This is a genomic window from Sphingopyxis sp. BE235 (genome assembly GCF_031457175.1).
Classification (GTDB): Bacteria; Pseudomonadota; Alphaproteobacteria; order Sphingomonadales; family Sphingomonadaceae; genus Sphingopyxis.
This window is the reverse complement of sequence record NZ_JAVDWC010000005.1, coordinates 1-55,404: the sequence shown is the minus strand read 5'-3', so window position 1 is coordinate 55,404 and position 55,404 is coordinate 1. Positions and strand designations below refer to the sequence as shown.

55 protein-coding genes and 1 pseudogene (1 of these 56 only partly in view) are annotated in these 55,404 nt (G+C 65.9%); 38 read left to right on the top strand and 18 right to left on the bottom strand.

Annotated features, from left to right (window positions below; translation table 11 throughout):
* The 17 genes from J2X38_RS18715 to J2X38_RS18635 all read left to right on the top strand — a co-directional run.
* Positions 1-245, top strand: the 3' end of a protein-coding gene (locus tag J2X38_RS18715) for a phage integrase central domain-containing protein (RefSeq protein ID WP_310256209.1). The gene continues 982 nt to the left of window position 1, outside the view; the window shows 245 of its 1,227 coding nt (coding positions 983-1,227); its start codon lies off the left edge, out of view; its stop codon occupies positions 243-245.
* Positions 246-443: 198 nt separating this feature from the next.
* The gene (locus J2X38_RS18710) at positions 444-1,667 is read left to right on the top strand and encodes a ParB/RepB/Spo0J family partition protein (protein WP_310256207.1); all 1,224 of its coding nucleotides are present in this window, start codon (positions 444-446) and stop codon (positions 1,665-1,667) included.
* Positions 1,668-1,772: 105 nt separating this feature from the next.
* Complete coding sequence (locus J2X38_RS18705; RefSeq protein WP_310256205.1) at positions 1,773-2,570, top strand: hypothetical protein; 798 nt, start codon at positions 1,773-1,775, stop codon at positions 2,568-2,570.
* A 149-nt stretch (positions 2,571-2,719) separates the two neighbouring features.
* A complete protein-coding gene (locus J2X38_RS18700) occupies positions 2,720-3,211 on the top strand; it encodes a hypothetical protein (protein ID WP_293643967.1) in 492 nt (163 codons plus the stop codon).
* On the top strand, positions 3,204-3,713 hold the full coding sequence (locus tag J2X38_RS18695; protein WP_310256202.1) for a hypothetical protein: 510 nt from the start codon (positions 3,204-3,206) through the stop codon (positions 3,711-3,713). Before J2X38_RS18700 ends, J2X38_RS18695 begins: the two co-directional genes overlap by 8 nt.
* 64 nt (positions 3,714-3,777) lie before the next feature.
* Complete coding sequence (locus J2X38_RS18690; protein ID WP_310256200.1) at positions 3,778-4,422, top strand: antitoxin of toxin-antitoxin stability system; 645 nt, start codon at positions 3,778-3,780, stop codon at positions 4,420-4,422.
* Positions 4,423-4,514: 92 nt separating this feature from the next.
* Positions 4,515-8,867: a strawberry notch-like NTP hydrolase domain-containing protein gene (locus tag J2X38_RS18685; RefSeq protein ID WP_310256198.1), complete on the top strand. Its 4,353-nt coding sequence runs from the start codon at positions 4,515-4,517 to the stop codon at positions 8,865-8,867.
* 11 nt (positions 8,868-8,878) lie between these two features.
* Positions 8,879-9,910, top strand: a complete 1,032-nt coding sequence (locus tag J2X38_RS18680) for a toprim domain-containing protein (RefSeq protein ID WP_310256196.1) — start codon at positions 8,879-8,881, stop codon at positions 9,908-9,910.
* A gap of 309 nt (positions 9,911-10,219) precedes the next feature.
* Positions 10,220-11,152: a DUF2493 domain-containing protein gene (locus J2X38_RS18675; RefSeq protein WP_310256194.1), complete on the top strand. Its 933-nt coding sequence runs from the start codon at positions 10,220-10,222 to the stop codon at positions 11,150-11,152.
* A gap of 234 nt (positions 11,153-11,386) precedes the next feature.
* Positions 11,387-12,121: a LuxR family transcriptional regulator gene (locus J2X38_RS18670; RefSeq protein ID WP_062179245.1), complete on the top strand. Its 735-nt coding sequence runs from the start codon at positions 11,387-11,389 to the stop codon at positions 12,119-12,121.
* Between the two features lie 57 nt (positions 12,122-12,178).
* Positions 12,179-12,826, top strand: coding sequence for an acyl-homoserine-lactone synthase (locus tag J2X38_RS18665; RefSeq protein ID WP_310256191.1), 648 nt, complete (start codon positions 12,179-12,181; stop codon positions 12,824-12,826).
* Between the two features lie 10 nt (positions 12,827-12,836).
* Positions 12,837-13,754 (top strand): phytanoyl-CoA dioxygenase family protein, encoded by a 918-nt coding sequence (locus J2X38_RS18660; RefSeq protein WP_310256189.1) that lies wholly within the window; start codon positions 12,837-12,839, stop codon positions 13,752-13,754.
* Entirely contained in the window at positions 13,751-14,374 is a 624-nt protein-coding gene (locus J2X38_RS18655) for a GntR family transcriptional regulator (protein ID WP_310256187.1), read from the top strand. Before J2X38_RS18660 ends, J2X38_RS18655 begins: the two co-directional genes overlap by 4 nt.
* Positions 14,375-14,471: 97 nt before the next feature.
* Positions 14,472-14,594 carry a hypothetical protein gene (locus tag J2X38_RS18650; RefSeq protein WP_267463757.1) on the top strand — a complete coding sequence of 41 codons (123 nt, stop codon included), beginning with the start codon at positions 14,472-14,474 and terminating at the stop codon, positions 14,592-14,594.
* Between the two features lie 69 nt (positions 14,595-14,663).
* Complete coding sequence (locus J2X38_RS18645) at positions 14,664-14,786, top strand: hypothetical protein (RefSeq protein ID WP_294048070.1); 123 nt, start codon at positions 14,664-14,666, stop codon at positions 14,784-14,786.
* A gap of 50 nt (positions 14,787-14,836) precedes the next feature.
* Positions 14,837-15,493 (top strand): lasso peptide biosynthesis B2 protein, encoded by a 657-nt coding sequence (locus J2X38_RS18640; RefSeq protein WP_310256181.1) that lies wholly within the window; start codon positions 14,837-14,839, stop codon positions 15,491-15,493.
* A complete protein-coding gene (locus J2X38_RS18635) occupies positions 15,490-17,187 on the top strand; it encodes an asparagine synthase-related protein (RefSeq protein ID WP_310256179.1) in 1,698 nt (565 codons plus the stop codon). The genes J2X38_RS18640 and J2X38_RS18635 overlap by 4 nt, the downstream gene beginning before the upstream one ends.
* On the opposite strand, the gene J2X38_RS18630 is transcribed toward J2X38_RS18635, so the two are convergent.
* The 4 genes from J2X38_RS18630 to J2X38_RS18615 form a co-directional block, all read right to left on the bottom strand.
* Complete coding sequence (locus J2X38_RS18630) at positions 17,094-19,085, bottom strand: Atxe2 family lasso peptide isopeptidase (RefSeq protein ID WP_310256177.1); 1,992 nt, start codon at positions 19,083-19,085, stop codon at positions 17,094-17,096. The genes J2X38_RS18635 and J2X38_RS18630 overlap by 94 nt on opposite strands.
* Positions 19,079-22,021 (bottom strand): TonB-dependent receptor, encoded by a 2,943-nt coding sequence (locus J2X38_RS18625; RefSeq protein WP_310256175.1) that lies wholly within the window; start codon positions 22,019-22,021, stop codon positions 19,079-19,081. Before J2X38_RS18625 ends, J2X38_RS18630 begins: the two co-directional genes overlap by 7 nt.
* 81 nt (positions 22,022-22,102) lie before the next feature.
* Positions 22,103-23,023, bottom strand: coding sequence for a FecR domain-containing protein (locus tag J2X38_RS18620; protein ID WP_293643973.1), 921 nt, complete (start codon positions 23,021-23,023; stop codon positions 22,103-22,105).
* Entirely contained in the window at positions 23,020-23,601 is a 582-nt protein-coding gene (locus tag J2X38_RS18615; RefSeq protein WP_293643975.1) for an RNA polymerase sigma factor, read from the bottom strand. Before J2X38_RS18615 ends, J2X38_RS18620 begins: the two co-directional genes overlap by 4 nt.
* A 376-nt stretch (positions 23,602-23,977) precedes the next feature.
* On the opposite strand from J2X38_RS18615, the gene gntA reads away from it, so the two are divergent.
* Positions 23,978-24,664 carry a guanitoxin biosynthesis heme-dependent pre-guanitoxin N-hydroxylase GntA gene (gntA, locus tag J2X38_RS18610; protein WP_293643977.1) on the top strand — a complete coding sequence of 229 codons (687 nt, stop codon included), beginning with the start codon at positions 23,978-23,980 and terminating at the stop codon, positions 24,662-24,664.
* A 15-nt stretch (positions 24,665-24,679) separates the two neighbouring features.
* On the opposite strand, the gene J2X38_RS18605 is transcribed toward gntA, so the two are convergent.
* Positions 24,680-24,844, bottom strand: a complete 165-nt coding sequence (locus J2X38_RS18605) for a hypothetical protein (protein ID WP_293643979.1) — start codon at positions 24,842-24,844, stop codon at positions 24,680-24,682.
* Between the two features lie 523 nt (positions 24,845-25,367).
* On the opposite strand from J2X38_RS18605, the gene J2X38_RS18600 reads away from it, so the two are divergent.
* Both J2X38_RS18600 and J2X38_RS18595 read left to right on the top strand, forming a co-directional pair.
* Positions 25,368-27,716, top strand: coding sequence for a glycosyltransferase family 4 protein (locus J2X38_RS18600; RefSeq protein ID WP_310256171.1), 2,349 nt, complete (start codon positions 25,368-25,370; stop codon positions 27,714-27,716).
* Positions 27,670-28,977, top strand: coding sequence for a glycoside hydrolase family 130 protein (locus J2X38_RS18595; protein ID WP_310256169.1), 1,308 nt, complete (start codon positions 27,670-27,672; stop codon positions 28,975-28,977). The genes J2X38_RS18600 and J2X38_RS18595 overlap by 47 nt, the downstream gene beginning before the upstream one ends.
* A gap of 12 nt (positions 28,978-28,989) precedes the next feature.
* On the opposite strand, the gene J2X38_RS18590 is transcribed toward J2X38_RS18595, so the two are convergent.
* The 8 genes and pseudogenes from J2X38_RS18590 to J2X38_RS18555 form a co-directional block, all read right to left on the bottom strand.
* Entirely contained in the window at positions 28,990-29,250 is a 261-nt protein-coding gene (locus J2X38_RS18590; RefSeq protein ID WP_054728047.1) for a DUF6894 family protein, read from the bottom strand.
* Positions 29,251-29,371: 121 nt separating this feature from the next.
* Positions 29,372-29,950 carry a hemerythrin domain-containing protein gene (locus J2X38_RS18585; RefSeq protein ID WP_310256164.1) on the bottom strand — a complete coding sequence of 193 codons (579 nt, stop codon included), beginning with the start codon at positions 29,948-29,950 and terminating at the stop codon, positions 29,372-29,374.
* Positions 29,951-29,969: 19 nt separating this feature from the next.
* Complete coding sequence (locus J2X38_RS18580) at positions 29,970-30,725, bottom strand: SDR family oxidoreductase (RefSeq protein ID WP_310256162.1); 756 nt, start codon at positions 30,723-30,725, stop codon at positions 29,970-29,972.
* Positions 30,722-31,042: a hypothetical protein gene (locus J2X38_RS18575; protein WP_062179299.1), complete on the bottom strand. Its 321-nt coding sequence runs from the start codon at positions 31,040-31,042 to the stop codon at positions 30,722-30,724. Before J2X38_RS18575 ends, J2X38_RS18580 begins: the two co-directional genes overlap by 4 nt.
* A gap of 10 nt (positions 31,043-31,052) precedes the next feature.
* Entirely contained in the window at positions 31,053-31,340 is a 288-nt protein-coding gene (locus tag J2X38_RS18570; protein ID WP_152682317.1) for a hypothetical protein, read from the bottom strand.
* Between the two features lie 130 nt (positions 31,341-31,470).
* The gene (locus J2X38_RS18565; RefSeq protein WP_310256158.1) at positions 31,471-33,693 is read right to left on the bottom strand and encodes a hypothetical protein; all 2,223 of its coding nucleotides are present in this window, start codon (positions 33,691-33,693) and stop codon (positions 31,471-31,473) included.
* A complete protein-coding gene (locus J2X38_RS18560; protein WP_062179308.1) occupies positions 33,686-34,804 on the bottom strand; it encodes a glycosidase in 1,119 nt (372 codons plus the stop codon). Before J2X38_RS18560 ends, J2X38_RS18565 begins: the two co-directional genes overlap by 8 nt.
* 119 nt (positions 34,805-34,923) lie before the next feature.
* A pseudogene (locus J2X38_RS18555) lies at positions 34,924-36,999 on the bottom strand (catalase); the annotation flags it as partial.
* Between the two features lie 397 nt (positions 37,000-37,396).
* Between J2X38_RS18555 and J2X38_RS18550 the strand changes: the two are divergent.
* The 8 genes from J2X38_RS18550 to J2X38_RS18515 all read left to right on the top strand — a co-directional run bounded on the left by J2X38_RS18550 (position 37,397) and on the right by J2X38_RS18515 (position 43,162).
* On the top strand, positions 37,397-38,146 hold the full coding sequence (locus J2X38_RS18550) for a Crp/Fnr family transcriptional regulator (protein WP_062179311.1): 750 nt from the start codon (positions 37,397-37,399) through the stop codon (positions 38,144-38,146).
* The gene (locus tag J2X38_RS18545) at positions 38,143-38,340 is read left to right on the top strand and encodes a hypothetical protein (protein WP_062179314.1); all 198 of its coding nucleotides are present in this window, start codon (positions 38,143-38,145) and stop codon (positions 38,338-38,340) included. The genes J2X38_RS18550 and J2X38_RS18545 overlap by 4 nt, the downstream gene beginning before the upstream one ends.
* Positions 38,341-38,540: 200 nt before the next feature.
* On the top strand, positions 38,541-39,215 hold the full coding sequence (locus tag J2X38_RS18540; protein WP_310256151.1) for a PRC-barrel domain-containing protein: 675 nt from the start codon (positions 38,541-38,543) through the stop codon (positions 39,213-39,215).
* Positions 39,196-39,852, top strand: a complete 657-nt coding sequence (locus J2X38_RS18535) for a DUF6766 family protein (protein WP_056350125.1) — start codon at positions 39,196-39,198, stop codon at positions 39,850-39,852. Before J2X38_RS18540 ends, J2X38_RS18535 begins: the two co-directional genes overlap by 20 nt.
* 228 nt (positions 39,853-40,080) lie before the next feature.
* Positions 40,081-40,755, top strand: coding sequence for an SRPBCC family protein (locus J2X38_RS18530; RefSeq protein WP_310256147.1), 675 nt, complete (start codon positions 40,081-40,083; stop codon positions 40,753-40,755).
* A 38-nt stretch (positions 40,756-40,793) separates the two neighbouring features.
* Positions 40,794-42,011 (top strand): zinc-dependent alcohol dehydrogenase, encoded by a 1,218-nt coding sequence (locus J2X38_RS18525; protein ID WP_310256145.1) that lies wholly within the window; start codon positions 40,794-40,796, stop codon positions 42,009-42,011.
* Positions 42,004-42,786, top strand: coding sequence for an SDR family NAD(P)-dependent oxidoreductase (locus tag J2X38_RS18520; protein ID WP_310256143.1), 783 nt, complete (start codon positions 42,004-42,006; stop codon positions 42,784-42,786). Before J2X38_RS18525 ends, J2X38_RS18520 begins: the two co-directional genes overlap by 8 nt.
* Positions 42,787-42,826: 40 nt before the next feature.
* Positions 42,827-43,162 carry a hypothetical protein gene (locus tag J2X38_RS18515; RefSeq protein WP_310256142.1) on the top strand — a complete coding sequence of 112 codons (336 nt, stop codon included), beginning with the start codon at positions 42,827-42,829 and terminating at the stop codon, positions 43,160-43,162.
* Positions 43,163-43,221: 59 nt separating this feature from the next.
* On the opposite strand, the gene J2X38_RS18510 is transcribed toward J2X38_RS18515, so the two are convergent.
* The 4 genes from J2X38_RS18510 to J2X38_RS18495 form a co-directional block, all read right to left on the bottom strand.
* Positions 43,222-43,800, bottom strand: coding sequence for an urea carboxylase-associated family protein (locus J2X38_RS18510; protein WP_310256140.1), 579 nt, complete (start codon positions 43,798-43,800; stop codon positions 43,222-43,224).
* A gap of 137 nt (positions 43,801-43,937) precedes the next feature.
* Positions 43,938-44,513 (bottom strand): DUF4142 domain-containing protein, encoded by a 576-nt coding sequence (locus tag J2X38_RS18505; RefSeq protein WP_310256138.1) that lies wholly within the window; start codon positions 44,511-44,513, stop codon positions 43,938-43,940.
* 112 nt (positions 44,514-44,625) lie between these two features.
* On the bottom strand, positions 44,626-44,769 hold the full coding sequence (locus J2X38_RS18500) for a hypothetical protein (RefSeq protein WP_156344034.1): 144 nt from the start codon (positions 44,767-44,769) through the stop codon (positions 44,626-44,628).
* Positions 44,770-45,077: 308 nt separating this feature from the next.
* Complete coding sequence (locus J2X38_RS18495; protein WP_310256135.1) at positions 45,078-45,824, bottom strand: HAD-IIB family hydrolase; 747 nt, start codon at positions 45,822-45,824, stop codon at positions 45,078-45,080.
* A gap of 257 nt (positions 45,825-46,081) precedes the next feature.
* On the opposite strand from J2X38_RS18495, the gene J2X38_RS18490 reads away from it, so the two are divergent.
* The 5 genes from J2X38_RS18490 (at position 46,082) to J2X38_RS18470 (ending at position 49,989) form a co-directional block, all read left to right on the top strand.
* Complete coding sequence (locus J2X38_RS18490) at positions 46,082-46,843, top strand: histidine phosphatase family protein (protein ID WP_062179329.1); 762 nt, start codon at positions 46,082-46,084, stop codon at positions 46,841-46,843.
* Positions 46,836-47,717 (top strand): NAD(P)H-hydrate dehydratase, encoded by an 882-nt coding sequence (locus J2X38_RS18485; RefSeq protein ID WP_235535723.1) that lies wholly within the window; start codon positions 46,836-46,838, stop codon positions 47,715-47,717. The genes J2X38_RS18490 and J2X38_RS18485 overlap by 8 nt, the downstream gene beginning before the upstream one ends.
* The gene (locus tag J2X38_RS18480; protein ID WP_310256132.1) at positions 47,710-48,405 is read left to right on the top strand and encodes an MgtC/SapB family protein; all 696 of its coding nucleotides are present in this window, start codon (positions 47,710-47,712) and stop codon (positions 48,403-48,405) included. The genes J2X38_RS18485 and J2X38_RS18480 overlap by 8 nt, the downstream gene beginning before the upstream one ends.
* Before the next feature lie 26 nt (positions 48,406-48,431).
* Positions 48,432-49,394 carry an NAD(P)/FAD-dependent oxidoreductase gene (locus J2X38_RS18475; RefSeq protein ID WP_310256130.1) on the top strand — a complete coding sequence of 321 codons (963 nt, stop codon included), beginning with the start codon at positions 48,432-48,434 and terminating at the stop codon, positions 49,392-49,394.
* Positions 49,395-49,731: 337 nt separating this feature from the next.
* Positions 49,732-49,989, top strand: coding sequence for a hypothetical protein (locus J2X38_RS18470; protein WP_187140791.1), 258 nt, complete (start codon positions 49,732-49,734; stop codon positions 49,987-49,989).
* Positions 49,990-50,056: 67 nt separating this feature from the next.
* On the opposite strand, the gene J2X38_RS18465 is transcribed toward J2X38_RS18470, so the two are convergent.
* Positions 50,057-50,449, bottom strand: a complete 393-nt coding sequence (locus J2X38_RS18465) for a response regulator (RefSeq protein WP_054728006.1) — start codon at positions 50,447-50,449, stop codon at positions 50,057-50,059.
* A 171-nt stretch (positions 50,450-50,620) separates the two neighbouring features.
* Between J2X38_RS18465 and J2X38_RS18460 the strand changes: the two genes are divergently transcribed.
* The 5 genes from J2X38_RS18460 to J2X38_RS18440 all read left to right on the top strand — a co-directional run bounded on the left by J2X38_RS18460 (position 50,621) and on the right by J2X38_RS18440 (position 55,189).
* Positions 50,621-52,189, top strand: coding sequence for a PAS domain S-box protein (locus J2X38_RS18460; protein WP_310256124.1), 1,569 nt, complete (start codon positions 50,621-50,623; stop codon positions 52,187-52,189).
* A 167-nt stretch (positions 52,190-52,356) separates the two neighbouring features.
* The gene (locus J2X38_RS18455) at positions 52,357-52,614 is read left to right on the top strand and encodes a DUF5818 domain-containing protein (protein ID WP_056350151.1); all 258 of its coding nucleotides are present in this window, start codon (positions 52,357-52,359) and stop codon (positions 52,612-52,614) included.
* A gap of 131 nt (positions 52,615-52,745) precedes the next feature.
* A complete protein-coding gene (locus J2X38_RS18450) occupies positions 52,746-53,549 on the top strand; it encodes a hypothetical protein (protein ID WP_310256121.1) in 804 nt (267 codons plus the stop codon).
* Positions 53,550-53,850: 301 nt separating this feature from the next.
* Positions 53,851-54,174 carry a DUF736 family protein gene (locus J2X38_RS18445; protein ID WP_310256119.1) on the top strand — a complete coding sequence of 108 codons (324 nt, stop codon included), beginning with the start codon at positions 53,851-53,853 and terminating at the stop codon, positions 54,172-54,174.
* An 85-nt stretch (positions 54,175-54,259) separates the two neighbouring features.
* Complete coding sequence (locus tag J2X38_RS18440) at positions 54,260-55,189, top strand: HEPN domain-containing protein (protein ID WP_310256117.1); 930 nt, start codon at positions 54,260-54,262, stop codon at positions 55,187-55,189.
* The last annotated feature ends 215 nt before the right edge of the window (positions 55,190-55,404 follow it).

Below are 55,404 nucleotides of genomic sequence, written 5' to 3'. Positions count from 1 at the left end.
GCTTCCGGTCGACATTCACCGATTGGGCGGCGAACGAGGGTTTCCCCGATGCCGTTGTGGAAGCGGCGCTTGCGCACAAGACGCCGGATGCAGTGCAGGCCGCTTACCGTCGGACGACCTACCTCGGGACCGCGGAAAAGCCTGGCGAGCGTGTCAGGCTCATGGGTGCGTGGGGCAGTTATTGCCTCGCCCGCAAAGTTGTTGAGGACGACGGGGAACAGACAGGAGGCGGAGACGCGGAGTAGACGAGCCGTTTTCCCTATCAAGCATCGAAACGTGGTTATCATCGCGGGCCAAACAGCAGTTCGCATCCTTGTTGTGAACGGTAGCTCACTTCCCTGCCTCCCCCCAACCGCGCGGGTGAGAGCAAGAGGGAAGGGGCGCTTCGCGACGGTTCGAAGGCCGAGAGAGAGTCTCTTGGTCGGCCGTCGCGGAGAAAAGTCATGGCTTCCAAGCAAAAAATCACGCTCGATCAACCGCAGGCCATCCCGCTTGACCGGTTGCGGCTTTCGGACGCAAATGTTCGGCGGATCAAGCCCGGCCAGTCAGTTGCCGAACTGGCCGACAGCATCGCACGGCGCGGGTTGCTGCATAACCTGAATGTCCGCCCGATCCTCGATAGCGAAGGCAACCCTACCGGTGACTTTGAGGTGCCGGCAGGCGGGCGACGCTACCGCGCGCTCCAACTGCTGGTGAAGCAGAAGCGGCTTGCCAACAATGCGCCGATCCCGTGCAGGGTACGGGCTGCGAACGACGATATCCTGGCCGAAGAGGACAGTCTCGCCGAGAATTCAGAGCGCGTAAGTCTGCACCCGCTCGACCAGTTTCGCGGCATGCAGGCGCTCGCCGCCAAGGGGAATGCCGTCGAGGACATTGCCGCACATTTTTTCGTGACGCCGGCGGTGGTCAGGCAGCGCCTCAAGCTGGCGAGCGTCTCGCCAAAGCTGCTCGACATCTTTGGTGACGACGGCATGTCGCTCGAGACCCTGATGGCCTTCACGGTGACGGACGATGAAGAGCGCCAGATTCAGGTCTGGGAGATGGTCGAGCACGACTTCCAGCCGTCCGCTTCGTTCATCCGCCAGAGGCTGACCGAGAACAGCGTCCGCGTATCCGACAAGCGTGTCCGCTTCGTCGGGCTCGACGCCTATGTCGAGGCGGGTGGCAGTGTCGTTCGCGACCTGTTCGAAGTCGATCACGGCGGCTGGCTCACCGACGTCGGCCTGCTCGACCGGCTCGTCGCCGAGAAGTTCGAAGTCGAAGCGGCGCGGATCGGCGAGGAAGGCTGGAAATGGATCGACGCCGCGATCGAGCATGTCTTCAATCCGGGGCGCGGCATGCGCGTCCTTGCCGGCGACGAAGTGCCGATGAGCGCAGAGGAGGAGAAGCTCGGCGCGGACCTCGAAGCGGAGGGCGAAGCGCTGAGCAACGAATGGAGCGATGCGGACGAGGTTCCCGACGAGGTCCACACCCGGCTCGGGGAGATCGACGCCGAGATCAGCCGCATCAACGACCGCCCGATCGTCTTCGATGCCGCCGAGATCGCCATCGCCGGCGCGTTCGTCTCGATCGGGATCGACGGGAGGCTGAGCGTCGAGCGCGGCTATGTGAAGCCGGAGGATGAACCCGAAGCCGAGCCGGAGGAGGGCGATCAGGGCACGGACTAGGGCGCGAATGACGCAGGCGGCGGCGACGGCAGTTCCAAGTCCGCGCCTTCGGCTCCCGGCCAATCTGCGGCCGAGCCCGAGGACGATGAAGGTGCCTTGAAGCCGATGTCAGAGCGCCTCGTGTCCGACCTCACGGCGTGGAGAACGCTCGCGCTACAGGACGCCTTCGCGAAGTGCCCGGAGACGGCCTATATCGCTGTGCTCCATGCGTTCGTCCTGTCCTGCTTTTACGGTTACAGCCGCGAAAGCTGTCTGCAGACGTCGATCAACTCGGTCCATTTTTCCAACGCTCCGGCAGGTCTGCGTCACTGCGCCCCGGGGCAGGCGATCGCGGAACGCATCGACGAATGGCGTGGTCGCCTGCCGAAAAGCGACAAGGAGGTCTGGGACTGGCTGCTTGAACTCGGCGACGAGGACCGCGCGAGCCTTCTTGCGCATTGCGCCTCGCTCGGCGTCAATGCACAGGCGGAGATCGTCCGGGGCTATGACGGCCGCGTCTCGGCGCACGGGATCGCCCGGCGGCTGGCGCACAGCCATGTGCTCGCGCGGGCCGTGGGGCTGGATGTCGTGGGGGCCGGCTGGCGCCCGACCGCCGACGGCTATCTGAGCAGCGTTCCGAAGCTGCGGATTCTTGCCGACGTTGCCGAGGCACGCGGCGAGAATTTTGCCGGAATGATCGACCATTTGAAGAAGGGCGACATGGCACGCGAGGCCGAGCGCCTGCTCGAAGACGCTGGCTGGCTCCCCGAGCCGATGCGGACGCCCGAACTCGAGAGCGCTGCCATCCCGGCGCCGGAGGCAACGGCGCCGGCCAACGACGAGGCGGATGGCGAGCTTCCCGCCTTTCTCGCGGAGGAAGGAGGTGAGGATGCGGGCGATCCCGAAGCGATCGGCGCCGAATGAATCTCCGCCGCGCATAGCGGCACCCTGAAGTCCCACCTCGAAAGCCCGGCCATCGCGCCGGGCTTTCGCTTTTGCACGGAGAATGAAAATGCGAAATGAAATTCAAGCAGACGCGCCGGCGATGCCGGTCCTCGTCGCGGGAGGTCATCATGGCTGACCGCGTCTCTATATCGTTCAAGCTCGGCGGCCATCTCACGCCCGAGACCTGGCTCGCACTCGCGGCGGTCATCGCGGGCGAGAGCCTTTCCATCGAATGGGACGGCCCCGCCTTCGAGTCTTCGCACCGTACCGTCGGCGAACCGCTCGAACTGTTTGCGAACGAAGTCGCCTGGGGAAAGGTCGAGCCGCTCGAAACGTTCTGCCAGGATCATGGACTGCCTTACCGATTCTGGGCGGGCGGATTCTTCGCCGAATGGAGCGCAGAGCGGATCGTCTTCCGCGGCGAAGGCACGCCTGACAGCTTCATCGTCGACGAATCCGATCGCGTCCTGATCGATCGGCACGAAGTGGTCCGGCGCGGCAGCGTTGAGGGCATTCTCGCCTATTTCGACGAGGCCGAGTTCACCGTGCCTACGCTCGTTGTCGAAGGCGATCCCGACATTCCCGTCGGGGCGGCCGGACAGGAGACGGCGCATGGCTGACTATCATTCGCCAACGATCGTGCGCCCGGATATCCCGCGCGCCGCGATGACCTTGCTCGAGCATCGTCTCCTGATCGGGATGTTCAGCCACGAAGGAGGCGAGGACGAGGTGTACTTCTTCGCGGAGGACTATGTGAACGACCTTCTCCATCTCGACCTTGCCGAGGTGCATCAGCTGCTCGAGGTCGATCCCTTCCCAGACAGCTATGCCGTCACGGCGATCCGGGATCACCTGCGCAAGCTCGATCCGGCGGAGGGCGAGCTTGCCCTCGACATGGCGGTGATCGGCTATGAGGGCATTTTCCAGGACATCATCAAACGCTGCGATGCTCTCGATGATGTCGAGGTCGTTGCTGCCTGGACCTGCACCAAGATGCGGCCCGATGGCTTCGGCGGGATAGCGACGCTGATCACCGCCGATGCGATCGAGACTATGTCGACCGCTTCATTCCTCGACGAGGTTCGGAACCGACTGCGGCTCGAGGAGCTGGCCACCGCCTGACCCGTCCATCGTCCCAACCTGGCCCGGCCGCCGCGCCGGGCCTTTTCTTTTGCAGGAGATTGTCATGGCCGAGATTATCGAGACGACGGTCTACAGCCTCGAGGAACTGTCGGAGGAGGCAAAGGAGAAGGCGCGGGCGTGGTATCTTCAGGGCGCGTTTGACCACGACTGGTATTGGGCCGTCTGTGAGGATTTCGAACGGATATGCGAGATTCTGGGCGTCGACCTCGCGACCGTGCCCGTTCGCCTCCACGGGGGCGGTACGCGGCGAAAGCCCTGCATCTGGTTCTCGGGCTTCGCGAGCCAGGGGGACGGTGCCTGCTTCGAGGGCGACTATAGCTACGCGAAGCGTTCCGCCTCATTGATCCGCGAGTATGCGCCAAAGGATACTGAACTCCATCGGATTGCCGATGCACTGGCGGCGATCCAGTGGCCCAACTTTTTCCAGCTCAGAGCACGCATCAGTCACCGCGGCCGCTACTATCATGAGTATAGTATGGAAATCGGCGTCCAGCGGGACAGCCTCGGGTATCAGGATATGACCGCGACCGCGGAGGACGACCTAAGCGAGGCGCTGCGCGACCTCGCCCGCTGGCTCTACGGCAAGCTCGAGGACGAGAGCGACTATCTGAGCTCCGACGCGGTGGTCGACGAGGCGATTATCGCCAACGGCTACAGCTTCACCGAACAAGGGGAGCGGTTCGGATAGAGGAGAGACGGGCCGGGAAGGGATGAGCCACCGGGTCCGAGAGAGAGCGGCCGGCGGCTTGTTCCTGCCCGCTCTCCCGAGGAATTCCCGACATGCAAAGCCTCCCTTCGCGCGCGGCGTCAGCCGCGGCGCTTCATTCCGCGCCCGTTCCATCCAGCCCCTTTGCAGCGCAGCTGCTTGCGGCGGGTGAGGCCATCCTTCCGCTGCTCGAAGCGGGCCATCCCTTCGACACGGCCGCGCTGCGCGCGGCTATGGCCGGTGCCTTCGGCGCAAGCGACGCCGAGGGCGCGTGGGACTGGAAAGCCGCCTATGACGCGTGCGAGGTCGCACAGATCCTCCTGCTCCGCCGCTACGGCGCCACGCCCGCGGTTCGCAAGCTCTCCGCGATCGCACAGCTCGCGATGTGGCAGCGTCTCGCGGGCCGCATTCCGACGCACACGCGCCGCTCCTCCGAGAGTCAGGCGATGCAGCAATTCTCGACGCCCCTGCCATTGGCCTTCGTTGCCGCCCACGCCGCCTCGATCCAGCCGGACGACACCGTCCTCGAGCCGTCGGCCGGGACCGGCATGCTCGCCATTCACGCCGAGCTCGCTGGCGCGCGCCTCGCGCTCAACGAGCTGGGCGAGTGCCGCGCCGACCTTCTCGATCTGCTGTTCGCGCCCTCGGCCGTGACACGTCACGACGCCGCGTCGATCGACGACAGGCTGGCTCCCGCCGTTCGTCCGACCGTCATCCTCATGAACCCGCCCTTTTCGGCGGTTGCCAAGGTCGAGCGGACGATGCGCGATGCCGCTCTCCGGCATATCGGCTCGGCACTGTCGCGGCTGCAGGACGGCGGCCGCCTGGTCGCGATCGTTAGCGCGAACTGCTCGCCCGACGCGCCCGCATGGCGCGATGCGTTCGTGCGGCTGCAGGCGCTGGGCACGATCCTGTTCTCGGCGGCGATCGCCGGCAAAGTCTATGCGAAGCATGGCACGACGACGAGCACGCGCCTCCTCGTGATCGATAAGATGCCTGCCGCAGATGCTTCGGCGATCGCGCCGTCGCGCGGTGAGGCGGGCGACCTTGGGGCCTTGCTCCAATGGGTCCGTGCGGATGTGCCGCCCCGGACGCCTCCGGCACCTCCGGAGGCGCCGGCCCGTGAGGGTGTCGCGGCTACTACCGGAGCTCTGGTGCAGGCCGGGAACGGCGCGGCCCGGACGCTTTCGTCGTCTGCGGCCCCGGTCGCGGCGCCCGAACTCGGTTATGAATCTCGCGACTGGCAGGCGCCCGAAGGCCAACTCGCCGAGGCGATCTACGAGCCCTACGCGCTTCAGTCGCTCGCAATTCCGTCGTCGAAACCGCATCCGACCGCGCTCGTGCAATCGGCCGCGATGGCGTCGGTCGCGCCGCCGAAGCCATCCTATCGACCGCATCTTCCCGAGCATCTGATCGCCGACGGCGTGCTGTCAGACGCGCAGCTGGAATCGATCATTTATGCGGGCGAAGCCCATGCCGGGCATCTCTCGGGCGCGTGGACGGTCGACGAGACGTGGGACATGGTCACTGCCGCGAGCGAGGACAATGACGCCGCCGTCCGCTTCCGCCGCGGCTGGTTCCTCGGTGACGGCACCGGCGCGGGCAAAGGTCGGCAGGTTGCTGGGATCATCCTCGACAATATGCTCAAGGGTCGGAAGCGCGCCGTGTGGCTGTCGATTTCCGACCGCCTGCTCGAAGACGCACAGCGCGACTGGTCGGCGCTGGGGCAAGAGCGACTCCTCGTGACGCCGCTGTCGCGCTATCGGCAGGGAAATCCTATCAAGCTCCCCGAGGGCATTCTCTTCACCACCTATGCAACGCTGCGGAGCCAGGGGCGTGAAGGCAAGGCCAGCCGCGTCGACCAGATCGTCGAATGGCTGGGACCCGACTTCGACGGGGTGATTATCTTCGATGAAGCCCATGCGATGGCGAATGCCGCCGGCGGGAAGGGCGATCGGGGCGACCAGAAGCCATCGCAGCAGGGGCGTGCGGGACTGCGGCTGCAGCACGCACTCCCCGATGCGCGCATCGTTTATGTCTCGGCAACCGGCGCGACCACCGTGCAAAACCTCGCCTATGCGCAGCGGCTCGGTCTTTGGGGCGGCAGCGATTTCCCGTTCGCGACGCGGAGCGAGTTCGTCGCGGCGATCGAGGACGGCGGGGTCGCCGCGATGGAAGTGCTTGCGCGCGACTTGAAGGCGCTCGGTCTCTACGCGGCCCGCTCGCTCTCATTCGACGGCGTCGAATATGAGCTGCTCGAACATGCGCTGACCGATGAGCAGCGCCGGATCTACGACAGCTATGCCGGCGCTTTCCAGGTCATCCACAACAATTTGGATGCCGCGATGGAGGCGTCCGGGGTGACGAGCAGTCTCCACGGCACACTCAACACGCAGGCGAAATCGGCGGCGCGCTCGGCGTTCGAGAGCACGAAGCAGCGCTTCTTCAACCATCTGATCACCGCGATGCAGACGCCGGCGACGATTGCGAGCATCACTGCCGACCTCGATGCCGGCAATGCGGCTGTGGTGCAGATCGTCTCGACCGGCGAGGCCTTGCAGGAGCGGCGGCTCGCCGAGATTCCGACCGAGGAGTGGGGCGACGTGTCGGTCGACATCACGCCGCGCGAATATGTCCTCGACTATCTGGCGCACAGCTTTCCCGTCCAGCTCTACGAGCCGTGCGAGGACAGCGAGGGCAATCTGTCGTCGCGGCCGGTGTTCGACGGCGATGGCAACCCGGTGGTCAACCGCGAGGCCGCTCGCCACCGCGACGCCATGATCGAGAAGCTCGCATCACTGCCCCCAGTTCCGGGTGCGCTCGACCAGATCGTGCAGCATTTCGGGACCGAACAGGTTGCTGAGGTCACGGGGCGATCGCGGCGGATCGTGCCCGTCGGCGGGGAAGGGGAGCCGGTGCGCTTCGCGGTGCAGAATCGTCCGGGCAGCGCGAACCTCGGCGAGACCCATGCTTTCATGGATGACGAGAAGCGCATCCTCATCTTCTCTGAAGCCGGCGGGACCGGGCGATCCTATCATGCCGATCTTGGCGTGAAGAACCAGCGGCGGCGCATCCATTATCTGCTCGAGGCGGGCTGGAAGGCCGACACCGCGATCCAGGGCTTCGGGCGCACCAATCGCACCAACCAGAAGCAGCCCCCGCTCTTCCGTCCCGTCTCGACCGATGTGAAGGCGCAAAAGCGGTTCATCTCGACGATCGCGCGGCGGCTCGACACGCTGGGCGCAATCACGCGCGGGCAGCGGCAGACCGGCGGGCAGAATATGTTCCGTCCGCTCGACAATCTGGAATCGCCCTATGCCCGCGATGCGCTCCGTCAGCTCTACGGCCTGCTCGCCGACGGCAAGGTCGATGGCTGCTCGCTGCTCACATTCGAAGCGGCGACGGGACTCTCGCTCCTCGACGATGGCGGTCTCAAAGATGAGCTTCCGCCGATCACCACCTTCCTCAACCGCATGCTCGCGCTGACGATCGACCTGCAGAACATCCTGTTCGAGGTGTTCGAGGGTCTGTTGTCGCAGCGGATCGAGGGGGCAATCGCGTCTGGGACATATGAGATGGGTCTCGAAACGCTGCGTGCCGAAAGCTTCACGGTCGCCGCACGCGAGACGATTTACACCCATCCCGGAACCGGCGCGGTGACCCAGCTCCTCACGATCGAGCGCAAGGACCGGGTGTCTCCGATCAGCCTTGCCGATGCCCTCGAGGTCGCGGCCACGGGCATGGGCGTTCTCGTCTTGAACAGCCGATCTTGCCGGGCAGCAGTGAAGTCGCGAGCGCGCAGCATCATCGATGACGATGGCGCGGTGCATCGACGCATCCGTCTGCAGCGGCCGCTCGAGCGACTGCATATGCTCGCCGACGATTATGAGGGCACGAATTGGGAGGAGTGTTCCGAGGACAGTTTCGCTGCGGCGTGGACGAAGGAACTCGGCGAGCTTCCCGAGTTTGAGCATTCGACGCTGCACATGGTCGCGGGCCTGTTGCTGCCGATCTGGAAGCGGCTGCCGAAGGAGTCCGCGCGAGTCTACCGGCTGCAGACCGATGCGGGCGAGCGGCTGATCGGTCGCAAGGTCTCTCCGGCATGGGCCGCAGCCGTGACAGGCGAGGCGCCGGCAAAGCTGCCGGTCGCCGACGCCTGGCGCATGGTGCAGTCGGGCGACGTCGTGCTGTCGCTCGCGGAGGGGCAAATAGTCCGGCGGGTCCGGGCGATGAACGACTGGCGCGTCGAGCTTACGGGCTTCAACGATCTCGGCGTCGAGCGGCTGAAGGCTATGGGCTTGATCTCCGAGATCGTCTCATGGAAACTGAGGCTCTACGTGCCGGCAGGGGCTGCTGGCGCCGATGTGTTCGCTGCGCTCGTCGATCGGTTTCCGATTGTGCGGGTCGCCGATCGCAAGGCCGCCTGAAGGAGCCCCGCATGTCCAGTCCAGCATCCGAAGTTGCGCGCCGTCTCGGGGAGAATGCCGAGGCGGTGTGCCGTCGCTATCTCTCCAACGGGCGCCGCGAAGGCCATTACTGGATGGTCGGCGACATCAGCAATTCTCGGGGGCGAAGCCTCTATGTGCGGCTTGCTTCCAGTGCCAATGGCGGCGCGCCCGGGAAATGGACCGACGCTGCGAGCGGCGACCATGGCGATCTCCTCGACGTCATCGCCGCGAGCTGCGGCCATACGGCATTTCGTGAGACCCTCGAGGAAGCACGGCGGTTTCTAAGCCTGCCGCCGCCGCCCGAGGCACCGCGAAATCCTGCACCCGCAAAGGCTCCCACCGGGTCCCCGGAGTCGGCGCGTCGGCTGCTGGCTGCGACCAAGCCCTTGAAGGCGAGTCTCGGTGAGGCCTATCTGGTCGGCCGATCGATCACCGACATTCTTCCGGACTGCCCGCTACGCTTTCATCCGCACTGCTTCTACAGGGCATCCAGCGACGATGCGCCCGGAGGTCGACCGGCGTGGCCGGCGATGATCGCGGCGGTGACCGACCTCGCCGGGACCGTCACGGGTGTGCATCGGACCTGGCTCGATCCCGAAACGAACGACAAGGCGCCGATCGCCTATCCGCGCCGCGCCATGGGGCATCTGCTCGGTAATGGCGTCCGGTTTGGAGCATCGGGAAGGGTCATGGCGGCGGGCGAAGGGATCGAGACCATCCTGTCCTTGCGGCAGGTCATGCCGACCCTGCCGATGATCTCCGGGCTCTCGGGCGCGCATCTTGCCGCTATCGCGTTTCCCGACATGCTGAAGAGGCTCTACGTCGCGCGCGACGATGATCCCGCCGGGGACGCTGCGCTGGCGACGCTCAGCGAGCGCGCGTCACAATGTGGCATCGACGTCCTCCCGCTCGAACCCCGGCATGGCGATTTCAACGGCGACCTCAGGGCAGTCGGCCGCGCTGCGATGGCGGCCTCGCTTCGCAGCCAGCTCTTGCCTGCCGATCGCTTGAAGTTTCTTTGAACGCATCGGGTTCGCCGGAAGGGGGCAGGGCAGCGAATGGGCGCGTGGGCTTTCCGCTGCGACGTGCGCGCCCGGCCTTCGCGAGAGGGCGACTGCGGCAGACGGGGCGGGGCCGCAATGGCGGACGCGCGGCTATTTTCCGCCGGGGCCTCGCGGCCCCTTTTGCATCGCGAAACAAAATAGCCGCGCGTCCCCCATCCTCCGCTGCGCTCCGGTCGCGGCGCGCCGCGATGCGGACCCACCCCGCATGCCGCGGGCCGTCGCCACGAAGGCCGCGCGAGGCGCGGCACAATCAGACGGAGATCCATCATGCACGGCGACGCCACCCCTCACGACCATCCAGCCGAACCCGGAACGACGGCCTATCTGCTTCAGGAGATGCAGCTCTTCGGTCATCGGCCCTTCGAGGATGAACCCGACCCGAGACCGCTCCCCGATGCGCATCTTGCCGGTGGTGCAATCGCCGACATGTTCGATGCGCTAGCGGGGTGTCTCGTGGAGACCCGGATCGAGTCCGATCTCGACGACCTCCTCTGGAATCTCGTCAACATCTTCCACCGTGCCGGCGAGCGGGTCGAGCGGCAGCTCGACGACAATGAGCAGACCCAGCGACGGCTCCAACGCGAGCAGGATGGCAGCGAGATCCGCTCGGTCGAACTCGAGCGGGCAACGCGCGAGGGCATCTCCCTGATCGAGCGGCGCGACGCGATGGAATTTTTCCGCGAGGCCGCCGCCGACCAATTCCGGCTTCTGCTCCGCAAGGCTTGGGCGCCTCGTACCGGATCGCGAGCGCACCATCGCAACCTGACGGCATCGATGATCGACAGCCGCGACTTTCTCGACGCGCGGCTTCGCGAGAAGGCTGCGGCCTTGCTGCCCGAAGGAACCCGCATCGCCTTTACCGGCGGGAGCGACTGCGATGATCACAACGCCATCTGGAGCGCACTCGACAAGGTCCGGGTCCGGCATGCCGACATGATCCTTCTTCACGGGGCGACGCCCACCGGGGCCGAACGCGTGGCTGCCTGCTGGGCCGACTGCCGCGGAATTGCGCAGGTTGCCTTCCGCCCCGATTGGAATCGTCATGGCAAGGCAGCGCCGTTCAAGCGCAACGACCGGATGCTCGAGGCGCTTCCCGTTGGTCTCATCGTGTTTCCGGGAACCGGAATTCAGGACAATCTCGCCGACAAGGCGATGAAAATGGGCATTCCGCTCTGGGACTTCCGCAAGGGCGGTGGCTGAGCCGCGGATTTACGCGGCTTTGCGGAAATTGCCTCAATCTGGTTCTATCTCCGGAATATATTTGAATAATATGAGGTTAGCCCGCACTTTCAGAATCTCCCAGGATCGCCTGGACCAGCGGTGATCGGCCGTCGCGGGCCGGCCAGCCTTGTAAGAGGGCAAGGCCGCTCGCACTGACGAGGGGCACGCGGACCCGGCAGGTCGGAAACGCCGGTCGGCGCGCCAAGGGTCATAATGCCGACGATGGACGCCGCGCATGCATTTGCGCTCGACGTCAGCCGGGTGAAGGACAAGGCGGGTCTCGCCGACCTGTTGCAGGAAGCGTGTTCGCGAATGGGCTGCTCGTGGTTCGCACTTAGTCACCATATCGACTTCCTGGCGGCTCCGGATCGGGGCGTGCGCGTCCACAATTATCCGGAAGAATGGGCTCTCTGGTTCGACGAGCAACGTCTGGGTGTCACAGATCCCGTTCACCGCGAGAGCCAGCGCAGTATGTCGGGTTTCCTCTGGCACGATATGAAGACCGAGCGGCCCGAAGACGAAGTCATTCTTGCCGAGGCGCGGCGGCACGGCATCGGTGACGGTCTCACCGTGCCGGCGCATCTTCCCGGCCATGCGCATGGCTCTGTTTCGTTTGCGTGGAAGCCGGGTAGCTCTGCGAGTGCCGACGCGCTGCAATTTGCGCGGATGATTGGCGGTCCCGCTTTCGATGCGGCGCGCCTTATCGCCTATCCGGATCTCGCGCACATCGGGCCACGCCTGACCCGTCGGCAGCGCGAGGTGCTGATATGGGCAGCCAAGGGCGAGTCCGTGCCCAGAATAGGGCTGAGACTTGGTCTCAGCCCGGACACGGTGCGCGAACATCTGCGCAATGCCCGCCAGCGCTACGAGGCGAATGGCGGTATCACGCTCACCGTGCGCGCGCTGTACGACGGCGACATAAGTTTCGAGGACATCGCCAAGCGCTGAGAAAAATTGGGGACACCCCCCGATCATGCTATGGTGCAGCGGCGAAAAGCCCTTCAATTGGAACGCCTCTTTTCAAACGGAGGCAAATCCATGCTGCTTATTGTCGATTCCACCAACCGGGCGCTCGAGCACAAGGCGATGCGCACGATGTTCGAGGCGCGCAAGCGCGTCTTCATCGATCTTCTGAATTGGGATATTCCTGCGCTGGCCGATCGCTTCGAGCTGGACCAGTTCGATAACGTCGATGCCACCTATCTGATCGTGACCGATCCGGACGGCGAGCATCTCGCCTCGGCGCGGTTGCTACTCACCACCCGGCCTGCCCTCCTCGACAGCCTCTTCCCGGGGCTGGTCGCAGGGGACGTGCCGCAGGGCCCCAACGTCCTCGAAATCACCCGCTTTTGCCTATCGCCGGGCATCGGCGCGCGGCAGCGGCGGATCGCGCGCGACGCGCTGCTGGTCGGGCTTGCAGAGTTCGCGCTCGCCAACGAGGTCAGCACCTATACCGGCGTTGCCGAACTGCCCTGGTTCCGTCAGATCCAGACCTTCGGCTGGGACTGTCACTCACTCGGCGAGCCGCTCCTCCACCGTGGGCAGGCGCTCGTTGGCCTCCGCATCGATATCGATGCCTCCACCGTCGCAAAACTCGCGGCCGCAGGCATCGTCAGCAATGCAGTCGCGGCCTCGGCCGCCTGCGCAGCCTAAGGAGGGTAAGATGCTGATCAACCACGCCGCCCTCGACGAGCGATCTCATCGATCCCCTGCCGCAAATGCCCTCATGGACCGCGGCTATGCGGTTCTGCAGGGCGCCGCTCCGACATCGCTTATCGAAGCGATCGCCGCGGATCTCGGACCACGCTACGAGGCGACGCCCTTCTGCGAGGGCGGTTTCTACGGCGAGCGGACCAAGCGGTTCGGCCGCCTCCTGATCCGCTCGCGGCATATGGCCGATCTCGTGATGAACCCGGCGATCCTCGAATTGGCTGAGACTGCGCTCGGAAACTGGTGCGAGCGGATCCAGCTCAATCTCGCGCAGGCGATCGAGCTGCATCCCGGCGCGCTCGCGCAATTCCCGCACCGAGACCAGGATATGTGGCAAGGTGCGCTGGGCGAGGTCGAATATCTGGTCAATGTCATGTGGCCGCTGACACCCTTCACCGAGGAGAATGGCGCGACGATCATCTGGCCCGGCAGCCATGGCGTCGAGGCCTTGGTCGAGGAGCCCAAAGAGGCGCCGATTATTGCGGAGGCCGAGCCCGGCGACGCGATCGTCTTCCTCGGCTCGACGCTGCACGGCGCCGGCGGAAACCGGAGCCGCGACGTCCGCCGCGGGATTATCGTCAGCTACTGCCTCGGTTGGCTCAAGCCCTATGAAAATCTGTGGCTGGCCTATCCGCCTGAGATTGCGCGGGCATTCTCGCCCGGCGTGTCGGCGCTTGCGGGATATGCCCAGCACCGGCCCAATCTCGGCAATTTCGAGGGTCAGTGCCCGTCGGTCCTCTTCGATGGCTATCCGCAAGATCCGATTGCCGCGATCGACGCGCTCCGGCCTGATCAGCAGGCGCTTCTCGCCGACTATGTCGCCGCGCAGCGGCCGGAAGGAGAAGGCGAGCCCGGGGCGCTGGTGGCATGAGCCCGGGCGCCACGATGGAGCGGGTCTATCTCGACCTGAAGGCGCGCATCCTGTCGGGCGCCTATCCGCCGGGCACCCGACTTGAGGCCGCGCATCTGTCGAAGTCTCTCGCCTCAAGCGCCACGCCGGTCCGGGATGCCCTCTATCGTCTCTCGGGCGAGCGGATCATCGAAAGCTGGCATCAGGAGGGATTCCGCCAACCCCTCCTCAGCGAGGCCGACCTTGTCGACCTCTACGGCTGGGCTGGCGCCCTCTTGTCGATGGCGCTCAAGGGACGGTCTCCTCGGCCTGACTTGCCGGGTGGCCTCATCGATCTTGCGACCCACGACTCATATCCAGAGGCGATCGAAACTCTCTTCAGGACCATCGCGATCGGCAGCTCCAACGGCGAGCTTCGCGCGGCGATCGTCAATATCGTCGAGCGGAGCATGACAATTCGCGCATTGGAAGTGCGGGTTGATGCCGACGCTGGCGAAGCGCTCAAGGCAATGGAAGAGGACTACCGCTTCGGGCGCTGGAGCGCTTTGCGCAGCAAAATCACGCGTTTCCATCGCAGGCGGGCAGGGTTCGCGGGGCGGGTCGCGGCCGAGATCCGCAAACGCTCGGAGCCCTTGCGATAATATTCGGAGAATATGGGTCGTATAAAATTCCTATACGGCGCGGCCGTCCTAGCTTCGATCGAGCCGCAATTCCGCGGCATCTTGGAAGGAAACGATCATGGATCGCGAAACCAATGAACTGATCGAACTCGGCACCGTCACGACGGACACCGCCGGTGACGATCCGCTGGGCATCGAAGGTGCCGGCAAGTTCAAGGTCACCGGGCTCACCCAGGACTGACCACGGCGCCGGGGGCCGGGCAGCCGGCTCCCGGCATCGCCCTTCGATGATCGAGGAAAGGAAATGAACATGGAACGCGAACCCCAGGAGCTCGTCGAGCTGGGCTCTGTCACGACCGATACCGCCGGCGACGAAGGCCTGCCGATCGAATCCGGCGGCCGCATGCTGCGCCCCGGTCTCGTTCAGGACTGATGGCACCCCGGGGGCCCGGACGTGCCGGGTCTCCGGAAGCCCCAGCTATCATGGCAACGGGTTGGCAACTGGCGACCGGGACGGGATTTTGCGAGGTGGGCGGTGAGCTTGTCTTCCTCGATCTCGCCCGCGACAAATATTTCTCGCTGCGCGGGGCAGACCGCGCGGCGTTCGATCGCCTCCGGGCTGGAGAACCCAACGATAGTGAAGCTATGATGCGGCTCGAGCGAACGGGTCTCATCATGCCTTCGCGGACATCGACCAGCATCGGACCGACCGAGATCGATGTGCCCGAGGATGATCTCATGGCGATGGAGGGACGAACGGGCCTGCGGATGATTGCCACGGCGGCGTGCGCGCTTCGCTGGGCGCGGCGGGCAATGAGGCCCAAGCATATTTCCGCGACTGTGGTCCGTCTTTCCGAACGAAAGCGCGCCGTTGGCGTCCCGGGCGCCGAGGCTGCGGCCGTGTCCGTTGCAGCGGCCTATGCCGCAAGCCGCTGGCTCAATCCCATTCCGCCGCGCTGCCTGATCGATGCGCTCGCGCTCGATCGCATCCTTCTTGCGCGCGGTATCGTCACGAGCCTTGTTTTCGGCGTGCGAATGTCGCCTTTCAACGCCCATTGCTGGCTCCAGACTCCGGAGACAATACTGACTGGCTCGGCCGCCGAAGCCCGCAACTTCACGCCGATCCTGGTCGTCGGATGAAACGGGGTCTGCTCGCCTTTCTGGGAGCTCCCCACGGGGCGGCGGATGTCGCCGCCGTCGCCGAGCAGCACGGACTTGGCGCGGTCGCAATCGAGCATGACCATATCCTGTTCGCAGGCGCGGATTTGCCTTCGCGGCGCCTATCGGACGGCTCGGTCATCCTCGGAGATATTTTCACCCGAACCGGAGTGAGTGTTCACGCCACCTCGGACGGTTGGGGCAATTTCATCGCGGTAGCGCGGCAGGGCGACATGCTGATCGTCGAACGCGCAGCGTTGACCGGCATGCCTCTGTACTGGTGCCGGCACGCAGGCGGAATTCTCTGCTTCTCGCATCTCGAACTCGTCCGCGACCTGTTGTCGGACGTCTCGATCGACTGGGAGTTCGTCGGCCAGGCGCTTGCTTACAGTAATCTCAGGACCGAGCGGACGGGCATCGTGGGTCTGCTCGAACTACTGCCCGGCTGCAGCCTCGCATTCGATGGGTATGGGGCAGAGGTCCGGGCGATCTGGTTGCCGTGGGAGCATGTGGCAAAGCCGGCGGCGAGCGGCGCTGCCGAACTCGCCTCGGCACTCGAACTGCGCATAGACAATAGTGTGAAGGCCTGGAGTTCGGGCCGCAGCGATATTCTGCTCGAACTGTCGGGCGGGCTCGACAGTTCGATCATCGCCGCCTCGCTGTCTGCGGCGGGCGCGGACTTTTCGGCGATCAACTTCGCGACGCCGGGCGCCGATGGCGACGAACGCCGCTTCGCGCGCGCCGTCGCCAAGCGCGTTGGCGCGGCAATGATCGAGGCCCGGAACGACGACACGCGGATCGACCTTCTGTCGCCGCCGGCCAATCTGCACCCACGTCCGGGAGCCTATGGTGTTCTAGGTGGGCTCGACCACGCCTTCGAGGAGGCGGGCGAGGGAAAGGCAAAAGCCGTGATCGGCGGAATCGGCGGCGACAATGTCTTCGCCTTCGACAGCTCGATCGGCCCCGCGGTCGATGCGTTCGAGCAGTTCGGCTTCTCGCGGCGGACCTTTGCCGTGCTTCGCGACGTCGCGCAAGCCGGCGACGCGACCATCTGGGAGGCGGTCCGCCTGCTCGTCCGTGCTCGCCGCGCCGGGCCGCGCCGCGGCTGGCCACGCGAGGCAAGCTTCTGCAATCAGGCGGCGTTGCCCGCGGAACCTTTTGCTCATCCCTGGGACGACGGCGCAGCTGGCGCTTCGCGGGGCAAGCGCAAGCATGTCGAGGCCATTCGCCGGATCCTGGATTTCGCCGACCGTCCCGATCGCTGGTACGATCGCGATGTCGGCCTGCCATTGCTGTCGCAGCCGGTCGTCGAGCTGTGCCTGACGATCCCGAGCTGGGTCTGGTTTAAGGGCGGCCGCGACCGGGCGGTCGCTCGGGCGGCCTTCGCGAGCCGCCTGCCGGCATCGGTGGTGTGGCGGCGGGACAAGGGACGACTGGAATCGCTCTGTACCGCCGCCTTCCTTCGGCAGCGGCACGACCTCGGCGCGCTGTTGCTGGGGGGCCGTCTCGCCGCGCGCGGGCTTCTCGATCAAACGAGCATATCGGCCTATATCGAAGCTGCCGATGTCGTCGGCAATTTCGACTATTTCCGCTTGCTCGAGATCGCGGATGTCGAGCGTTGGGTCCGCGCGGTCGAGACGTCTTCCTTCTTCGGTTCGAGCAACGACCAGCGCTGATACTGGCCGGCCTTGGCGGGATCGGGGTCGACCGCGCCCTGCAGCCAGTAGCGGAACCAGTCGAGATTGCGCTGATAGGCGGCGAGCTTCTGGCGGGGCTCGGCCTTGATATGCGCCGCGTATGGGAAGATATGCATCTCGGCCAGCCGGGCGGTCGCAAGCTTGCTGAACAGTTCGAGCGAGAGCCGCGCTTCATGTTCGGGCAGCTGCATCAGCAGGGGCGCATGAATGTTCGAGGTGTCGAGCGCCGCTGACAGCCGCTTCCAACCATCCGGCGATTCATCGGGTGATCCGACCTTCCACACTTCGCGCACATTCTCGATGAAGGTCTCGCGCCCGGGCCGTGCGTTGAACCAGTAATAGCTCGGTTCGAGCTGGACCGAGGCGATCGAGGCGGCCTTGAGCAAGTCGCTGTGGCGGAGGGTCCAGGTCGTGACTTCGCTCCCGAAGCTGAGGCCGCCCATACCGACCCGTTCCGGATCGACGATTCCGCGCTTCGACAGCAGATCGATCGCGGCTCGCACCGCCTCCATGCCCTGTTCGTATCTCGCTTCTCCGACCGCGCCACTCGGCACCGAATTGATGCAGAGCGCAGCAATCCCGTTCGCGGCGAGCGCGCGCAGCGGCCACTCGTCGCCAACGCCGCCGCGCAGATACCCCGCGCATCGATAGTAGGTGACGAAGAGCGGCAGCCGCCCGGGGATCTTCGGGCGGATTAATACGCCCGACGCACGGCTGCCGCTCACCTGCCACGCGATGGTTTCGGCAAGGAGCCCTTCGCTGTCAGGATCTGGATTGGGGGAGGAAATGACAGTTTTGCTGCCGCCCTCGCCGAACCGGACGAGGCGCGGCGCGATTTTGGGCGTTGCTTCGACGCAGAAGACGGCGGCCTGCACTACGGCGCATGGAAGATAATGGGTGCGACCGCCCGAGAGTTGTCCGTCCGATGCAGCGAGGCGGGCCAGCCTTGCTTTGCGTCCCGACCAGACGAACACGGTCTGGTCGAAGTCCGCGTCATGGAGCGCGACGACCGCGCTTCCGTCGCTCTTGTGTACCCACCAGGAGAGGCGCTGCTCGCCGGGCGCGCATTGGCCTTTTGCGGCACACATGCCGCGGGCTTCGAGCGCGGTGCGCAGCGCGACCGGCAAGTCGGTTGGCGAAAGGAGGGCGGGATGCGGCTGCGGTTCGAGGAGCGCCTGACCGGCGGCATCGGCGGCGACGGGTTCGGACGCCCCGACATCGTAGCGAAAGAAGTGGCGCGGTGCGGCGGCTAGCAGCGGCGCTCGATCGAACCAGTCACCCGAGAAGCGCTGCGTGGCCGGGCGCCCGTTGATGAGGGCGCCATGATAGAGTGGCTGGGCAAGGTCGGTAGCGCCGTCGACGAGGATGCCCGTCTCGCGCTCGGTTTCCTCGGCGCGCGCGATGGTGGCGCGCGACGGACCCTCGCGCGTGACGAGTGCGCCGTCGGCTCGAAACGCGAAGGCCTCGATATCGCCGTCGCCGTCCGCGACCGGGCGAAATCCCGAGCCATCGGTTGCGCTCGCCCAAAGGCCGACCCGTCCATCGACGAGTGCGCGTACGACAAGGGTCCGGCTGTCCGGAGCCCATTTGGCGTCTCCGGCAATGATCACGCCCGCATCGTCCCACATCGCGGTTCCGAGACGGCCGAGCGAACGCGGCGGTGACCGGCCGTCGGCCGCGACTAGATACCAGTCGACGTCGATCCGGTTGGTTGCCGTGGAGGGCTTGTCGATCCTGTAGGCGATCCAGCGACCGTCGGGAGACGCAAAGAGCCCCGAAATATCGGCGGTCTCGACGATCTCCCTCGGCGTCGTCTGACTGGCCGCGGGCGATGCCGCGGCCAGCAGGGCAAGGACCAGCGTCAGCCTTCCTACCATTTGATCGTTGCCTGGACCGAGATCATCCGTCCGACCGGGCTCGCCTTCTCGGGGTCGTAACCCATTGCCGAGGTCTGGCTGCGGTTCATGACATAGGGCGGGTCCTTGTCGAACAGGTTGAGGACCGAGAGGCCGAGCTGCAGCCCGCGACCGCTTGTCCCACCGTCGCCACCGAAACGCTGCGAGATGGTTAGATCGACCGTGGTCCATGACGACACTGGCTCGGCAGGCACGACGATCTGGTTGATATAGCTGTCGGTGAAATTGACGAAGGCATTGGCTGAGAAGCCGCCTTTCGACCAGCCGGCGTGCCCGCGCAGGCGCCACTTCACGGGGCTGGCGTAGAAACCAACGACATCGGTGCTCGGTGCGCCGGGCGTCAATTGCCGCTTGATCGAGAAGATATGCGTGCCGCTGACGCCGAGATCGAGCGTCCCGCCGGCCAGCTGCGGCGCATAGCCAAGGTCGAAGTCGATGCCGCGCTGCCGTTCGGCGGAGAGGTTCCGCGTCTGCCCGTCGAGGATGGCAACGATATCGGTCGGCGCGAAACCCGACGGATTGAAGAAGGTCGGCTGATTGAAATAGAAATTGACGAGATCGAGCGGCGGATTGTCGATGATCACGCCGCCGAACACGTCGCGTTTGGACAGGAAGCGGAGATAATCCTCGGTCACCGTTCCAATGCGATCGCGATAATCGACATCATAATAGGTGAGCGATGCGCGGAGGCCCGGCAGCGAAGGCGGTGCGATGTCGAAGCCCGCAGTCCAGGTCGCCGCCTTCTCGGGCTGGATATTAGGCGCGTAGCCGAACAGCGCGAGGACGGTCGACTGCCCCGTGGGCGATGCCGGGTCGGGCACATTCTCGACCGAGTAAAGCGAGAGCGCCGGGCCGATCAGCTCGTCGAACAGCGGGGCGCGAAACGAGGTGCCGTAGGAGCCGCGGAGCGCGATCCCTTCCGCGGGTTCCCAACGCAGGCTGAACTTCGGATTCTCGGTGCGACCGAACTGATTATAATCCTCGATGCGGCCCGCGGCGGACAGTTCGAGCCGCCGGAAACCAGGCATCTCATTGTCGGGGCCGAAGATCGGGACCAGCAGTTCGGCATAGAGTGACTTCACATGCCGCGGACCGGGGAGGCCGGGGTAGGGCGCATTGTTCGGGGTCGCGGCGCTGACATCATTCTTGACGAAATAATCATAGGCCTCGCGGCGATATTCAGCGCCCGCGGCGAGCCGGACGTCGCCTGCCGGCAGGCGAAACAGCGGCCCGTCAGCCCGTAGCGCCGCCGACCAGTTCGAATAATCGTCGATCGTCCCGTAGCTGCCGCGGATGCGGTCGAGCGTCGCGGGATTGTTAGCGCTGCCGTCGCCGAACACGTTGAGCGCCGTCGCCGGATTGGTGTCGGCGAGGGCGGCGGTGAGCCGCGCATTGTTGACGAGATTTGTGTAGTTGGCCTTGCCCTTCTGACGGCCATAGGCGCCGCCGAGCTGGATGCTCCACGGTCCGAGGCGCTGTTCAAGCCCGCCCGACAGGTTGATCGCACGCACGCGGCCCGAACGGTTCTCGCGGCCGAGATCGTTCGCGAAGCTGTAGGTGACTTGCACCGGCTGGTTCGTCCCGATCGGATCGACATAGAAGGGGTTGGTGACCGGCACGCGCGACACGCGGAGGAAATCGCCTTTGGCGATACGCTGGAAATCACGCTGGGCGGCGAGCGCGTTGACCTTGAGCGTCAAGCCATCGGTGATTTCTACCTCGCCGCCGGCATAGAGGCTGTGAACGCGCTGGCGCGGCAGGATATCGCTCTCGGCGCGGCCATCGCGTCGGTTCTGGACGCCGGGCAGGAGCTGCGCAGCGGTGAGCGCCGTTCCGTTCTGCCCGGTGGGTATGCCGAATATCTGTCCGTTTGCGGCCCGGATCGTGCCCGGCACAGCGGTCGTCGACCGGAAGTCGGGGCCGCCGAAGGGGCGAAGATCCTCGCGCGCAAAATCGCGCTTCGCGCCCGCGAGCGCGCCGCGGTTCGAATATTGGTAGGCGAGCATGACATGGCCGCCGCTCCACCGCTTGCCGAGGAGCTGGCTGAACTGCACTTCACTGAAGTCGCCGTCGGCAGTTCCCGCGCGGATTGTCGTTTCGGCGCCTTCGAAGCGGTTGCGAATGCGAACGTTGACCACACCGGCGACAGCGTCGGCGCCATAGATAGCCGACGCGCCATCGGTCAGCACCTCGATCCGCTCGACCGCGCCCATCGGGATCAACGAGATGTCGGCGAACAGGCCGCCGACGCCGCCGAGGGCGGGTCGCGAGCCGTCGATCAGGACCAGCGTCGACGAGGTGCCGAGTCCGCGGAGGTTGATGCTCGATCCGAGCGTCGCGTCATTGCCTGTGCCGTTGCGCGTCGTCGCGCCGGTCGTCGCCTCGTTCGAGCCGCCACCAAATGCCTGTGGGAGCGATTGGAGCAACTGCTGGACCGTGCTGTAGCCGCTCTTCTCGATTGCTTCCCGGTCGATGGACACGACGGGCGACCCGGTTGGACCAGCCCCTCGAATACGCGAGCCGGTAACGACGATCGATTCTCCGCCGGATTCAGTCGATCCAGTTTCGGCGGCATCTGCGTTTCCCGAGCGCAGCACCCATGCCCCTTCGACCAGTTCGACATTGAGGCCAGTACCGGCAAGCAGACGCGAGAGAGCGGTATCGGCCGTCAAGCGTCCCTGGACACGGGCGCTTCGCTTGCCTTCGACTAGACTGGTCGAGGCGATCACCTCGCGGCCGGAAATCTGCGAATAGCGTTGCAGCGCCGCGCCGAGATCCTGCGCGGCAATGTTGTAGCTCTGCTGAACGGGCTGTGTCTGCGCCTGCGCGGCGGGAACCTGAATCGCGATTGCTGCGGTGCTCACCGAGAGCATCGCCGCCAGAAATTTGTACTTCATTCTACCTCCCCAAGCGGCCACCGATGACCGTCTGGGGGTGCAAAACACCGGAAAGGAGATTTCCCCCCTCTCCGATGGGAATTATTTTTTGCTGAGCGTGATCGCGTCCGATCCATCGGTCGCTTGGAGCCCCAATGCCGCGGCGAGCTTGCGGGCGAGGCTTGCGCCGTTGGTTACGTCAAAACGGCCTGTCACCGGGAGCGAGGTCAGGGCGGGATCCGCGAGGCGGATCGGTCTCGAGTTCACTTTATTCGCCGCTTCGATCACCGCGCCGAGCGGAAGTCCGTCGGCGGCAAGCATCGTCGTCGGTTCCGCTGTCGGCACCGGACTTGTCATCGCCGGGATGAGGCGTGGACCGCTTTCCGAGACTTCTGCACTCTCGCCGGGGACGAGGCGGACAGTCTTTGCCGTTCCGCCGAGGCGAACCTCCACCGAGCCGCGCACGAGTTTGACCTTGGGGGCGTTCGAACGCGCGTCGACCTCGAACACCGTGCCGAGGGCTTTCGTCTCGGAGATGCCGGCGACGACGATGAAAGGGCGGGCGCTGTCGTGCGCAACATCGAAGCGTGCGCGGCCGCCGTGCAAGCGGATACGGCGCTCGGTCTCGGAGAATTGCGGCTCGACCCAGGCACCGTCCATCAGGGTCACGGTGGAGCCATCGGCGAGACGAAGCTGGCGAGGCAGCATGGGACCAGCTGCTATCTGGGGCGTGTCGCTTTGCCGCGCCATGTGCCAAGCGAAGCCGAGGGCGATGCCGACCGCGGCGATCGTCGCGACGGCCCAGCGGAAACCGCCAGTCGATCTGCGTTCGGTCCGCGCCTTCGCATCGATACGGGCGCGCGATGCCGTACGAGCCACCGCGACATCATCCTCGGACATAGCAAAGGCCTCGGCATTGCCGGGCTTCGCATACCATTGCTCGAAGGCCTCGCGGTCGGCCTCGGACGGTGTTCCGCGCATCCGCACGGCCCATTCGGCCGCTTCGCGCTCGACGGACCTCACGATTGCGTGTCTCGCGCCTTGCGAATGGCCATCCGGGCTTTGACGAGATGATTTTCCACGGCTTTTTCGCTTATGCCTTTGATTCGTCCGATCTCGGAATAGCTGAGATCGTCGAAAGTTTGCATCAGGAATACATCCCGAGTGGTTGGATTCAGCCTTGCGATGGCGTCCTCGACGCGGCGCAGCGTGTCGCGGTGTTCGAGCGCGGCATGGGGATCGGGACCCGCGACGTCATGGTCCTCGAAACTATGGTGGGCGTGGGTCTGGTTGCGAGCCCCGGAACGAGCCCGGTTCTTGAGGATCGCTCGTGCGGCAGTCGCGACATAGGCCCGCGACGCCTGGAGGAGCCCTGTTCCCGTTCCCTTTGCGCTGAAGAGGCGGCGGAATGTCTCCTGCACGAGGTCGGGCACCTCTTGCGGCGGTACGCTGCGCCGGAAGATCGCGGTCACATAACGCCGTTCGGCCGCATAGATCGCTTCCGCGCGGCCGGCCGCGCCAGCGCCTTCCCAATCGCCCGGCGGCAGCGGATCGCCCGACGACAGCGCGCGCCGATTTGAGGGGTCGTCTTCGAAATCCATTTGCCATCGCCTACCGGTCGAGCCGAGAGGCGGGTGTGCCGGGAGGTAAGAACATATTCGGAAATATGCGCCGCCGCCTTTAGCCCGAGGGCCTGGACATACGCGTCGGCCACCCGGCAGCGGATGGGAATATCATAAGGCTTCCGAACGAGATTCTTACGTCTCGGCACCGTGCGCCTTCTTGCCCGATGCAGGGCAAGCATAGCTCGCCGTAGCGGCAGGGCAAGTCAGTGTCGCGCAACTTCGTCCAATATGAATCCATCTCCATGCCAGCCGCTTGAAGACAGCGTGCGCGCCGGCGAGGCGATGACGGCGGAATCGACGCAACCCAAGTTAACTTGCTGCAACCGCGGCAAGAGAGGTCGGTTTCAGCAGCATGCTACCACCAACCGACAACAGTTCTCATCCTCTGGCTCAACGCTTCCAGAACTTCATCCGTTCGGCGGATTTTCCGTGCGTCGGAGCGAAGTCGGCGCTGGCGCGAAGCCAGATCCGTTTCGTCGTCGGCCGCGACATGCGCTCGGCATGGGACGATTTGCGCATCTACCCCAATCTCCTCGATCTCGCCTGGAGTTATGCGCGTTCGCCGAGCCTCTTCCATTCGCTCGTGGTGATCTTCGAGGAGGATGGTGGGCTCGACGAGCAAGCGTTCGAGACATGCCTGTGGGAGCGTATCGACTCGCTGAGCCGGAAGGACGACTGGGCAGGCCAGCCGCCAGATCCACGCGTCAGTCACAGCCCCGATGATCCGCACTTCTCGCTGAGCTTCGGCGGCGAGGCCTTTTTCGTCGTCGGCCTCCACCCCCGAGCCAGCCGTCCCGCGCGCCGCTTCGAACGCCCCGCACTGGTGTTCAACCTCCACGACCAGTTCGAGAAACTGCGCGAAACCGAGGTCTATGAGACGATGCGCGGAAAGATCATCGCACGCGACATCGCCTTGGCCGGAAGCGCGAACCCCATGCTTGCCCGTCACGGCGACGTGTCGGAGGCACGGCAATATTCGGGGCGGGCTGTCGGACCGGATTGGCGGTGTCCCTTCTCCGGACGTGACGCGGCGCCCTGAGCGCCTCTGCGCAGCCTATTTTTCCTGGCGGCGCGGCGCCAGGTCGAAACTCTCCCCATCGCGAAGCGCGTGAAGCGTCGCGCCGTGAAGCGACACGATGCCGCCGGACGACGCGCCCGCCGCAGTGGAACGGCTCGCCCGCGACGCGTCGACGATCGTGACGCCGCCGCTTCCGATCACCTGCGCGGTGCCGGCCTCGACCCGGAGCGCGGTGTCCTCGTCGATCCCGATTCCGAGACAGTCGGGACGACGACTGACCGCGCCGAGAAGCCGCGTTATAGACCGAGCGTTCGAGCACGCGCAGCTGGGCGGAACTCAATGCGCCGGCCTTGCAGGGGGCAGCGACCGGTTGCCGCGGTCGAGGGGCGCGGTTCGAGCCCGGGCGCGCGAAAAGATGGGGCCGGGAGGGGAGAGGGGGAAGCGCGGCATGCTTGTCCTTGGGTTGGGTCCTGCAGCTGCCAACGCGAGCGGCTGGGCCCGGTTGCCGGGGTTAACCTGGATCATGGCGATTGTTGCCGGCGGGTCGGCAACTGCACGCGCGGAGGCGCGTTGGGGAAGCAGGCGATGACGCATCTCCTGCCAGAGCGGGGCGCGCCCTTCGGGCTCGACCGTTCTCCTCTGAAACCCGTCTCGAGGGGAAGAAGGGCAAGGTCGATGCGCGCTCCTGTTCTTCATTCGGGGGGACCGGACAGAAGGCACAACGATGAAATTCGACAGCGAGACCAGCTTCCTTACCGCATTCGACAATGAAGAGAGCCGCCACGGCGGGCCCGTTGCCAGTATTGCCGCGCGCGCCCGGCGCCTCGCGCTCATCGGCTGTTTCCGGCCGCGCCAGTGCGGGATCGCGACCTTCACCGCCGACATTTACGACCATCTGACGACCGCGCGTCCCGACATGGCGATCGATGTCTATGCGATGGCAGCCAGGCCGGGCGATGCGAGCGATTCCGCAGCCGTTGCTGGCATCGATGAGAAAGATGCCGATGGATATCGCGCTGCCGCGGAGGCGATAAACGCAAGCGGTGCCGACGCGGTCTGGCTCCAGCATGAGTTCGGGATTTTCGGGGGTCCCGCAGGCAACATGGTGCTGGGGCTCGTCGACCGCGTTGCGGCGCCGCTGATCGTCACCTTCCATACCATCCTCGCCGAGCCGAGCGCCGACCAGCGGCGCGTGATGGAGCATCTCGTCGCGAAGGCGGCGAAGCTCGTCGTGATGAGCGCCTTCGGCCGCGAGACGCTGATCCGCGTCTATGGCGCGAAGGCAGAGCGCATCGAGCTGATCGAGCATGGCGCCCCCGACCGGGCCTTCGAGGTATGTTCGCCGCTTCGCGAGCGGCTCGGCCTTGCGGGCCGTCCGGTCGTGTCGACCTTCGGCCTCCTCGGCCCGGGCAAGGGGCTGGAAGCGGCCATCCGCGCGCTGCCGGCGATTGCCGCCCAATATCCCGACATTCTCTATCGGATCGTCGGCGCCACCCATCCCAATCTCGTCGCTGCCGAGGGCGAAGCCTATCGGCAGAGCCTTGCCGACCTCGCCGGGGAGCTCGGCGTCGCGGACAATATCGCCTGGGAGAACCGCTTTCTGGACCTGCCCGAACTCCTCGAACAGATCGAGCTATGCGATATCTATCTCGCGCCCTATCCCAATCTCGCGCAGATCACCTCGGGTACGCTCGCCTATGCGGTGGCGCTCGGCCGCGCGGTCGTATCGACGCCCTTCGTGCATGCGCGCGAACTGCTCGCCGACGACGTGGGCATCCTGCTCGGCGGGGCCGACAGCGACGCGATCGCCGAGGCGGTGTTGCTGTTGCTCGCGCACCCCGGCGAACGGCGCGCGCTCCAGGAGCGCGCCTATGCGCGCGGCCGGTCTACCGCCTGGCCGGTCATCGCGGCGCGCTTTGCATCGCTGATCGAAAACGTCGCGGCCGTGCCGGCGCGGCGCGAGCCGCGGCGGATGTTCCCCTCCTTCGCCGCGATCCGCGCGCTCTCGGACGATGTCGGCATATTGCAGCACGGGACGGGGCTCATTCCCGACCGGAATCACGGCTATTGCATCGACGACAATGCCCGCGCTTTAATGCTCGTCAATGCGAGCCCGTCGCTCGGCGAGGAGGAATATGGCCTGCTCTTCGCGCGCTACGCCGCCTTCCTTCACCATGGTTGGAACCCCGATCGCGGGCGCTTCCGCAACTTCATGGCCTATGACCGGCGCTGGCTCGAGGATGAAGGATCCGAAGACAGCAACGGGCGAACGCTCTGGGCGCTTGGCCATGGCGCAGCGCACGCGCGCACGCCGGAACTCCGCGCCTGGTGCGCGGGACTGTTTGCGCGCACCGCCCGCTTGGCAGCCGACCTCAAAAGTCCGCGCGCGATCGCGTTCGCACTTCTCGGAGCCGACGAACTGCTGGCGCGCGAGCCGGGGCATGCCGCGGCAGGCGCGATCGTCGAGCGCGGCGGCGCCTTTTTGCACGCCCTCTGGCGCAGCGCGCGGCGGAGCGGCTGGGAGTGGTTCGAACCCGCTCTCGCCTATGACAATGCGCGGCTTGCCGAGGCGCTGCTGCGCGCCGGGCGGCGGATGGGTTCCGTTCCGATGGAAGAGGCCGGCATCGGGGCGCTCGACTGGCTCTGCGATATCCAGAAGAGCAGCGAGGGGCATTTCCGTCCGATGGGCTGCGAGGGCTTCGGCGCCGAGGGCGAGCTTTTTCCGTTCGATCAACAGCCGCTCGAAGCCTGGGCGACGGTCGATGCCGCCGCCGCCGCCTACCGCTTGACGGGCAAGCTGCGTTGGCATGACCGGGCCGAGCGGGCCTATGGCTGGTTTCTCGGCGCGAACGACCGCGGCGCGGTGATCGCGAGTTCGGCAACGGGGCGCTGCTGCGACGGGCTGACCCGTCACGGGGTCAATTCGAATGTCGGGGCCGAGTCCGCGCTGGCTTTTCACCTTGCGCACCGCGCGATGGCCGATACATTCTGGACGCGGGGGATAGCGAAGGACACCGGCGCCAGCGATGTTGATCTGCAATCCGAACCACACGCCGCTGCACATTCTTCATGACAAGCTTGCGGCCGACCCTGCGCGGGTCGTGCTCAGGCCCTTCCACCTCGCCTGGCAGTCCAATGTGTCCGAACCATCGCGGGCGGCGCAGCTCGCCGCCGACATATTGGCGATGGACGAGGAGGAGGCCGAGGCACAGCTCGGCCTCGTGTGGAAGGATTTTTCCGAGCGCCACTGGCAGATCGGGCGGATCTTCGACGAACGCTTCGCCGAGGTCGCGGAAGATCTGGAGCTCGATCCCGGCATCGTCTCGCCCGTCAAGCGGCGGCTGATCGGCGCCTATTTCTGTCACGAATATAGCTATGCCGCCGCCGCGCTCATGAACCCGAGCGTCGTCCCGCATCCCGACCAGAGCGGGCTTGCCGCCGACCAGCAACGCTTTCTCATGTCGATGCGCGCGGTGGGCGAGGGCCATATCAGCTCGGTCGCCTTCCGCGAGGGGATCATCGGCGAGGGCGGCAACTTCACGCTTTGGCCCCAGTCGGGACCCGCGATGGCGGCGGTTGCGGACGACCGCCATCGGCTTGGCGATGACGGCAAGGTGAATGTCCACCGTCAGCCCGACAGTGCGATCTCGAACAGCGTTCTTTTTCCTATGACCGAGGCGCAGCGCGGCGGCATCGAGGATCTGCGCCTCGTGCCCTTCGTCCATGACGATGGCCGCACGGAATATATCGGCACTTATACTGCTTATTCGGGGCAGGCGATCCGCTCGGAACTCCTGCGCACGACCGATTTCTCAGGCTTCTCGCTCGAGCCTCTGTCGGGCCGCGCCGCGCGCCACAAGGGCATGGCGCTGTTTCCGCGCAAGGTCGGCGGCCGCTATCTCATGATCGCGCGGCAGGACGGCAAGAACATCACCATCATCGCGTCGGACAGTCTCACCGACTGGGACGACGAGGGACAGATCCTCATGCGTCCCGCCTATGCGTGGGAGCTCATCCAGATGGGCAATTGCGGCAGCCCGATCGAATGCGACGAGGGCTGGATCCTTCTCACGCACGGCGTCGGTGCGATGCGCAAATACAGCCTTGGCGCGGCCTTGCTCGACCGCGACGATCCGACCAAACTCATCGCGCGCACCGAGTGCCCGATCCTATCGGCCGCCGAGAGCGACCGCGAAGGTTATGTTCCGAATGTGGTCTATACCTGCGGCGCGATGCGCGTCGGCGGGGACCTGTTCATACCTTACGGGATTTCGGACAGCGCGATCGGTTTTGCGACGACGCCGATCGAGCGGCTGCTCGCGAGCATGCGTTAGAGGCCAGGGGCCCTATTTAAAGGGCGCGGGGCGCTCGATCTTCCGCCTGGCGTCGACCGATGCGACGAGCACGGCGCAGCAAAGGCAGCCATCCTCGTCGGTCACCTCGATCCGGAGCGTATCGACATCGTTGATGAGTTCGGGATTGTCGCCGAGGAGGTGCCCCGCATAGCGGGCCGCCTCGACCCTTGCTGCGGCCGTGTCGGGCAGATCGACGCCTTCATCGTCGAGCTCGCGCTGGCCGCTGCTGCTGTGGAAATAATAACGGGGCATCCAACTTCTCCCACCTTCGGCAACTCACAAGTCTGCCTAGGGTTTCGATCCGGCCACCGCCCCTTCGTCACTGCACCACGACACATGCCGATCGGGCGGGCCTCATGCCCGCCTATGGCGCTCAGGCGGCGGCAAATCCAGCCTTGTTCATCACTGCGGTCACATGTTTGTTGCCGTCGTCGCCGAGCGCAGCCCTGAGACGGGGGAAAAGGCGCTGTTCCTCCTCCTCGACATGCGCCTCGATCTGGCTGCGAAATTCGCGGACCTTGGCGATCCAGGCGGGGTCGGCGGCGTCCATTTCCGAGAGGTCGAAAAGATATTGCTTCACATAGCCATGGTCGTGAACGAGCTTGTCGGCGTCCTCGATCTGGCCATGGTCGCGCATCGCCGGATAAACGACATTCTCCTCTTCGAACGCATGTTTGGCGAGCGCGTGCTGGAGCTGGACGAGCAGCGCCTTGCGCTTTTCGACGTCGCTTTCGTCGGTCGCCTCGAGCGCGTCGAACAGCTTCATCGTCAACCGGTGTTCGGCCTTGAGTCCCTCGTCCCATTGTCCCTTGAGCGCGGTGAGGCTCTGCACCGCGGCCTTTCGGCCGAGGTTGGCGACGAGGCCGACGGCAAATCCCGCCGCGGCCGCACCGAGCAGGAAGGCCGGGTTGCCCAGCGGCTGGCGCGCGTTGGCGAAAATGTTGAGGGACATGGAAGGCTCCTTCGGAAGGTCAGGGATGGTCGAGGCGGGTCTCGACGCGGATGAGCGATACCGCCGTGCGTCGCGGCTGAACGAGCATGAAGTGGGCCGCGACCGCGATGTCCTCGGCGCGAAGCATCTGATGCTTGCCGATCAGTTCCTTCTGCTTTTCGGGCGGGAATTCGGGATATTGGAAGTCGGCACCGGTAAACCCGGGCTCGATCAGTCCGACCTTGATATCCTGCTCCGCCAGCTCCTTGCGGAACGACTGGACGAAGCCCTGTATGCCGCTTTTCGCCGCGACGTAGATCGAGCTGCCCGGACCGCGCGACACCGCGGTCATCGATCCGATCATAATGATGTCGCTGCCCGCCGACATGCAGCGCGCCGCTTCCTGGGCGCAGACGAGATAGGCGGTGAGGTCGGTCTCGAGCTGGTAGCGCGCCTCACTCTCGCCTGCGTCGGCAAGCGCCGCCGCCGGGACGGCGGCGTTGATTACCGCAATGTCGATTTCGCCGAGAAAGTCTCGCGCTGCCTCGAAAAACCGGTCGACGTCTTCCGCCACCGAAAGATCCACATTGATCCCGTCGCCTTCGCCCACTTCGCGGACGCGCTGCAGCGCATCCTCCAGATGTTCGGGGGTACGGCCGCAGATGAACACTTTGACGCCGTAACTTGCCAAGAGGACCGCGATCGCGCGGCCGATGCCGGTCGTGCCCCCGGTTATGATCGCGCGCCGGCCCTTGATGTCGGGAGCCTCGGTATGCGCGTCGGCTTCGTCGATCATGGCATTTCCTCGAACGTCGTGGTGGGCTCATCTCTCGTTCGCAATGACGGCGCGGCGACGACCCAGTAGGGATTGTCATCGTCGGCCTTGAGCAGGCTGCAGAGCGGCGCGCCGTCGACGAACAGCCGTGCGGAGCGGCCGGCCGCTTCGCCGGCGGCGATATCGAGCGCGCTTGCGGGGCTCGCCGCCTCGAAGAGGAGGCGCTTCTCGAGGCCGATATGATCCTCGGCATAGTGCAGCATGAGCGTCGGCTTGCGTGCGGGCGCCGGGTCGTCCGATGTTACTGCCGCGACTTGGCCGGTGACGGGAGCGTTCATCGTCAGTCCCTCAGTAAGCCGGCGGATCGCTGCTCGGGAAGGATTCGTCGGCGGCCTGGTCGACGCGGTCCCACTTACGCCTTACCTCGTCGCGCATGCCGTCCGGTCCCGCCGAGCGGGTCTGATCGAAATTTTCGGGATGTGTCTCGCCGTCGGCGAAGGCCGCCGAATGGCCGTCGTCCTTCACATCGGCCGGCGCCTGCTTGCGCGTGAACCAGAACAGCGCCCCGAGGACGCCGATACCGAGAATTTTTCCGAACCCCGACGAACGGCGGGGCGCCGTCATTGCGTGTGCCATGTCTGTCTCCAGCTTGAGAAAAAATCCGGGAGGCTGAAAGGGCAACGGGGCGGCGGCCTCAAAGTTGCCGCGGCGCCGCACCGATTAACAAATGTTGCGCTGTTTGTACCGGGCGTGCGTGGCGGACGCCTCAGTTCCAGCTGAGAAGGAGGCTGCCGTTCGCCGGAACGAGGAAATCGAGGCGGTCGCCGCTGTTCCCATCGGGCCGGATCGCATCGCCGTCCGCCGCGGCGACGCGTATCGCGGGAAGCTCGCCTTGGCTCTTCCGGACGAAGCTGAGCCGGGCCGTGCAGCCTTCGCCGCCGTCGAGGCGAAGCGAGAGCCGCGCTGGCGCCATGCGCTCGAGGGCACGGACGAAATGATCGCAATAAACGTCGAACGGCGCGCCGTCGACGCGGTGAAAGGCGCGGGTCGCGAAGATGAATGCGGCCCCGGCGCCATAGACTTCCTGCCCCACCTGGCCCGCGGGCTGACCGTCGGCATAAAGATCCTCGACGGGAAAGGAGAGGGCGGGGTCGATGCGCCCGTTACCGGGGCGCTGTTCGTCCGAGACGGCCTCGGCGGGCAGCGCGTCGGGATAATAAAACCAGGCCCGATCGAGCGCATAGCGGCAATATTCCGAAATCAGCATGCGCGCCGCAGGCTCGAGGTCGGGTCCGCTGTCGGCAAGATAATGTTCGAAAGCGGCGAAGCTGTCGAAACATTCGTAGATCGCCATATAGGGTGCGTCCTGCAGACAGGTGGCGCCCAGAAAGTTGCGGTGATGAACGGCGAGGCCGATCTCGCTTTCCCAGATCTCGGTGTGATGAAAGAAGCTCGCGAGATAGACATAGCTCTGCTCGCGGTAGACGTCGCGGCCGGTGACCCGCCACAAGCGCATGCAGGCGGCAGCCCCCCAGGCGGTGAGGTTGGCTTGATAATTGATGTTGAAACCCAGACCGACCGCGGTGTCGATCGCGGCGCACGCCTCGTCGAGATACAGCTTCTCGTCGGTGAGCTCGAACGCCTCGAGCATCACCCAGGCATAGATGCCGCCGACATCGGTCTGGCCGCGCCCGTCGGCTCCGGCGGTCTCGGTGATGACCGAGAAATCGGTGATCTTGTACTGGATCGGCCATTTGTAAGTGAAATGCCGCGCTGCGCGGATGGCATAAGGAAGCGATTTCAGAAACAGCCGCCGCGCCTTCGCGTCGCCATCGAGAGCGAGTTTTCCGAGGTTCAGCAGCGGGTGGTAGAGATACCAGCTGTCGACGGCATCGGCATCCTTGTCGTCACCGACATTGGGCAGATAGCGGCGCAGCGTCTCGAGCTTCCGGTCGTAGAATTTGCCGAGGCCGGCCTTGAACTCTTCCTCGAGGGGATGAATCTCGCCGCGCCATTTCCCCCAGTCGTGCAGTGCCTGCACGATCGACATCTGGACCATGGCGTCCGGATATTCGGCATCCGTATAGGGGTGGATGTAACGATGACCATAATGGCGCACGGTCGCCTCCGGCGCGGCGCCGAGATGTCGCGCCGTCCGCGCGGCCCGCTGCCGCCAGTCGCGATAGTCGGTCGGCGGCAGAGACAGCGAACGATAGGCGGCGCCCAGCATCTGGAGAAATCGCCGCGCGCTGTCGCGCTCGTCTGCCGGAGAGCCGTCGCGGACGACGAGCCTCGCATCGCTCAGCGTATAAGTGATCCCGGGCGCCAGCGGCGCGGCTTCGCCGGCCGTGTGGAGCGTCTGGCCGGGAAGGCGGAAGCCCAGCCCCGGCCAGATGCCTCCCACCGCGGCATCCGGATTGGTGCCAGTCGCCTGGAAATAGGGATTGAGCGCGGTGAAATCCTGGAAATAGAAAAAGGTACCGAAGGCGGGGTCGGTAAGTTCGCCATAGAGGAGCCCGGCGTTGAGACCGCGTTGCACCGCCTCGACGGTTCCGCGGGTCCCCATCGGATCGTCCTGGGCGTCGAACGGAAAGAGATCGCGCGCTCCGGGCGGAAGGAGCAGCGGCGCCGAGGGGCGGAGTGTCGAGACAAGGCGGAGGCAGGGGAGCGGCCCGGGTCGCGCCTCGAGCGCGACCTCATGCGCGCCGATCGCACTTTCGACATGCACGCGGGCGAGCTCGCCGCCCGCGCGCTTGACGCGGCGGACCTTCGCCGCGCCGGGCCACGAGGCCGCGCGGAGGGCGACGCCGCCGCTGTCGGCGCGCCGGACGAACAGCCAGAGCGCTTCGCCGCCCGCAGCAAGTTCGACGGAGAGGTCGTCGAGCCTCTGCGAGACGATCGGAGTAGCGACCGCGAGCTCGCCGCGAACGCGAACGAGATCGGGCGTCAGCGGCGTGTCGTGGCGCGTCTCCACGCGTTGGTCAGTCACCGAAACAGGCCTTGGGAACATGGGTGATCCGACAGGCAAGATCGGCTTCCCCCGACGCGACGATATAATGATCGCCGCCATCGGCGATGCCCGTCGTGAAGACGACATCGCGTATATAGAGCTTGTCTTCGAGCGGACGCGTAAGCTCGGGGTTCGCCTCGAGGAGCGGCCGGTGATCGGTGCGGAGGACGACCGAGGGATCGTCGAGATCGAGTAGCGACCAGTAGGTGCGGTAAATGCCGACGATCTCTTTCGGCTCGACCCCATGCCAGAGCGTGAGCCATCCCGCGTCGGTACGGATCGGCGGGGTGCCGCCGCCGATGCGCGCGGTCGCCACCGTGTCGGCATGCGGACGGATGCCGGGGGCCTCATGAGGCTTCCAGTGCAGCGCATCGGGCGAGGTCGCGAGGTTGATCGAGGGGCCCGCGCGCCACTTCGATCCCGGCGGATAGGCGAAATAGAGATCGCCGAGCGGCCGCGTCTGCGCCCAATAGCGGCCGTCGATCAGGCCCTCGAAGATCAGCATGTCCTTGTTCTGATGATCGAGAACGATCCCCTCGAAGACCCAGTCAAGGCCGTTCGCCGAACTGTAGAGCGTCGTCGAGTGGCGCTCGGGGCTCACCGAACAGGTGGTCATCAACCAGCGCCTTCCGACCCGGCTGATGCGCGCGTCCTCGACGCCATAGCATTGGAAATCCGCGCCCGGATCGACAGCCTTGTCGTAATGGACGGCAACGATCTCGAGCCCGTCGGGCGAGAGCTCGACGGGAAGCAGCCACGAAAGCGAGGTTAGTGCCATGATCCGCCAGCTACCGCCGTGCACCATGAACTTTCTGGGATCCGACGTATCGCACAGCTCGAGCGGCCAGCTATCGACCTTGTAGCGCCCAGCCTCCCACCGGATCGAATGGACATGACCATCCTCGATTGGGACCCGGAGCGCCTCGGCGACGCGCACCATCATCAGGAGATTGCCCGAGGCGAGGCGCAGCAGGCCCGGGTTGAAGGCCCCGAGCACATAGGTCTCGCGGCCGAGCTGACCCGCGAGCGGCGAGCGCGACAGATCGACATCGTCGGGGCCGAAGACCAGCCGATCGGTCGCGAATTGCATGGGTACCGCTCCTTCGCCCAGGCCGGTCAGTGTGCCGGCTTGGAAGCCGGTTTCGCTGCCGGAGCGGATACCGCCTTGCGCGATGCCGATGTCTCGGCCGCCTCCTTCGTTCCGCTTTTTGCGTCGAGGTCGACGCCGGCTTCACGCGGCCAGTGCCGAAGCGTTACGCAGGCATCGAGGAAGGCGGTGACATCGCCAGGTTTGGCCAGCGCGATGCAGGCGTCGTCGAGCTTGTCGGCGAGGCCGGCGGCCGCGAAGAGCGGCGCCGCTTCGGCGCCATGTCCGATAAATTTGCAATGCGCGAAGGCGTCGCTGACGAAGTCCTTGGCCGCCGCATCGCCTGCGAGCAGTGCCGCCCCGTCGTCGCTCGGGAGAAGCGCGACCGCGTCGAACAGCACCGACGGCCCGCCGTCGATCTTGTGCCGGCCCGCGACGCTCGTGCCGTCCGAGAGCGTGATCCCGCCGATCTTCGGTGCAACCAGTTCCCAGACAGCGCCGGCGGCGTCGACCGCCTTGGTCAGCGCCTTGAAGACCCGCGCATCCGCGCCGTCGGTCGCGAGGATTCCGAGCTTGCGTCCGGCGAAGCTCGCCGGGCCGTTGAGCAGGATACTGAGCGGCCGGGAAGGGGGAAGGTCGGCGAGCGGCTTTGTTGCGGCCTTGGCGGGCGCCGGAAGCGGCAGCCCCAGGCCATCGGCAACCGTGGCTGCGAGGCCGCGGTCGATATGGAGGAGATGCGATACGGTGCGGGCGCGAATGTCGGGGCGTTCGACCTTCGACAGCTCGAAGACAAGCGCGTCGCCGATATGCTTCTGCTCGATCGGGGTCTGGCTCACGAAGAATTGCCGCGCCTGGCTATAGTGGTCGGCGAAGCTCTCGGGGCGGATGCGCCGCTTGGCGCCTTCGGCCTCTTCGGGGAAGCTCGCAAAGCCGCGCGCGGGATCCTCGCGCGGGCCGCCGTCCGTCGGTCCCCAGCTGTTCGGCTCGTAATTGGCGCGGCCGACGGGGTTTCGCATCGCCATATGACCGTCCTGCTGGAAATGCGCCATCGGGCATTTGGGCGCATTGATCGGGATATGGGTGAAATTGGGGCCGCCGAGCCTTTTGATCTGCGTGTCGAGATAGGAGAAATTGCGGCCCTGGAGCAGCGGATCGTTCGAGAAGTCGATGCCGGGGACGATGTTCTGCGTGCAGAAGGCGACCTGCTCGGTCTCGGCGAAGAAATTGTCGACGACGCGGTCGAGAACGAGGCGGCCGACGGTGCGGATCGGCACCTGCTCCTCGGGGATGAGCTTGGTCGCATCGAGCACGTCGAATTCGAACTTGTCCGCGAAGGCGTCGTCGAACAGCTGAACGCCGAGTTCCCATTCGGGAAAGTCGCCGCTGTTGATCGCATCCCAGAGGTCGCGGCGATGGAAATCGGGGTCGGCGCCGTTGATCTTGACCGCCTCGTTCCACACCACCGACTGGAGGCCCTGCTTGGGCTTCCAGTGGAATTTGACGAAGGTCGATTTGCCCTTCGCGTCGACGAGGCGGAAGGTGTGGACGCCGAAGCCTTCCATCGTGCGAAACGAGCGGGGGATCGCGCGGTCCGACATCACCCACATGATCATGTGGAAGCTCTCGGGCATCAGGCTCACGAAATCCCAGAAATTGTCGTGGGCCGATTGCGCCTGCGGGAAGGCTCGGTCGGGCTCGGGCTTCACCGAATGGACGAGGTCGGGGAATTTCATCGCATCCTGGATGAAGAAGACCGGGATATTGTTGCCGACGAGATCCCAATTGCCTTCCTTGGTGTAGAGCTTCACCGCGAAGCCGCGCACGTCGCGTGCGAGGTCGAACGAGCCTTTCGAACCCGCGACGGTCGAGAAGCGCACGAAGGCGGGCGTGCGCTCGCCGACGCGCTGGAAGATGTCGGCGCGGCTGACGTCGGCGAGGCTGTCGGTAAGCTCGAAATAGCCGTGCGCGCCATAGCCGCGTGCATGAACGACGCGCTCGGGGATGCGCTCATGGTCGAAGTGAAAGATTTTCTCGCGGAAATGGAAATCCTCGAGCAGCGTCGGGCCGCGCGCGCCCTGCTTGAGGCTGTTCTGGTCGTCGGCGACCGGCACGCCGTGCTGGGTGGTGAGCGGCGCATGGCCCGCGCCCGCCTGATGCGTCTCGCCGCCGGTGCCACGATCCTCGCCATAGCTCTGCATGATCGGCGCATCGGCCGGAAAGACCGGCGCTTTACGAACCGATTCCCCGCCCATGTCCTTGCCCGCGATCGCAGCGGCGCTCTGCCCACGGCGCGGCTTCGGCTTCGCGGCGTCCGCGCGGGTGGAAGAGGGGGTGGTGGGGGATTTGGCCATGTCGGATCTCGCTTTGTCTGAAGGGGCGCAGCAGTTAGGCGGAACGCGGTCGGCGGGCGTGCAAGCACGCCCTCCGGACCCGGCGATGGAACGAGTTTGCGCTTTGAAAGTTGCTGCACGGGGTTTGCAATTAACCTCGATCATGACGATTCCGCTTCCCTTGTGAGGGGTTGCCGGGCTTTCGGAATGTTCGCAGTTGAGCAGGCCCGCTCACGCATTTCGGACGAAACAGGGAACGTCAGTGATGTTAACCGATCGCTTCTTGAGAGACCGTCGCGGGGTAAGCCTCGACGCCGGCGAGCGCGCGCGCCTCGAAGCCGCCATCAGCACCACTTCGACCGTCGAGGCCCGCAAGATCATCGCGCGCGCCGGCCAGTGGCTCGACCAGAGCACGCTCCTCGTCGAGGGCATCATGTCGCGCTATCTCGACGACCGGGACGGTCTTCGCCAACTTGTCGCGATCCACCTGCCGGGCGACTTTGTCGACCTCCACGCCTACCCGCTGAAACACCTCGACCATGATGTCGGTACGATGACCCCGGCGACGATCGCGATCGTCCCGCATGTCGAGCTCGACGCGATCACCGAGGAGATGCCCGAGCTCACGCGCAAGCTCTGGTTCGCGACCTTGCTCGACGCCGCGATCCACCGCGCCTGGCTCTTCCGGCTTGGCCGCCTCGACGCCATCGGCCGCGTCGCGCATTTCTTCTGCGAAACCAATGTGCGTCTCCAGTCGGCGGGGCTGAGCGACGGGCGCCAGTTCACGCTCGGACTGACGCAGGCCGACGTCGCCGAGATCTGCGGCCTGACGACCGTGCATGTGAACCGGGTCGTACGCCATCTTCGCGAGGAAGGGCTTTGTACGTTCCGCAACGGCAAGGTCGAGATTCTCGATGCCGCGAAGCTGGCGCGACGCGGCCAGTTCGATCCCGCCTATCTTTATATCGACGATCCCGCATCTCCGCCGCCCCCAGACCAGAGGCCCCGCCGATGACCGACGATTTGTCTTCCCCCCAGCCGCCCGAGACGGAAGCGGGGGTCGCCACCGCCGAAGATGGCGTTGTCCTGCTCGATGGCCCCGACGGTGTCGCGGTGACGATGACCCCGGCGGCGGCGCGCAGTACCGGCGAAAGCCTTATCGAGGCGGCGAGGCGCGCGGAAGCACAGCTCGCGGCCAGGCGGTCCTGAAGGATCGCCTGATCGCGCCCGTACGGGGGCGACGGGGCCGTCGCCGATTTGGCGCCAGGGAGCCGACGCCACAGCGCGCGGCGCCGATAAATGCATTGATCGATGTTGCATCGCCGCCGTCCGGGGGAACGCAGTGATACGGCGGCGGGTTCTGCCCGGGAGCGGCGCCAGCGGGTGCCGCCGACCGAGGAGAGCCGCACGTGGAAGAGGCCGCCGGACTGATTGCGCCTGCCGCGACGATGATCGCGGCGATGATGACGGCAGCCAATCTCGGCGCGCGCGTGACCGGCTCGGGCTTCGTCGTGTTCACTTTGGGCTCGCTCGCCTGGTCGGTCGTCGGGTTCACATCGGGCCAGACCAATCTTCTTGCGACGAACCTGTTCCTGACGCTCGTCAATCTCGTCGGAATATGGCGATGGCTCGGCCGCCAGCGCGGCTATGAGGATGGCGCGCGGCGTGCCGCGAAGCGAAGCCGGATCGCGGCCTCGCCCTCGCTCTTCGCCGCGAGTGCGCTAGGCGGTCTTCCGGTGAGCGATATCCGCGGCGAAGTTGTCGGCCAGGCGGTCGATGCGATGATTGAATGCGAAAGCGGATGCCTCTCTTATGTCGTCGTCGCCAGCGGCGGGCTCGGCGGCATCGACGAGACGCTGCGCGCGGTACCGGCGGCGATGCTCGACTGTCATGCCGACGGGCTCGTGCTGCTGATGAGCGCGGCGGAATATGAGAAGCGCGATACGCTCGACGGCGCCGCCTGGCCTGCGCGGCCCCCACGCGGACAGATAGCCACGGAGGCGTCGCTCGCCCCCGCGGCGGCGGCGGGCGATGGGCCGAGGGGTACCAGAAAGGAAGGGGCCCATGACGCGGCTCAAGGATAATGGTCTCACCATCGTGCTTCTGCTGCTGTTCGCAGCGTCGATCGTCGGCCATTGGGTAACGGGGTGGCACGTCGCGCTCGCGGACGCTGCGCGGCACCATCAGCCCGGTCTCTCGCTCTGGGCCTATGGCGGCAGTCCGCAATTCCTGTCCTCGGTGTTCGAAAACTGGGAGAGCGAGTTTCTCCAGATGTCGGCCTATGTCGTGCTGACGGCGATGCTCGTTCAGCGTGGCTCGTCGGAATCGCGGGGTCCCGACGCGCCGCTACGCGACGCCGATCTTGCCGCGCAGGCGCGCAAGCCCGGTGCCCCTGCGGTGCTGCGCAAGGGTCGTCTCGCGCGCGCTCTCTATGCTCGGTCGCTGGGGCTGGTGCTCGCGATGCTGTTTCTTGCCTCCTTCATCCTCCACTGGACGCAGAGCGCGCGCGCGGCCGCCGAGGACGCGCGCGAGCATGGCGAAATCGCCCTTTCCACCTTCGCCTATCTCGGCGACCCCGGCCTCTGGTTCGAATCCTTCCAGAATTGGCAGAGCGAATTTCTGTCGACCGCCGTTCTGGTGCTCTTGTCGATCTTCCTTCGTCAGAAAGAGTCGCCCGAATCGAAGCCCGTCGCCGCTCCGCACGCGGAGACGGGATCGTGACGGCGAATGGCCGAGCGAACCGGCGTGGGCGTTACGGCCCCGCTGCCCCGGTGCCTGTCTCGCTGGGCGCTCGGAGCGCCGATTTAATCCTCGAACCGCGGAACGATCGCAGCGGACGGGCGTCAGTCGTTCATCGCCCCGAAGTCGGGGCCGCTTCCCCCGACCGGCGCCGGCCCCGCCGACGCTCCCCAGATGACGCCCGGCCTCTGCCCGGGCGGGAGATGATCCATGTCCAGATCCAAGAATGACCTTCCCGATCCGCTGATTCTCGCCGCCGCTGGCGCGGGCATCGCCGTGCTCGCAACCGGCGCGGCGCTCTGGCAGCGCCGTCGGCACCGCGAGAGCCGAGGGCAGGAAGAAACAATCGCGACCGACGCGCCGCATTGGACGCTCGACAAAGCCTCCTCCCGCACGATGTTCGGCAAGTCGGTGCTGATCAATCGCCCCCGCGCCGAGCTCTATGCGGCATGGACGCCCGAACGCTTTCCCGACTTCATGGAGAATGTGGTCGCGGTCGACGACCTCGGCGACAATGTCTCGCAGTGGACGATCAAGGCGCCCGCCGGGCGCGAGGTGACACTGGTCAACCGCATCACCGAGCGCGTCGAGGACACATCGATCTACTGGCAAAGTACGCCGGCCTCCGACATCGCGAACAGCGGCGAGGTGCGCTTCACCGACGCGCCGGCGGGGCGAGGCACCTATGTCAGCCTGATCCTCGCCTATGACCCGCCCGCCGGGAAGGTCGGGCGCCTCGCCGCCAAGCTCCTTCAGCGCGAGCCCGAAGTGCAGGCGCGGCGCGACCTTCACCGTTTCAAGCAGCTTATGGAAACGGGCGAAGTGACGACCAATGCCTCGCCCTCCGCGCGAGGCGCCGAGAGCCCTGCCGAGCCGCACATCTGAACGCCGAACCGCAGCACAATCACATCAAGGAGAAGGCCATGCGCGCCGTTACCTGGCAGGGACGCCACAAGATCAGTGTCGAAACCGTTCCCGATCCCGAAATCGTCAACCCGCGCGATGCGATCATTCGCGTGACCTCGACCGCGATCTGCGGCTCGGACCTTCATCTTTACGACGGCTATATTCCGGGCATGCGCGCGGGCGATATCGTCGGCCACGAATTCATGGGTGAAGTGGTCGAGACCGGCGCATTCTCGACGCTGCAGCGGGGCCAGCGCGTCGTCGTGCCTTTCACGATCAGCTGCGGGCAATGCTTCTTCTGCGAGAAGCAGCAATATAGCGCCTGCGACAACAGCAACCCGTCCGAGACGCGGGATGCATCCGAGCTGATGATGGGTCATGCGATGGGCGGGGCGTTCGGATATGCGCATCTCACCGGCGGCTACGCCGGCGGGCAGGCCGAATATGTCCGCATTCCCTATTCGGATGTCGGGCCGGTGGTCATTCCCGACGGCCTTGCCGACGACGACGTGCTCTTCCTCTCGGACATCTTGCCGACGGGTTGGCAGGCGGCGGTCAACGCCGACATCGAGCCCGGCGACACCGTCGCGGTGTGGGGCTGCGGCCCCGTCGGCCTGTTCACGATCCAGTCGGCGCTGCTGCTGGGCGCCGGGCGCGTGATCGCGATCGATCACTTTCCGACGCGCCTCGCGCTCGCGAAGAAATATGGTGCAGAGATCCTCGACTATACGAAGGTCGATGTCCGCGAGGCGCTGGCCGAAATGACCGGCGGCGTGGGCCCCGACGCCTGCATCGACTGCGTCGGCATGGAGAGCCACGGGTTCACGGTCGACAACATCCTCGACCAGGTGAAGGTCAAACTGCTCTCGTCCACCGAGCGCATCCACGCCTTGCGCCAGGCGATCCTTGCGTGCCGCAAGGGCGGCCGTCTTTCGATTCCCGGGGTTTACGGCGGTTTCGCCGACAAGTTCCCGCTGGGCCAGCTCATGGAGAAGGGCCTCACCGTCAAGAGCGGACAGACGCATGTCCAGCGCTATTCGGGCGAGCTTCTCGATATGATCCAGGCCGGCAAGTTCGATACCGTCTCGCTCATCTCGCATCACGCATCGCTCGAGGACGCAGCCGAGATGTACCGGCACTGGCACGACGAGCAGGACCTCTACACGAAGATCGTGCTCAAGCCCGGCCTCGCAAAGGGGGCCGTGTCGGCCCTGCAGGAGATGGAACATGCCTGATCGCAAACTCGCTGTCGTTACCGGCGCCTCGAGCGGTATTGGCCGCGAGATCGCCCTACTCGCGGCGAAGGATGGTTACGACCTCATCGTCGCGGCCGACGAGCCGCTCGTCGATGCTGCCGCGGGCCTCCGAGCCAAGGGCGTCGAGGTCGAGGCGGTCGAAGCCGACCTCGCGACCGCTGCCGGGGTCGAACGTCTTCTCGCCGCTGCGGGCGGCAGGCCGATCGACATTCTCGTCGCGAACGCAGGTCACGGCCTCGGACACGGTTTTCTCGACCAGCCGGTCGACGCGTGGCGTCACGTCATCGACACCAATATCACCGGCACGCTGTTGCTGCTCCAGCCGGTCCTGAAGGCGATGGTCGCGCGCGGCGAAGGCAAGGTGCTGATCACCGGCTCGATCGCCGGTCATCTCGCCGGCTCCTTCCAGGCGGTGTATAACGGCACCAAGGCCTTCGTCGACAGTTTCGCCGCGGCGATCGGCAATGAATTGAAGGACAGCGGCGTCACCATCACCTGTCTCAAACCCGGCGCGACCGAGACGCGCTTTTTCGAGCGGGCCGGCATGCTCGACACCAAGGTCGGGCAATCGGAAAAGGACGATCCCGCCGATGTGGCGAAAACCGGATGGGATGCGCTCCTCGCAGGAGAGCATGCGGTCGTTCACGGGCTCAAGAACAAGGCGCAGGTCCTCGCCTCGGGCGTTCTCAGCGAAGCGGCGACAGCCGAGATGCACCGGAAGCTGGCCGAGCCGGGGTCGGGGAAGCAAAGCTGATCCGGCCGGTCCGGCCCCATTTGGTGAAGAGGAGACGATCATGAACAATCGCAATGACAGCAGGGATGGGGGCGCCGCCGGCGACGGGTCGCTGCCGCAAGAGCCCGTGGAACGCCGGGAGAATGTCGGAACGACGACGCCCGACCGCTATCCCGCCGGGGAGCGTGAGGCCGGCGACGTATCGGGCGCCGCCAACCGCGGCCATCGGCGCAGCACCGGCAGCGGTCCGGTCAGCGGAAGCGGCGCGGGTGCCGGCGGCAAGGGCAATGCCGAGGATTATGATAGCGACCCGCAGGGAGGCGGCGGGCGCGCCGCCGAACCCGATAGGCCCCCGCCCGGCAAGGGGGCGGACGCGCCGGTTGGCGGGAGCCGTTAGGCCGTCGCGGCGGTCGGGCGGCGCGGCGCAATCGCTCTGGCAGCGCTGTACCCGCCGGTTCACTCGATCCGGTAGTCGATCGGCTTGAAGCTGCCGCCGCAGCTGTCGTAGGCCGAGCAGGCGGTGAGCCCGACGATCAGGTCGTCGAGCGCGCGAAGCCGTATGAAGTCACCGGCCTTCGTCGTCGGCGGAAGGACGCGGATCTTGCCGTCGCTGCCGACCGGCACATTCATGAACAGGTTGAACGCGACGGGAATGGCGTCGGCAGCAATCCCATATGGCTCGAGCGCTTCGGCCAGATTGCCGAAGCAGCCGCGATGAACGGGCTTGTCGGTGTAGAAATGGCGAAAGGTCGCCTCGCTGCACGGCGTCAGCAGAAAATCATGCACCCCGCAGCTATCCTCGACGATCTCGAGCAGCGCGTTTGACCGGTTCGACCACAAGCGGTTGCCGGTCGTCAGCCGGATCGTCTCTTCATAGTCGAACGTTCGCCCGTTCGAGATCGCTTCGCGGGGATCCGCCGCACGAAACGCAAGAAGGTCGCCGACCTGGCCGCCCTCGGGGTCGGTCACGCAGAGAATTTTGTCCTTGGGAAGCGTGAAGGCGACGCCGCTGCGGGGCGCGATCCGGTCTGTCATGAATGCTCCTGAACTGAGAAGGTGCGGCGAGGGTAAAAGGAAGCCGCGCGGTGTTGCCGGGCAGGATCAGGGGCGGCAACCGAAAGCCGCCGCGCAAAAGCGCGCGGCGGCTTTGAAATGCCGGTTCCGAGCCTCTGTCAGGGGGCCAGCTTGCCGAGTTCGGCGCGATGCGCTTCCACCACCGGCACAATCTCTGCTGCCGCCTGCTTGAGTGCGACCGCCTCGCCCGAGGCAGCATAGCCTTGGTGCAGCGCCAGTGCCGCACCATGCGCGGTCTTCTGGTGGTCGAGATAGATTTTGTCGATGCCCGCGGCACCGGCGGCCTTGATGCCCGCCAGCATCTTCTCCTGGTCGGGAGCAAGTGTCGGTGCCGGCGCCTGGACCCCGGCGCTCGCGGCGGCCGCCTTCACTTTCGCGGTCGATTTTCCGTGATTGTCGATCATCATCTCGGCAAAGGCCCTGACCTTTGTATCTTTCGATTTGGCGAGCAGGGCTTTCGACGATTCGATCTCCCAGAGGTCGCCGGCACCCGCCTGCGCGACATAATCGGCCGTGCTGACTGCTTGCGCCGGCGTTGCGGCGGCCGGACCGGGCTCGGGTGCCACAACGGCCGTGTCAGCAGACGCGGCGGCTTGCTCCTCGTCGCGCGTATCGGGTCCGCCGCATCCCGCGATGATCGCGGCGATCGCCGCGGCTCCAATCCATGTCTTCATCTCGTCTCTCCTCAAATGATCTTCTGCGCTTCGGCTTCGCGGCTTTTCCGCATGCAAGACCGGGCCGCGGCGCGCGCGGCCCGCTCTTTCACCCGGAAAGCGGGGGCGAAGGTCAGCTGCGCTGTTTGCCCTGGTCCTTGCTTCCCGACTGCTTGTCGGCTCCCGACTGGCTCTTGCCGCCGTCCTGCTGCTGCTGGCTGCCCTTGCCGGACGAGCTGCCCTGCTGCTTGCCGTCTTTCTTGTCATTCTGTGCCATGACGCATCCTTTCCATGCGGCCCGAGGCGGGCCAATATGGAAACCCCGCGCCTGTCCGGCTTGTTGCGTGAAAGAGGAGCCGGGTTGATCGAAGTTATACGCTTTTGGCGTGCGGCAACGGTCCGGGGCGCCGTGCGTGTTCCGGCCGCCTTTCGCGACGGCACGGCCGCGCGGCAGCGGGGCGGGGCGGGCAGGCGCGTTCGGCGCTTCGCCGGACTCATCATGCGTGCGGGAGGGCAGCGGCGCGGCGCCGGTGCGGCCAAAAAAGGGCCGGCGCGCGGCGTGGCTCGCGGTCGCCTGACGCACCTTCAACCGAGGCAGGCGACGATTGCCTCGATCACCGCGATCGTCTCCCTGGGGTCGCGCACGCGCACCGTGTCGAGCCCGAGCAGCTTCGCCGGATAGTCGTTGCCGCCCGGAAAGATCGCGTCGCCAATGAAGATCATGTCGCCGAGCGCGATTCCGCTCTCGGCGCTCAGCTTCTTGAGTCCATAGCCCTTGTCGACGCCCTCGCGCGTGACGTCGATCGAGGTCGCGCCGCCCATGTTGATCGACAGGCCCGGGAGCCGCTCGCCGAGATCCGCCTGGATGATCCGCCGCTTCGCGAAGTCGGGATCCCAGACTTCCTTGGCGGCGATCGGCGCCTGCTGGCCGAGCGCCGAGAAAGTGATCTGGCTGCCGCGGTCCTCGATGCGATCGCCCCAGACTTCCTCGGGAACGAACCCCGTCGCCTCGAGCGACGCGTCGAAGGCGGCGAGGATGCGCGCCTTTTCCTCGTCGCTGAACAGCTCGGCATAAAGCGGCGTCCAGCCGCCGCCGCGGTGGACGAAAAGCTTCGTGCCCGTCGTCGGCATCAGCCAGAGCCGACCCCGATCGGCGTCTGCCGGAAGCCGGCTCGCGACCTGCTTGTCGAACTGCGGCCAGTCGCCGCCCGAAATCACCGCGACCTCGGCGACGCCCAGGAGCTTCGCGATCGCCGCGCCCATCTCGGGGGCGAGCGGCTGCTTGCTTTCCGCCAGGGTTCCATCGAGATCGAAGGCGACGAGTTTCTTCATGATTGTCTCCTCTGTTCGTTGCCGCCAGCGCGCAGCCGGCAAAGCCTCACAATCGCCCGACGCCGGTCTAGGTTCCTGCCGGCATGTTGCCCGGTCTTCGCTCTAGCGGGCAGCCGCGCCGGCATGGCAGGCAGCGCTCGTCGGCATGGCGGAGCCGCGGCGGCGGCTTCGGGCCGCTTGCCGGGCGCCCCGCACCGCCAAGGCAACGAGTTCGGCTTCGAAGGCGTTAGCGTCTCGATGACGAGGAAGACCATTCGATGACCCCGCGCTGGCCTTCGGTGCTCTGGGTGGTTCGCCACGGCCAAAGCGCGGGCAATGTCGCGCGCGATGCCGCCGACGCGGCGGGTGACCTGCGCATCGCGCTCGACCACCGCGATGTCGACGTGCCCCTCTCGGCGCTGGGCGAGCAACAGGCACGGGCGCTCGGCGCCTGGTTCGCCGCGGGCGAGGAAGACGGCCGCCCCGAGATCATGCTCGCCTCGCCCTATGTACGGGCCGTGCAGACCGCCGAAATCTTCCGCGGCGCGGGAGGCTGCGCGGCCGACGAGAAAATCTGCATCGACGAGCGGCTGCGCGAGAAGGAGTTCGGCATCCTCGATGGCCTCACGCGCCGCGGCATCGAGGCGGCGCATCCCGATCAGGCCGAATTCCGGCTGGCGCTCGGTAAATTCTATCACCGCCCGCCGGGCGGCGAAAGCTGGTGCGACGTGATTCTGCGCCTCCGCTCGCTCCTCGACACGGTCTCGCTCCATTATGGCGGGCGGCGCGTGATGATCGTCGCGCACCAGGTGGTCGTCCTTTGCCTGCGCACCATCATCGAAAATCTGGGAGAGGCCGAGATATTGGCAATCGACAGCGAAGGCGACGTCGCCAATTGCGCGATCACCGAATATCGCTTCGACGCTGACGTGGGCCGCGACGGCAACCTCGTCCTGTCGCGCTACAATGTGACTGCGCCGATGGAGGGCGAAGTCCCCGTCACCCGCGAACCCGATGCGATGGTGGCCGCGCGTGGCTGAGGCAACCCCGCTCGACACCGCCTGGCTCAAGGCGCATCCGCTTCCCGATCATCATGACAATGTCGACAAGAACGGACGCGGCCGGGTGCTCGTGATCGGCGGTTGCCGCCGGGTGCCCGGCGGCATGCTGCTGACCGCCGAGGCGGCGTTCCGCGCCGGGGCGGGCAAGGTGACGATCGCGACGATCGCCTCGGCCGCGATCCCGATCGGCATCGCCTTTCCGGCCTGCGCCGTCGTCGCGCTCCCCGAAACCGAAGCGGGCGAGATTGCGCCCGAGGCGGCCGAACTGCTGCTCGCCGAGGTGGCGCTGCACGACGCCATCGTCTTTGGACCCGCGATGATCGACGCCGACATCGTCCGGACCCTGCTCGAAGCCCTGCTGCCGGCGCTGCCCGAGGACATCTTCCTCCTCCTCGATGCCGTCGCGCTGCGCGCAGCGGCCGCACATTCGGATGCGATCCGGGCGCGCGCCGCGCACACAATCCTCACCCCGCACGAAGGCGAACTTGCCGCGATGCTCGATGTAGCGAAGGAGGAGGTCGCGAGCGACCCGCTCGCGTCGCTCGGCAAGGCCGCCGACCGCTTCGGCGCGGCGGTGATGGTCAAGGGCGCGACGAGCCATCTCATCGCCGAGGGGAGCTGCCTGGCGTATGCGGGCGGCGGGCTCGGCCTTGCCGTCAGCGGCTCGGGCGACGTGCTGGCGGGCCTCATCGCCGGGCTCGGCGCGCAAGGCCTCTCGCCCCTGCAGGCGTCCGCATGGGGTATCTGGCTGCACGGCGAGGCGGGGCGGCGGCTCGGCGAAACCATGGGGCCGCTCGGCTATCTTGCGCGCGAGCTGCTGCCGCTCGTCCCGGGGCTGATGCGAGGTGTCTGAGCTCGATCTCCTCGACCCCGATCTCCTGCTGCCGATTGCGGGGGCGGTCATCGCCGGCGCGATTATCGGCGGCGAGCGCGAATATCGCGCGAGCCCGGCGGGCCTGCGCACCCATATCCTCGTCGCGCTGTCCTGCTGCCTCCTCATGCTGTCGGCCGTTCACCAGATGGAATGGCTCACCGACACGCCGACCGAGGTCGTGCGCATCGATCCCGTGCGCATGGCGCATGGCGTGCTCACCGGGATCGGCTTCCTGTGCGGCGGCGTGATCTTTCGCGAGGGGCTCAATGTCCGCGGGCTCACCACCGCTGCATCGCTCTGGATGACCGCGACGCTCGGCATCCTGTTCGGCGTCGGCTTCTACGAACTCGCCATCTTCGGCGGCGTCGCGACCTTCCTCGTGCTCGCGGCGGTCACCTGGACCGAGCGCCACGCGCCGCAGCGACGCATCGCGCATGTCACGATCGACTATCGGGCGGGAACGAGCATCGCCTCGGCCGAGGTCATCGCCCTGCTCGGCGAACATGGGCTGAAGGCGATCACCGTCGAACAGCGCCGCGCCGGCGGCGCACCCGGCTTTACCGCGATCGCCGCAGGCTATGGCGAGGAATGTGCCGATGCGCTGGCGGCGGCGCTCAGCGAGGACGATCGCATCGCCGCCTTCGACATCAGGCCGCAGCAGGGATGAAGGGTGGGGCCGGAACGGGAGCGCGCATGCCCGCTGGCCGCGACCCTTCGGGCGAGCCCGCTTATGATGCGCTCGTCATCGGCGCGGGACCCGGAGGGCTCACTGCTGCTCTCTATCTTGCGCGCTATCGCCGCCGCACCCTCGTGCTCCATGACGGACGATCGCGCGCGCTTGGCGCGCCGATGGCCTGGAATGTGCCCGGATTTCCCGACGGAATATCGGGAGCCGATCTCGTCGCGCGGCTCACCGATCAGGCAGAGAGATACGGTGCCGAAATCGAATTGGCGCGCGTCGACTGTCTGTCCGCAGGCGCCGGCGGTGCCCCCTTCGCGGCGCGGCTCGAGGACGGCCGCCGCCTGTCGGCGCGCGGGCTCATTCTCGCGACCGGCGTCATCACCAACGAGGCGGTGCTCGCTAGCGGCGACCATGACGCCGCCGTCCGGAGCGGCGCGCTGCGCTACTGCCCGATCTGCGACGGATTTGAGCATCGCGGGCGCAAGATCGCCGTACTCGGGTCGGACCTTCACGGCGCCGCAGAGGCGATGTTCCTGAGGCAATATACCGACGATGTGACCCTCATCCCCAAGTGGCAGGTCGAGCTCACGCCCGCGCAGCGTGCCGAACTTCTGGCAAGCGACGTGCGGATCGAGGAGCGGCAGCTGCTTCGCCTCGCGCACCGGGACAGACGTATCGCGGTTCAGCTGGAGGGTGCGGAGGACGCGCTTTTCTTCGACATCCTCTATCCGGCGCTCGGGTCCGAACCGCGCAGCGAATTGCTGGCGGGGCTCGGTCTCCAAGGCGACGCCAATCGCTGCCTGCCCGCCGATGCCTTTGCCGAGCCCTTGATGCCCGGCGTCTACGGCGCCGGCGATGTTCTCGCCGGGCTCGACCAGATCAGCACCGCGACGGGCCATGGCGCGGCGGCTGCGACGCGGCTTCACAACTGGCTGCGCCGTGTCGAAGGGCATGTAATGGCGGACCAGCACTGAAGGGCACAGGGCAGGCTATCGCTTCGACGGATGCACGAAAGCTGCTCGGCCGGGCGCGTTCGGCCCACATGGTTGTTGGGCAAAACCTGCCTCGATGGATCTGGCGACGCGACGGGCGGATGGGGCGCTACCCGCCGCAGCGCGTGCAGGATTGATCTCGATCATCACGATTTTCGCGCCTTGGGCCCTGAAATCTGCTATGCAGAAGTGGCTGAGTCCCACCCTCATCGGCGTCTCTTGCGGCTGCCTGATTTTGCAGTCCGCCCTTTGCCTGAGGCGTTCCGATCGGTGCTAAGAGCAGGGTCGCGCTTGCTCCGGAACAGGAACGGAGCATGTCATGCGCCTTTTTCATCTTCTTTTTCATGGCGAGGATGCGCGCGAGCCGCGCCGCGTCGAATTTCGCGCGCCCGACGCCTATCAGGCGTTCCAGTTCGCGCTCAACGATCGCGGCAGTGCCGAGGTCGAACTATGGGACGGCGAGCAGCTTCTCGTTCGCATGAGCAAGACCGAAGCCAATCTCTGGAAGCTGCACGGCCTCCCCCCATCCCAAGGCACCGCGGGGCCCTCTGCTCAGTCAGGGGCGGCCGCCGCCTGACCCGCGCTGCGGAGGTGACGGGCGCGCGATGGACGCGTGACAGGTGGATCACGCCCGCTTGCCCGCCTCAGGCGGGCCGGCCGTCTTGCCCGGCGCAGAGGCCGAGGCATGCATCGACGAGCGCGCTCATCAGCACGGGTTTCGAGAAGAAGAAGCTGCCCTCGACCTGTCGATCGGCAAGCGGCACATTGGCCGAGGCATAGACGACGCCGCCGCCCGGATGAGCGTCGCGATAGGCTTCCGCGAGGCTCCATCCGTCGAGAGCGCCGGCAAGCCGGATATCGGTCACAAGGATATGCGGTCGCTCCTCGCCGATCAGGAGCAGTGCGTCCTCGGCGGTTTCGACCTCGCGAACCGCGAACCCGGCTGCCTCGAGCGCCTCGACGATGTCGATGCGGACGAGCCATTCGTCTTCGGCGACGATGGCCGTGCAGAGAGGGGCGGGGGACGGGTTTGGCACGCTGATGACTTTCGCCCTGAAACATGGATCGAAGTTGAGAGGTCGCTCGGCGTCACGGCTGGGCGCATGGCAGTCTCGGCGGAACGCATCAACCACTCAAGGGTTTCTTTGCCATAGCGAATTCCCGTTTCGGGAGCGCAGGGGCCAGCGGAGGGGCAGGGACCATGACATATGCGTGAGACGCTGATCGAGGACGAAGCGGCGCAAGGGGGCTTAGCCGTTCGCGAAAGTGCCGCGCACCTCGCGGCGCTCGTCGAGGGCTCGGACGATGCGATCGTCAGCAAGACGCTCGATGGTATCATCACCAGCTGGAATCCCGCGGCCGAACGCCTGTTCGGTTATTGTGCCGACGAGATCGTCGGCCGCTCGATCCTCACCCTCATCCCCGAGGAACGCCGCAGCGAAGAAACCGCCATCATTGAGCGCGTGCGCGCCGGCGAGCGGGTTCAGCATTTCGAGACGGTCCGGCGGCGCAAGGACGGCAGCCTCGTCGATCTCTCGATCACCGTGTCGCCGGTGCGCCGCGCCGACGGCACGATCATCGGCGCTTCGAAGATCGCGCGCGACATCTCGGAACGAAAGGCGGTCGAGGCGCAGCTCGCCCGTCAGGCCGAGCGGCTGACCCACCTCAATCGCGCCGCCCTCCTCGTATCGCAGGATCTCGACCTCGAACGGATCGTCCAGGCGGTGACCGATATCGCGACCGAGCTCAGCGGTGCGCGCTTCGGGGCCTTCTTTTACAATGTGCTGGGCGACGAGGGCGAAAGTTACCTGCTCTTCTCGCTATCCGGCGCCCCGCGCAAGGCGTTCGAGCGCTTCGGCATGCCGCGCAATACCGCCGTCTTCGACCCGACGTTCCGCGGAGCGGGGACGATCCGGTCGGACGATATCCGCAAGGATCCGCGCTACGGCCTGAGCGCCCCGCACCATGGCATGCCGGAGGGGCATCTGCCCGTCGTGAGCTATCTCGCGGTTCCCGTCATCTCGCGCTCGGGCGCGGTGCTCGGCGGTCTTTTCTTCGGCCATGACGAGCCCGCCATGTTCAATGCCGAGGTCGAGGAGCTTGTCGAGGCCGTGGCTGCGCAGGCGGCGGTCGCGATGGACAACGCCCATCTTCACGAGGCGGCGCGCGTCGAGATCGCGGCGCGCATGCGGGCCGAAGAGGAGCTCCAGCTCACTCTCGCCGAAATGCGCCACCGGGTGAAGAACACGCTCGCGATGGTCCAGGCGATCGCCGCACAGACGTTTCGCGAGACGCCGGCCGCCGAGCGCCAGTCGTTCGAGGCGCGCGTCCGCGCCCTCTCCGACGCGCACGACCTCCTCACCGAACGCCATTGGGGCACCGTATCGGCCGGCGAAATGATCGAGCGCGCGCTCCACGCTTTCGACAAGATGAAGCCCGGCCGCATCAGCCTCGCGGGGCCGGACGCCGAGGTGCCGGCGTCGAGGGCGCTGCTCGCGGCGATGGCGCTGCACGAACTCGGGACCAATGCGGTCAAATATGGAGCATTGTCGGGCGATGCCGGCACGGTTGCGGTCGAGTGGGACATGGTGAACGAGAGCGGCCGGGATCGGCTCCGCCTGCGGTGGAGCGAGCAGGGCGGTCCCCCCGTCGCGCCTCCCGCGCGTACGGGGTTCGGCACGCGGATGCTCGAACGGGCGCTCCGCGGGCAGGGCGGCAGCGCCGCGATCGAATTCAGGCCCGAGGGTGTCTGCTGCACTCTCGAGCTTCCCGCATGACCAGCATCTTGGGCGCGGCGGGATCGCGCGAGGCTCGCGCGGTTCGTGGTTCGAGGATCGAAGGTGCGGGCCGAAGGTCGATGGTCGAAGGGAGCGGTTCGCAGGGTGGGCGTCTCAAACCTTGCTCGTGGCTGGCGAGTCGGGCGCGGCTCGGTTAAGGCGTAGCCATGGCGGGAATCGGATCACGCATCGACGAGTCGGGAATGCTGCTGCGCGTGGCAGGCGGCTTCGCGCTTCGCCGCGACCTCGGCGGCCGCTGGCGGCTCGACCTTCGCCGCACCCCCGTCGACCATGTCGAGAAGCGCGTGCGCATCACGGGCACGCTCGTCGGCGACGATCTTGTCGAGGTCGACGGCGTCGCCCCGGAAGGCGCCGTAGCGCCCGGTGGTGATCTACCGGACAGCGGCTCGCCGATCCAAGCATAGTCGCGCCGCTTCCGGCCGAAGCTGCCTGGGGGGAGGATCGTAAAGCCGGATGTCCGGCGGAGTCCGCATGCCTCTCAATTTTGACCGGCCCAAGTAGCGGAACAAAGTTGTGCGACGCCGGTTAGAGCTGCATGACCCAGACCATTGCTACCCCCGCACCCGCCGCCGATCCGGCGCGTATCGTCGTCCTTCTCTGTGCGCTGGCGCAGATCGGAGCTGCCCTATTGCCCGCGATGGGGATCGGGACGCCGGTCGGCGAGCGTTCGGACGCCGTGCAGACGCTGATAACGCCCGCGGGCTGGGCCTTCTCGATCTGGGGCGCGCTTTATCTGGGATCGCTGGTTTTCTCGCTTCTCCAGTTTACGTCGGCCGGGCGCGATAGCACCTTGTTCGCCGCGCTGCGCTGGCCGGCAGCCGGTGCTTTTCTCGGCAATGCGCTCTGGGCCACTTGGGTGCAGCTAGGCGACATCGACGCGGTATCGACCCTCATCATTTTCGGCTCGCTTGTCTCGATCCTCATCGCCTATCGCCGTATCGCTGCCTGGACGGCGCCCTTTTCGGCGGCCGAGCGCTGGGGCGCCATCCTGCCGCTGTCGGCGCTCGCTTCCTGGTTGACGGCGGCGTCGATCGTCAATGTCGCCGCCACTTTGCGCTACTATGGCGTCGACGCTGCGCCCGATGTCGCGCCGCTCATCTCCGCCGCGATTATCGTCGTCGGCGGTCTGATCGCGGCCGCGGCCCTTGCGCGGGGCAAGGGTAATCCGCCCTTCGCACTCGTCTTCCTCTGGGCGCTGGCAGCAATCTTTGCAGCCGGCGGACAGGAGGCGGCTGCCGTCGCGGTGGCGGCAGCGATCGCGGCGATCCTCGTGCTGATCGGAATTTCGCTGGGCTGGCGCGACGGCGGCGCGCACCATTGGTCCGGTTCGAGATCGTAATTCTGTCTCGGGGACGCTTGAGCGTCTTCGCCGCAGGCGGTTTGATTTCGAACTTTTCCAGGGTCGATCGCTTGATCGGCACCTTCTTACGGCGAGGCGCACCGGGCGTCGCCGTTTCCCCGCGGCCAGCCGCGATCCCGACCCGCGCTTGAGGCGTCTGCCGGGGCGCGGCCCCGGCGCAACGGGCTTCGCCCGTCCTCCACTGCCGTTGCGGCCCTCTGGGTGCGCCGGCGCCTGGCGGCGCCCCGGCTGCCTTTCTGCGCCGCGGGACGGGCTCGCGGGCAAGGGCAGGAGACACATCATGGGAGCCATCGGCTTCGTCAGCGGCACGATCGAGAAGGGCTTTGTCGGCGAACTTTGCACCCTCTCGATCCGGGTGCCGATCGAAATTCGCATCAATCGCGGCAAGGGGAGCGAGGTGCAGCCCGACTACCGCGTCTACTCCGACGACGTCGAGATCGGCGCGGGATGGGTCCGCCTCGCGGCTGTGTCCGAGCGGCGCTATGTGTCGCTGGCGCTCGAAGCCCCCGAGTTCGGGCAGCGACGCCTTTATGCGAACCTTGCCCGCGCGGCGGGGCAGGACAATCCCGACGCTTATGCGCTGCTCTGGAACCCGGCCGACTGACGGCGTGCAAGAAACGCGCGGCTTATCCTCGCACTGGCTGCAATAGCTGGTGCGCAGGAGGCGCCGCCTTGATAGGGTAACGACGATGAAAAGCGGTATCGACCATCTTCCCCCGCACAAGCAGCGCGAACTCGAGCGCGTCGTCGAGATTATCTTCGAGGAATTCGAGGATGCACTGGCGCTCGCAACGCAGGGCTGGAAGAAGAAGGGGCGCATCTCGAAGATCATTCTCTACGGCAGCTATGCTCGCGGCGGCTGGGTCGACGAGCCGCACACCGCCAAGGGCTACCAGTCGGACTATGATCTGCTGATCATCGTCAACGACAAGCGGCTGACCGATCGCGCCGACTATTGGTCGAAGCTCGACGACCGGCTCATTCGCGAACGGTCGGTGACGAAGACGCTGCGGACGCCGGTGAACTTCATCGTGCACAGTCTCGACGAAGTGAACTCCGGGCTGTCGCAGGGTCGCTATTTCTTCATGGACGTCGCGCGCGACGGGATTGCGATTTATCAGGCGGTTGATGATGAGTTGCCTGAGCCACAGCCTAAAACGCCGCATGCAGCGCTGGAGATGGCGCGGGAATATTTCGATGAGTGGTTTCCCAGCGGCGGCGAGTTCTTCGATAACTATAGCTTCAATCTCGCTAAAGGCCGGCTGAACAACGCCGCTTTTCAGCTCCACCAGGCGACAGAGCGGTTCTACAACTGTGCGCTGTTAGTCTGCTCATTTTATTCGCCGCATGTGCATAATTTAGCGTTTCTGCGGACGCAGGCTGAGCGTATCGATCTTCGGCTCGCGGACGTCTGGCCGCGTGACGCGAAATCCGACCGGTCACGTTTTGAGAAGCTCAAGGAAGCTTACATCAAGGCGCGCTACTCGAAGCATTATCGCATTACCGAGGATGAGCTTTCCTGGCTCGGCGAACGCGTCACAGTACTGGCAAAGGTGGTGGAATCGGTTTGCGCCGAGCGGATCGCTCTGCTGGAATCCACCGCAAAGCAGGCAGGCTGATAAGGCTCGACCGCTCGCTTATTTGCCGCGGAACCGTTCGAATTTTTCTCGGGCTTCGGCGGTTTCGACTGCGATGTTTGCGTTCTGGCACTCATCGCCGCGGTGAGTATCGTCCTCACAATGTCAAACGGCGTTCAAAAGGGACCCCCGATCGGCGTCGAAGAGGGACCCCCTTTTCGGATAATATGATGCTGGTTTGTTGAAGATGGCCTTGC

Excerpts from the sequence above, each read along its gene's own strand:
- J2X38_RS18710 (WP_310256207.1), top strand. The coding sequence starts at position 444 with ATGGCTTCCAAGCAAAAAATCACGCTCGATCAACCGCAGGCCATCCCG.
- J2X38_RS18705 (WP_310256205.1), top strand. The coding sequence starts at position 1,773 with ATGTCAGAGCGCCTCGTGTCCGACCTCACGGCGTGGAGAACGCTCGCG.
- J2X38_RS18700 (WP_293643967.1), top strand. The coding sequence starts at position 2,720 with ATGGCTGACCGCGTCTCTATATCGTTCAAGCTCGGCGGCCATCTCACG.
- J2X38_RS18695 (WP_310256202.1), top strand. The coding sequence starts at position 3,204 with ATGGCTGACTATCATTCGCCAACGATCGTGCGCCCGGATATCCCGCGC.
- J2X38_RS18690 (WP_310256200.1), top strand. The coding sequence starts at position 3,778 with ATGGCCGAGATTATCGAGACGACGGTCTACAGCCTCGAGGAACTGTCG.
- J2X38_RS18685 (WP_310256198.1), top strand. The coding sequence starts at position 4,515 with ATGCAAAGCCTCCCTTCGCGCGCGGCGTCAGCCGCGGCGCTTCATTCC.
- J2X38_RS18680 (WP_310256196.1), top strand. The coding sequence starts at position 8,879 with ATGTCCAGTCCAGCATCCGAAGTTGCGCGCCGTCTCGGGGAGAATGCC.
- J2X38_RS18675 (WP_310256194.1), top strand. The coding sequence starts at position 10,220 with ATGCACGGCGACGCCACCCCTCACGACCATCCAGCCGAACCCGGAACG.
- J2X38_RS18670 (WP_062179245.1), top strand. The coding sequence starts at position 11,387 with ATGCCGACGATGGACGCCGCGCATGCATTTGCGCTCGACGTCAGCCGG.
- J2X38_RS18660 (WP_310256189.1), top strand. The coding sequence starts at position 12,837 with ATGCTGATCAACCACGCCGCCCTCGACGAGCGATCTCATCGATCCCCT.
- J2X38_RS18655 (WP_310256187.1), top strand. The coding sequence starts at position 13,751 with ATGAGCCCGGGCGCCACGATGGAGCGGGTCTATCTCGACCTGAAGGCG.
- J2X38_RS18650 (WP_267463757.1), top strand. The coding sequence starts at position 14,472 with ATGGATCGCGAAACCAATGAACTGATCGAACTCGGCACCGTCACGACG.
- J2X38_RS18645 (WP_294048070.1), top strand. The coding sequence starts at position 14,664 with ATGGAACGCGAACCCCAGGAGCTCGTCGAGCTGGGCTCTGTCACGACC.
- J2X38_RS18640 (WP_310256181.1), top strand. The coding sequence starts at position 14,837 with ATGGCAACGGGTTGGCAACTGGCGACCGGGACGGGATTTTGCGAGGTG.
- J2X38_RS18635 (WP_310256179.1), top strand. The coding sequence starts at position 15,490 with ATGAAACGGGGTCTGCTCGCCTTTCTGGGAGCTCCCCACGGGGCGGCG.
- J2X38_RS18630 (WP_310256177.1), bottom strand. The coding sequence starts at position 19,085 with ATGGTAGGAAGGCTGACGCTGGTCCTTGCCCTGCTGGCCGCGGCATCG.
- J2X38_RS18625 (WP_310256175.1), bottom strand. The coding sequence starts at position 22,021 with ATGAAGTACAAATTTCTGGCGGCGATGCTCTCGGTGAGCACCGCAGCA.
- J2X38_RS18615 (WP_293643975.1), bottom strand. The coding sequence starts at position 23,601 with ATGGATTTCGAAGACGACCCCTCAAATCGGCGCGCGCTGTCGTCGGGC.
- gntA (WP_293643977.1), top strand. The coding sequence starts at position 23,978 with ATGCTACCACCAACCGACAACAGTTCTCATCCTCTGGCTCAACGCTTC.
- J2X38_RS18600 (WP_310256171.1), top strand. The coding sequence starts at position 25,368 with ATGAAATTCGACAGCGAGACCAGCTTCCTTACCGCATTCGACAATGAA.
- J2X38_RS18595 (WP_310256169.1), top strand. The coding sequence starts at position 27,670 with ATGTTGATCTGCAATCCGAACCACACGCCGCTGCACATTCTTCATGAC.
- J2X38_RS18590 (WP_054728047.1), bottom strand. The coding sequence starts at position 29,250 with ATGCCCCGTTATTATTTCCACAGCAGCAGCGGCCAGCGCGAGCTCGAC.
- J2X38_RS18585 (WP_310256164.1), bottom strand. The coding sequence starts at position 29,950 with ATGTCCCTCAACATTTTCGCCAACGCGCGCCAGCCGCTGGGCAACCCG.
- J2X38_RS18580 (WP_310256162.1), bottom strand. The coding sequence starts at position 30,725 with ATGATCGACGAAGCCGACGCGCATACCGAGGCTCCCGACATCAAGGGC.
- J2X38_RS18575 (WP_062179299.1), bottom strand. The coding sequence starts at position 31,042 with ATGAACGCTCCCGTCACCGGCCAAGTCGCGGCAGTAACATCGGACGAC.
- J2X38_RS18570 (WP_152682317.1), bottom strand. The coding sequence starts at position 31,340 with ATGGCACACGCAATGACGGCGCCCCGCCGTTCGTCGGGGTTCGGAAAA.
- J2X38_RS18560 (WP_062179308.1), bottom strand. The coding sequence starts at position 34,804 with ATGCAATTCGCGACCGATCGGCTGGTCTTCGGCCCCGACGATGTCGAT.
- J2X38_RS18550 (WP_062179311.1), top strand. The coding sequence starts at position 37,397 with ATGTTAACCGATCGCTTCTTGAGAGACCGTCGCGGGGTAAGCCTCGAC.
- J2X38_RS18545 (WP_062179314.1), top strand. The coding sequence starts at position 38,143 with ATGACCGACGATTTGTCTTCCCCCCAGCCGCCCGAGACGGAAGCGGGG.
- J2X38_RS18535 (WP_056350125.1), top strand. The coding sequence starts at position 39,196 with ATGACGCGGCTCAAGGATAATGGTCTCACCATCGTGCTTCTGCTGCTG.
- J2X38_RS18530 (WP_310256147.1), top strand. The coding sequence starts at position 40,081 with ATGTCCAGATCCAAGAATGACCTTCCCGATCCGCTGATTCTCGCCGCC.
- J2X38_RS18525 (WP_310256145.1), top strand. The coding sequence starts at position 40,794 with ATGCGCGCCGTTACCTGGCAGGGACGCCACAAGATCAGTGTCGAAACC.
- J2X38_RS18520 (WP_310256143.1), top strand. The coding sequence starts at position 42,004 with ATGCCTGATCGCAAACTCGCTGTCGTTACCGGCGCCTCGAGCGGTATT.
- J2X38_RS18515 (WP_310256142.1), top strand. The coding sequence starts at position 42,827 with ATGAACAATCGCAATGACAGCAGGGATGGGGGCGCCGCCGGCGACGGG.
- J2X38_RS18510 (WP_310256140.1), bottom strand. The coding sequence starts at position 43,800 with ATGACAGACCGGATCGCGCCCCGCAGCGGCGTCGCCTTCACGCTTCCC.
- J2X38_RS18505 (WP_310256138.1), bottom strand. The coding sequence starts at position 44,513 with ATGAAGACATGGATTGGAGCCGCGGCGATCGCCGCGATCATCGCGGGA.
- J2X38_RS18500 (WP_156344034.1), bottom strand. The coding sequence starts at position 44,769 with ATGGCACAGAATGACAAGAAAGACGGCAAGCAGCAGGGCAGCTCGTCC.
- J2X38_RS18495 (WP_310256135.1), bottom strand. The coding sequence starts at position 45,824 with ATGAAGAAACTCGTCGCCTTCGATCTCGATGGAACCCTGGCGGAAAGC.
- J2X38_RS18490 (WP_062179329.1), top strand. The coding sequence starts at position 46,082 with ATGACCCCGCGCTGGCCTTCGGTGCTCTGGGTGGTTCGCCACGGCCAA.
- J2X38_RS18475 (WP_310256130.1), top strand. The coding sequence starts at position 48,432 with ATGCCCGCTGGCCGCGACCCTTCGGGCGAGCCCGCTTATGATGCGCTC.
- J2X38_RS18470 (WP_187140791.1), top strand. The coding sequence starts at position 49,732 with ATGCGCCTTTTTCATCTTCTTTTTCATGGCGAGGATGCGCGCGAGCCG.
- J2X38_RS18460 (WP_310256124.1), top strand. The coding sequence starts at position 50,621 with ATGCGTGAGACGCTGATCGAGGACGAAGCGGCGCAAGGGGGCTTAGCC.
- J2X38_RS18455 (WP_056350151.1), top strand. The coding sequence starts at position 52,357 with ATGGCGGGAATCGGATCACGCATCGACGAGTCGGGAATGCTGCTGCGC.
- J2X38_RS18450 (WP_310256121.1), top strand. The coding sequence starts at position 52,746 with ATGACCCAGACCATTGCTACCCCCGCACCCGCCGCCGATCCGGCGCGT.
- J2X38_RS18445 (WP_310256119.1), top strand. The coding sequence starts at position 53,851 with ATGGGAGCCATCGGCTTCGTCAGCGGCACGATCGAGAAGGGCTTTGTC.
- J2X38_RS18440 (WP_310256117.1), top strand. The coding sequence starts at position 54,260 with ATGAAAAGCGGTATCGACCATCTTCCCCCGCACAAGCAGCGCGAACTC.